Annotated in this window: 57 protein-coding genes and 1 other RNA gene (1 of these 58 cut by a window edge); 17 read left to right on the top strand and 41 right to left on the bottom strand. The window is 69.1% G+C overall.

Annotated elements, in window-relative coordinates:
- Window positions 1–9429 carry the 5' portion of a non-ribosomal peptide synthetase gene (locus GTZ93_RS11700; RefSeq protein ID WP_161662781.1) on the bottom strand. Its footprint begins 4416 nt before the window's first position, so 9429 of the gene's 13845 nt are visible here — the first part of the coding sequence; the start codon lies at window positions 9427–9429; the stop codon falls past the left edge of the window.
- Window positions 9430–9686: 257 nt separating this feature from the next.
- Window positions 9687–11570: an OmpA family protein gene (locus tag GTZ93_RS11695; RefSeq protein ID WP_139918409.1), complete on the bottom strand. Its 1884-nt coding sequence runs from the start codon at window positions 11568–11570 to the stop codon at window positions 9687–9689.
- A gap of 195 nt (window positions 11571–11765) precedes the next feature.
- On the opposite strand from GTZ93_RS11695, the gene GTZ93_RS11690 reads away from it, so the two are divergent.
- Window positions 11766–12779, top strand: coding sequence for a DUF3616 domain-containing protein (locus GTZ93_RS11690; protein WP_139918411.1), 1014 nt, complete (start codon window positions 11766–11768; stop codon window positions 12777–12779).
- Between the two features lie 22 nt (window positions 12780–12801).
- Here the strand turns inward: GTZ93_RS11690 and GTZ93_RS11685 are convergent, their stop codons facing one another.
- From GTZ93_RS11685 to GTZ93_RS11675, 3 genes are all read right to left on the bottom strand, one after another.
- On the bottom strand, window positions 12802–14388 hold the full coding sequence (locus tag GTZ93_RS11685) for a M16 family metallopeptidase (protein WP_139918417.1): 1587 nt from the start codon (window positions 14386–14388) through the stop codon (window positions 12802–12804).
- Window positions 14388–15755, bottom strand: a complete 1368-nt coding sequence (locus GTZ93_RS11680; protein WP_139918413.1) for a M16 family metallopeptidase — start codon at window positions 15753–15755, stop codon at window positions 14388–14390. The genes GTZ93_RS11685 and GTZ93_RS11680 overlap by 1 nt, the downstream gene beginning before the upstream one ends.
- A 107-nt stretch (window positions 15756–15862) precedes the next feature.
- Window positions 15863–16870, bottom strand: a complete 1008-nt coding sequence (locus tag GTZ93_RS11675; RefSeq protein ID WP_161662780.1) for a zinc-dependent alcohol dehydrogenase family protein — start codon at window positions 16868–16870, stop codon at window positions 15863–15865.
- Window positions 16871–17028: 158 nt separating this feature from the next.
- Here GTZ93_RS11675 and ssrA point away from each other — a divergent pair.
- Window positions 17029–17392: a transfer-messenger RNA gene (gene ssrA, locus GTZ93_RS11670) on the top strand.
- A gap of 349 nt (window positions 17393–17741) precedes the next feature.
- Window positions 17742–17897, top strand: coding sequence for a hypothetical protein (locus GTZ93_RS11665; RefSeq protein ID WP_161662779.1), 156 nt, complete (start codon window positions 17742–17744; stop codon window positions 17895–17897).
- 733 nt (window positions 17898–18630) lie between these two features.
- Here GTZ93_RS11665 and GTZ93_RS11660 read toward each other — a convergent pair.
- The 3 genes from GTZ93_RS11660 to GTZ93_RS11650 form a co-directional block, all read right to left on the bottom strand.
- Complete coding sequence (locus tag GTZ93_RS11660; RefSeq protein WP_139917224.1) at window positions 18631–18930, bottom strand: helix-turn-helix domain-containing protein; 300 nt, start codon at window positions 18928–18930, stop codon at window positions 18631–18633.
- Window positions 18931–19445: 515 nt separating this feature from the next.
- Window positions 19446–20261, bottom strand: a complete 816-nt coding sequence (locus GTZ93_RS11655; RefSeq protein ID WP_139917226.1) for a hypothetical protein — start codon at window positions 20259–20261, stop codon at window positions 19446–19448.
- A 78-nt stretch (window positions 20262–20339) separates the two neighbouring features.
- On the bottom strand, window positions 20340–20609 hold the full coding sequence (locus tag GTZ93_RS11650) for a hypothetical protein (RefSeq protein ID WP_139917228.1): 270 nt from the start codon (window positions 20607–20609) through the stop codon (window positions 20340–20342).
- 166 nt (window positions 20610–20775) lie between these two features.
- On the opposite strand from GTZ93_RS11650, the gene GTZ93_RS11645 reads away from it, so the two are divergent.
- Both GTZ93_RS11645 and GTZ93_RS11640 read left to right on the top strand, forming a co-directional pair.
- The gene (locus GTZ93_RS11645; RefSeq protein ID WP_139917230.1) at window positions 20776–20994 is read left to right on the top strand and encodes a hypothetical protein; all 219 of its coding nucleotides are present in this window, start codon (window positions 20776–20778) and stop codon (window positions 20992–20994) included.
- A 71-nt stretch (window positions 20995–21065) separates the two neighbouring features.
- Window positions 21066–21416 carry a hypothetical protein gene (locus GTZ93_RS11640; RefSeq protein WP_139917232.1) on the top strand — a complete coding sequence of 117 codons (351 nt, stop codon included), beginning with the start codon at window positions 21066–21068 and terminating at the stop codon, window positions 21414–21416.
- Between the two features lie 3 nt (window positions 21417–21419).
- On the opposite strand, the gene GTZ93_RS11635 is transcribed toward GTZ93_RS11640, so the two are convergent.
- From GTZ93_RS11635 to GTZ93_RS11555, 17 genes are all read right to left on the bottom strand, one after another.
- Window positions 21420–23831, bottom strand: a complete 2412-nt coding sequence (locus tag GTZ93_RS11635) for a fibronectin type III domain-containing protein (RefSeq protein WP_139917234.1) — start codon at window positions 23829–23831, stop codon at window positions 21420–21422.
- A 1-nt stretch (window position 23832) separates the two neighbouring features.
- On the bottom strand, window positions 23833–24654 hold the full coding sequence (locus GTZ93_RS11630; RefSeq protein WP_139917236.1) for a hypothetical protein: 822 nt from the start codon (window positions 24652–24654) through the stop codon (window positions 23833–23835).
- A gap of 27 nt (window positions 24655–24681) precedes the next feature.
- Window positions 24682–27573: a hypothetical protein gene (locus GTZ93_RS11625; RefSeq protein WP_139917238.1), complete on the bottom strand. Its 2892-nt coding sequence runs from the start codon at window positions 27571–27573 to the stop codon at window positions 24682–24684.
- Between the two features lie 18 nt (window positions 27574–27591).
- A complete protein-coding gene (locus tag GTZ93_RS11620) occupies window positions 27592–27804 on the bottom strand; it encodes a hypothetical protein (protein WP_139917240.1) in 213 nt (70 codons plus the stop codon).
- Between the two features lie 14 nt (window positions 27805–27818).
- Window positions 27819–28211: a phage tail protein gene (locus tag GTZ93_RS11615; protein ID WP_139917242.1), complete on the bottom strand. Its 393-nt coding sequence runs from the start codon at window positions 28209–28211 to the stop codon at window positions 27819–27821.
- Window positions 28212–28257: 46 nt separating this feature from the next.
- A complete protein-coding gene (locus tag GTZ93_RS11610) occupies window positions 28258–28716 on the bottom strand; it encodes a phage tail tube protein (RefSeq protein ID WP_139917244.1) in 459 nt (152 codons plus the stop codon).
- A gap of 13 nt (window positions 28717–28729) precedes the next feature.
- Complete coding sequence (locus GTZ93_RS11605) at window positions 28730–29164, bottom strand: hypothetical protein (RefSeq protein ID WP_257979096.1); 435 nt, start codon at window positions 29162–29164, stop codon at window positions 28730–28732.
- Between the two features lie 40 nt (window positions 29165–29204).
- Window positions 29205–29609, bottom strand: coding sequence for a phage tail terminator protein (locus tag GTZ93_RS11600; protein WP_139917248.1), 405 nt, complete (start codon window positions 29607–29609; stop codon window positions 29205–29207).
- Window positions 29609–29929 (bottom strand): hypothetical protein, encoded by a 321-nt coding sequence (locus tag GTZ93_RS11595; protein ID WP_139917250.1) that lies wholly within the window; start codon window positions 29927–29929, stop codon window positions 29609–29611. The genes GTZ93_RS11600 and GTZ93_RS11595 overlap by 1 nt, the downstream gene beginning before the upstream one ends.
- Window positions 29929–30585 (bottom strand): hypothetical protein, encoded by a 657-nt coding sequence (locus tag GTZ93_RS11590; protein ID WP_139917252.1) that lies wholly within the window; start codon window positions 30583–30585, stop codon window positions 29929–29931. Before GTZ93_RS11590 ends, GTZ93_RS11595 begins: the two co-directional genes overlap by 1 nt.
- An 86-nt stretch (window positions 30586–30671) precedes the next feature.
- The gene (locus tag GTZ93_RS11585) at window positions 30672–31124 is read right to left on the bottom strand and encodes a hypothetical protein (protein WP_139917254.1); all 453 of its coding nucleotides are present in this window, start codon (window positions 31122–31124) and stop codon (window positions 30672–30674) included.
- Between the two features lie 42 nt (window positions 31125–31166).
- Complete coding sequence (locus GTZ93_RS11580) at window positions 31167–32357, bottom strand: phage major capsid protein (protein WP_139917256.1); 1191 nt, start codon at window positions 32355–32357, stop codon at window positions 31167–31169.
- A gap of 65 nt (window positions 32358–32422) precedes the next feature.
- The gene (locus GTZ93_RS11575; protein WP_139917258.1) at window positions 32423–33148 is read right to left on the bottom strand and encodes an HK97 family phage prohead protease; all 726 of its coding nucleotides are present in this window, start codon (window positions 33146–33148) and stop codon (window positions 32423–32425) included.
- Window positions 33149–33176: 28 nt separating this feature from the next.
- Window positions 33177–34544, bottom strand: coding sequence for a phage portal protein (locus GTZ93_RS11570; RefSeq protein ID WP_139917260.1), 1368 nt, complete (start codon window positions 34542–34544; stop codon window positions 33177–33179).
- Window positions 34545–34563: 19 nt separating this feature from the next.
- Window positions 34564–36081, bottom strand: a complete 1518-nt coding sequence (locus GTZ93_RS11565; RefSeq protein ID WP_139917262.1) for a terminase large subunit domain-containing protein — start codon at window positions 36079–36081, stop codon at window positions 34564–34566.
- A 19-nt stretch (window positions 36082–36100) separates the two neighbouring features.
- Complete coding sequence (locus GTZ93_RS11560; protein WP_139917264.1) at window positions 36101–36583, bottom strand: hypothetical protein; 483 nt, start codon at window positions 36581–36583, stop codon at window positions 36101–36103.
- 47 nt (window positions 36584–36630) lie between these two features.
- Window positions 36631–37197, bottom strand: coding sequence for a hypothetical protein (locus GTZ93_RS11555; RefSeq protein ID WP_139917266.1), 567 nt, complete (start codon window positions 37195–37197; stop codon window positions 36631–36633).
- 321 nt (window positions 37198–37518) lie between these two features.
- Here GTZ93_RS11555 and GTZ93_RS11550 point away from each other — a divergent pair, with 321 nt between their 5' ends.
- The 4 genes from GTZ93_RS11550 to GTZ93_RS11535 all read left to right on the top strand — a co-directional run bounded on the left by GTZ93_RS11550 (window position 37519) and on the right by GTZ93_RS11535 (window position 39203).
- Window positions 37519–38127, top strand: a complete 609-nt coding sequence (locus tag GTZ93_RS11550) for a hypothetical protein (RefSeq protein WP_139917268.1) — start codon at window positions 37519–37521, stop codon at window positions 38125–38127.
- 33 nt (window positions 38128–38160) lie between these two features.
- Window positions 38161–38364 carry a hypothetical protein gene (locus GTZ93_RS11545; RefSeq protein ID WP_139917270.1) on the top strand — a complete coding sequence of 68 codons (204 nt, stop codon included), beginning with the start codon at window positions 38161–38163 and terminating at the stop codon, window positions 38362–38364.
- A complete protein-coding gene (locus GTZ93_RS11540) occupies window positions 38361–38582 on the top strand; it encodes a hypothetical protein (protein WP_139917272.1) in 222 nt (73 codons plus the stop codon). The genes GTZ93_RS11545 and GTZ93_RS11540 overlap by 4 nt, the downstream gene beginning before the upstream one ends.
- A gap of 234 nt (window positions 38583–38816) precedes the next feature.
- Window positions 38817–39203: a hypothetical protein gene (locus tag GTZ93_RS11535; RefSeq protein WP_139917274.1), complete on the top strand. Its 387-nt coding sequence runs from the start codon at window positions 38817–38819 to the stop codon at window positions 39201–39203.
- A gap of 43 nt (window positions 39204–39246) precedes the next feature.
- On the opposite strand, the gene GTZ93_RS11530 is transcribed toward GTZ93_RS11535, so the two are convergent.
- Entirely contained in the window at window positions 39247–39519 is a 273-nt protein-coding gene (locus GTZ93_RS11530) for a hypothetical protein (protein ID WP_139917276.1), read from the bottom strand.
- 120 nt (window positions 39520–39639) lie between these two features.
- On the opposite strand from GTZ93_RS11530, the gene GTZ93_RS11525 reads away from it, so the two are divergent.
- The gene (locus tag GTZ93_RS11525; RefSeq protein ID WP_257979097.1) at window positions 39640–40095 is read left to right on the top strand and encodes a C40 family peptidase; all 456 of its coding nucleotides are present in this window, start codon (window positions 39640–39642) and stop codon (window positions 40093–40095) included.
- Window positions 40096–40116: 21 nt separating this feature from the next.
- Here the strand turns inward: GTZ93_RS11525 and GTZ93_RS11520 are convergent, their stop codons facing one another.
- On the bottom strand, window positions 40117–40764 hold the full coding sequence (locus tag GTZ93_RS11520; protein WP_139917278.1) for a hypothetical protein: 648 nt from the start codon (window positions 40762–40764) through the stop codon (window positions 40117–40119).
- A 199-nt stretch (window positions 40765–40963) separates the two neighbouring features.
- On the opposite strand from GTZ93_RS11520, the gene GTZ93_RS11515 reads away from it, so the two are divergent.
- The 3 genes from GTZ93_RS11515 (at window position 40964) to GTZ93_RS11505 (ending at window position 43165) form a co-directional block, all read left to right on the top strand.
- On the top strand, window positions 40964–41593 hold the full coding sequence (locus GTZ93_RS11515) for a hypothetical protein (protein WP_139917280.1): 630 nt from the start codon (window positions 40964–40966) through the stop codon (window positions 41591–41593).
- A gap of 35 nt (window positions 41594–41628) precedes the next feature.
- Window positions 41629–41808 (top strand): hypothetical protein, encoded by a 180-nt coding sequence (locus GTZ93_RS11510; RefSeq protein WP_257979099.1) that lies wholly within the window; start codon window positions 41629–41631, stop codon window positions 41806–41808.
- A gap of 193 nt (window positions 41809–42001) precedes the next feature.
- The gene (locus GTZ93_RS11505; RefSeq protein ID WP_139917284.1) at window positions 42002–43165 is read left to right on the top strand and encodes a beta family protein; all 1164 of its coding nucleotides are present in this window, start codon (window positions 42002–42004) and stop codon (window positions 43163–43165) included.
- Here the strand turns inward: GTZ93_RS11505 and GTZ93_RS11500 are convergent.
- The gene (locus GTZ93_RS11500; protein WP_139917286.1) at window positions 43071–43652 is read right to left on the bottom strand and encodes a sce7726 family protein; all 582 of its coding nucleotides are present in this window, start codon (window positions 43650–43652) and stop codon (window positions 43071–43073) included. The two genes, GTZ93_RS11505 and GTZ93_RS11500, sit on opposite strands and share 95 nt — an antisense overlap.
- A gap of 543 nt (window positions 43653–44195) precedes the next feature.
- Between GTZ93_RS11500 and GTZ93_RS11495 the strand changes: the two genes are divergently transcribed.
- Window positions 44196–44900: a DNA-methyltransferase gene (locus GTZ93_RS11495; protein WP_139917288.1), complete on the top strand. Its 705-nt coding sequence runs from the start codon at window positions 44196–44198 to the stop codon at window positions 44898–44900.
- A gap of 5 nt (window positions 44901–44905) precedes the next feature.
- Here GTZ93_RS11495 and GTZ93_RS11490 read toward each other — a convergent pair whose 3' ends face one another.
- Window positions 44906–45178 (bottom strand): hypothetical protein, encoded by a 273-nt coding sequence (locus tag GTZ93_RS11490; protein ID WP_139917290.1) that lies wholly within the window; start codon window positions 45176–45178, stop codon window positions 44906–44908.
- Window positions 45179–45199: 21 nt separating this feature from the next.
- Here GTZ93_RS11490 and GTZ93_RS11485 point away from each other — a divergent pair, with 21 nt between their 5' ends.
- The 3 genes from GTZ93_RS11485 to GTZ93_RS11475 all read left to right on the top strand — a co-directional run bounded on the left by GTZ93_RS11485 (window position 45200) and on the right by GTZ93_RS11475 (window position 46995).
- Entirely contained in the window at window positions 45200–45577 is a 378-nt protein-coding gene (locus GTZ93_RS11485) for a VRR-NUC domain-containing protein (RefSeq protein ID WP_139917292.1), read from the top strand.
- A 218-nt stretch (window positions 45578–45795) separates the two neighbouring features.
- Window positions 45796–46716, top strand: coding sequence for a hypothetical protein (locus GTZ93_RS11480; protein WP_180946041.1), 921 nt, complete (start codon window positions 45796–45798; stop codon window positions 46714–46716).
- Window positions 46717–46995, top strand: a complete 279-nt coding sequence (locus GTZ93_RS11475; protein ID WP_139917294.1) for a hypothetical protein — start codon at window positions 46717–46719, stop codon at window positions 46993–46995.
- Between the two features lie 7 nt (window positions 46996–47002).
- Here GTZ93_RS11475 and GTZ93_RS11470 read toward each other — a convergent pair whose 3' ends face one another.
- The 12 genes from GTZ93_RS11470 to GTZ93_RS11415 form a co-directional block, all read right to left on the bottom strand.
- Window positions 47003–47371: a DUSAM domain-containing protein gene (locus GTZ93_RS11470; protein ID WP_139917296.1), complete on the bottom strand. Its 369-nt coding sequence runs from the start codon at window positions 47369–47371 to the stop codon at window positions 47003–47005.
- A 4-nt stretch (window positions 47372–47375) separates the two neighbouring features.
- Window positions 47376–47807 (bottom strand): hypothetical protein, encoded by a 432-nt coding sequence (locus tag GTZ93_RS42430; RefSeq protein ID WP_139917298.1) that lies wholly within the window; start codon window positions 47805–47807, stop codon window positions 47376–47378.
- Window positions 47808–47901: 94 nt separating this feature from the next.
- Window positions 47902–48867, bottom strand: a complete 966-nt coding sequence (locus GTZ93_RS11460) for a hypothetical protein (RefSeq protein WP_139917299.1) — start codon at window positions 48865–48867, stop codon at window positions 47902–47904.
- Between the two features lie 68 nt (window positions 48868–48935).
- Window positions 48936–49505, bottom strand: a complete 570-nt coding sequence (locus GTZ93_RS11455; protein ID WP_161662778.1) for a hypothetical protein — start codon at window positions 49503–49505, stop codon at window positions 48936–48938.
- Between the two features lie 104 nt (window positions 49506–49609).
- Window positions 49610–50722: a hypothetical protein gene (locus tag GTZ93_RS11450; protein ID WP_161662777.1), complete on the bottom strand. Its 1113-nt coding sequence runs from the start codon at window positions 50720–50722 to the stop codon at window positions 49610–49612.
- Window positions 50719–50964: a hypothetical protein gene (locus GTZ93_RS11445; RefSeq protein WP_139923973.1), complete on the bottom strand. Its 246-nt coding sequence runs from the start codon at window positions 50962–50964 to the stop codon at window positions 50719–50721. Before GTZ93_RS11445 ends, GTZ93_RS11450 begins: the two co-directional genes overlap by 4 nt.
- Window positions 50961–51602 carry a hypothetical protein gene (locus GTZ93_RS11440; RefSeq protein ID WP_139923971.1) on the bottom strand — a complete coding sequence of 214 codons (642 nt, stop codon included), beginning with the start codon at window positions 51600–51602 and terminating at the stop codon, window positions 50961–50963. Before GTZ93_RS11440 ends, GTZ93_RS11445 begins: the two co-directional genes overlap by 4 nt.
- 17 nt (window positions 51603–51619) lie before the next feature.
- The gene (locus GTZ93_RS11435) at window positions 51620–52438 is read right to left on the bottom strand and encodes a DNA-methyltransferase (RefSeq protein ID WP_139923969.1); all 819 of its coding nucleotides are present in this window, start codon (window positions 52436–52438) and stop codon (window positions 51620–51622) included.
- Window positions 52435–52704, bottom strand: a complete 270-nt coding sequence (locus tag GTZ93_RS11430) for a hypothetical protein (RefSeq protein WP_139923966.1) — start codon at window positions 52702–52704, stop codon at window positions 52435–52437. Before GTZ93_RS11430 ends, GTZ93_RS11435 begins: the two co-directional genes overlap by 4 nt.
- 47 nt (window positions 52705–52751) lie before the next feature.
- Window positions 52752–53267, bottom strand: a complete 516-nt coding sequence (locus GTZ93_RS11425) for a hypothetical protein (protein ID WP_139923965.1) — start codon at window positions 53265–53267, stop codon at window positions 52752–52754.
- Between the two features lie 363 nt (window positions 53268–53630).
- Complete coding sequence (locus GTZ93_RS11420) at window positions 53631–54848, bottom strand: tyrosine-type recombinase/integrase (protein WP_139924197.1); 1218 nt, start codon at window positions 54846–54848, stop codon at window positions 53631–53633.
- Window positions 54845–55060 (bottom strand): helix-turn-helix domain-containing protein (locus GTZ93_RS11415; RefSeq protein ID WP_390624864.1); only part of this gene is annotated, 216 nt, incomplete at its 5' end. The genes GTZ93_RS11415 and GTZ93_RS11420, both read right to left, overlap by 4 nt.

Raw genomic sequence — 55060 nt, 5'->3', positions numbered from 1 at the left:
CGTGGTCTCGCCCCTCGCCACCACGATGGCTTCCTTCACCGACTCCACCTGTCGCAGCGCCGCTTCGATTTCACCCAGCTCGATGCGGAAGCCGCGCACCTTCACCTGGAAGTCGACGCGGCCCAGGAAGTCGAGCGTGCCGTCCGCAAGCCAGCGCGCCTTGTCTCCCGTGCGGTAGAGGCGCTCGCCCGGAGTGGACGCGAAGGGATGGGGGACGAAGCGCTCGGCGGTCAGCTCGGGGCGGTTCAGGTATCCCCAGGCCAGGCCCTTGCCGCCCACGTACACCTCACCGGCGACGCCCACGGGCACCGGTTGCAGGCTCGCATCCAGCACATACGCGGTGGCGTTCGGGATGGGACGGCCAATGGACACCGGGCCCTCCACTCGCGCGTCCCGGTGCAGGGGCAGCGTGGTGGAGAAGGTCGTGTTCTCCGTCGGGCCGTAGGCATGAATGACCGTCGCGCCTTCAGGGATGCGGGCCAGGTGGTCGCGCATGCGGGGCCATGGCATCACCTCTCCGCCCGCGAGCACCTGACGCACTTCCGACAGGACTTCGCCCTGGTTCAGGACGAGCTGCTCGAAGAGCGCGGTCGTGAGGAACATCGCCGTCACGCGGTGGCGGCGAAGCTGTCCGCTCAGCTCCTCCAATGACAGGACATGCGGAGGCGGAAGGACGAGCTTCGCGCCGTGCAGCAGCGCGCCCCAGATTTCGAGCGTGGACGCGTCGAAGGCAACGGGCGCGAACTGGAGCCAGACCTCTTCGGGCCCGAAGCGCATGAAGGTGCTGCCGAGCACCAGGCGGGTGATGCCCCGGTGCGGCACGCAGACGCCCTTGGGGCGGCCGGTGCTGCCGGAGGTGAACATGATGTACGCCAGGGCTTCACCGTCCACGCGGAGGTCGGGTGCATGCGTGGGCAACGCGGCGATGACGTCCCGCTGCGCATCCAGCCAGACACGACCACCGGCGGCCGGCAGCAACGGCGCGAACGGCTGGTGGGTCACCGTCACGCGGACGTCCGCGTCCTCCAGCAGGGCCGCGGTGCGCTCCACGGGCGCGTTGCGGTCCACGGGAACGAAGGCCGCGCCCAACTTGAGGATGGCGAGCATCGCCGTCACCAGCTCGAAGGAGCGCTCGACGGCGAGTCCGACGCGTGCACCCGGGACGATGCCCTGCGCGCGCAGGTGCCAGGCCAGTTGGTTCGCGCGCGCGTCCAGCTGGGCGTACGTCAGCGATTCATCCCCCAGCACGAGCGCGACCGCGTGAGGCGTGCGCTGTGCCTGCCGGGCGAAGTGGACGTGGACGGGGATGTCCGTGGGGCTGGTGACGGCGGTGTCGTTCCACGCCACGAGGATGCGCTGGCGCTCGTCGCGGGTGAGGAGGGAGAGCTCGCCCAGGGGCTGATCAGGCTTCGCTGCCACGGCCTCCAGCAACGTGCGCAGGTGCTCCACCATCCGGGAGGCGGTGGAGGCTTCGAACAGGTCCGTGCGGTAGCTGAGCGCGCCCCGCAGGCCTTGCGCGGTCAGTGCCAGGGCCAGGGTGAGGTCGAACTGCGTGGTCTGTTCGGTCTGCTCCAGGGGCAGGAGCCGCACCGGCTCGGAAGCACCAGGCCCGCTCGGCAGCACCAGCGGCTGCGTCGGTGCGTTCTGAAGCGCGAGCACGGCCTGGAAGAGCGGCGAGTGGCTCAAGCTGCGCTTGGGCTGAAGCTCCTCCACCAGCTTCTCGAAGGGAGCGTCCTGGTGTTCGTAGGCGGCGAGCGTGGTGGCGCGCACCTGGGCCAGCAGCTGGCGGAAGGTGGCCTTCGGGTCGACGTGCGTGCGCAGCACCAGCGTGTTGACGAAGAAGCCGATGAGCCCCTCCGTGTCCTCGTGCGTGCGACCCGCGATGGGCGAGCCTACGGAGACATCTTCCTGTCCGCTGTAGCGCGAGAGCAGCGCCTGCCATGCCGCCACCAGGGCCATGAAGAGCGTGACGCCTTCGCGTTGGCACATCGCCTGGAGGGACTCCGACAGCGCTCCAGACAGCTGCACGGGCACCTGCGAACCCTGGGGAGACAGGACGCGCGGACGCGGCTTGTCGGTGGGCAGCTCCAGCAGTGGCGGCGCTCCGGAGAGCTGACGGCGCCAGTACGCGAGGTGGTGATCCAGGACCTCGTCCTTCAACCAGTCGCGCTGCCAGGCCGCGTGGTCCGCGTACTGGACCGGCAGGGGAGACAGCGGCGACGGCTGGCCCGAAACCCGGGCGCCGTACAGCGCGGACAGCTCCCGCACGAGCACGCCCATGGACCAACCGTCGGAGACGATGTGGTGCATGTTCAGCCACAGCACGTGCTCCCCTGCGCCCAGGCGCAACAGCGAGACGCGCAGCAGCGGTCCCCGCTCCAGGTCGAACGGGCGCCGCGCCTCTTCACGCAGCCGCTCGTCCAGCGCTTCGCGGGAGACCTCGCCCGGCTCCACCACCTCCAGGGCGAACGGCACTTCTGCGAGGATGACCTGGGCGGGCTGGCCCTCCTTCGCGACGAAGACGGTGCGCAGGGATTCGTGGCGGGCGATGAGCGCGGCGAAGGCCTGCTCCAACGCGGACACGTCCAGCGCGCCCTCCACGCGCAGGGCCAGGAAGATGTTGTAGGCGGCGCTGCCCGGCTCCAGCTGATCAATGAGCCACAGCCGCTGCTGGGCGAAGGACAGGGGCAGCGGGCCCGTGCGGGACACGGGCACGAGAGGCGGGGCGGGAGGCAGGGCCACCACGCCGCGCCTGCGCAGCTCGCGGAGGACCTCCCGGGCCCGGTGGTGAGCCTCCGCCCAGGTCAGGACCTGGCCGTCGTGCTCGACGGCGATCGCGTCGGGATGGCGCAGGGCCTGTGCCTGGAGGAGCCGGTGCAGGGAGGCATCCTCCGCCGTGGCCGCGCCGGTTTCACTCCACGAGTGGAGCAGGAGCCCGCGCTCCTCGAGCGTGAGCATGGGCAGCGCGGAGAGGCGGCGCTCCGGTGCGTGGAGGGCGCCGGCCAGCAACGCGCGCAGGTGTCCCACCATGCGGCTGGCGGTCGAGGCGTCGAAGAGGTCGGTGTTGTATTCGAGCAGGCCCTTCAGCCCGTCGGCGGTGTCGTTCAGCGCCAGGGTGAGGTCGAACTTCGCGGTGCCGCCCCGAGGCTCCAGTGGCTGGAGCTTGAGGCCCGTGCCCAGCGTCTCCGGCATGGGCGCGTTCTGGTACGCGAGCATCACCTGGAAGAGCGGCGTGCGGCGCGGGTCACGCTCCGGCCGGAGCGCCTCCACCAGCTTCTCGAAGGGCACGTCCTGATGCGCGTACGCACCCAGGGCCACGTCGCGCACGCGGGCGAGCAGTTCGCGGAAGCTCGGGTCTCCGTCCAGCTTCGTGCGCAACACCAGCGTGTTGACGAAGAAGCCGATGAGCCCCTCCAGCTCCGCATGGTGCCGGCCCGCGATGGGCGAGCCCACGGCGACATCTTCCTGTCCGCTGTAGCGCGAGAGCAGCACCTGGAACGCGGCCAGCACCACCATGGAGGGCGTGACGCCTTCGCTCCGGCAGAGCGCCTGCATCGCGTCCGACAGCTCGCGAGGGAACTGGAAGGGCACCACCGCGCCACGGAAGGTCTGCGCCGCGGGACGAGGCCGATCCGTGGGCAGCTCCAAAGCCTTCGGCGCGCCGTGGAGTTGCTCGCGCCACCAGCCGAGCTGGGACTCCAGGGCCGCGTCTCGCAGCCAGCCTCGCTGCCAGACGGAGAAGTCCGCGTACTGCACGGGCAGCGGCTTGAGTTGCGGCGTCCGGCCATCCGCGTGGGCGGCATACAGCGTGGTCAACTCCTGGAGGAGCACGCCCATGGACCAGGCGTCGGAGATGACGTGATGCATGGTGAGCAGCAGCAGGTGGTGCTGCGCGCTCATTCGCACCACGAGGACGCGCCAGAGCGGACCGGCTTCCAGGTCGAAGACCTGCCGTGCCTCTTCGTCGAGGATGGCGCTGAGCTCGCGCTCGGCATCAGGCAGCGTGCTCAGGTCCATCCAGCCCGCGGGCAGCGTGGGGGACGCGCTGATGACCTGGACGGGGCCTGACGCCTCTTCACGGAAGGTGGTGCGAAGGGATTCGTGGCGCTGGGACAGCTCTCGCAGGCCCCGTGCGAGCGCGGGCACATCGAGGGTGCCTTCGAGCCGCATGACGAAGGGGAGGTTGTACGCGGTGCTCGCGGGCTCCAGCTTCGCGAAGAACCACAACCGCTGCTGGGCGAAAGACAGGGGCAGGCCGCCGTCGCGCGGCACCGGCTTGAGCGTGGGCACGGCCAGGGCAGGGCGCACCGGGCCTTGCGCCTCAAGACGACGGGCAATGGCTTCCACGGTGGGGGCCGCGAAGAAGTCCGCGATGGACAGCTCCGCCTGGAACGCGCGCCGGATGCGCGAGAGGATCTGCGTGGCGCTCAGCGAGCTGCCGCCCAGGTCGAAGAAGTTGTCCTCGGCGCCAACCGTGCCCGTCTGGAGGACCTCTTCCCAGAGCGTGGCGAGCAACCGCTCCGTGTCCGTGCGCGGCGGGCGCGTCCGTGCGCGAGTCTGGAAGGTGGAGGGAGCGGGCAGGGCCTTGCGGTCCACCTTGCCGTTGGAGTTGAGGGGCAGGGCATCCAGCCGCCCCATGGCCGAAGGCACCATGTAGTCGGGCAGCCGCTGCTTGAGGAACGCGCGCAGTTCGGCCACGTCCAGGGACTCAGGAGCGACGACGTAGGCGACGAGACGCTTGTCGCCGGGCACGTCCTCGCGGGCCATGACGACGGCCTCGCGCACCTCGGGATGAGCGCGCAGGGCGGCTTCGATTTCAGGCAGTTCGATGCGGAAGCCGCGCACCTTCACCTGCGCGTCCGCTCGGCCCAGGAACTCCAGCACGCCGTCCTCGCGCCAACGGCCGAGGTCACCGGTGCGGTAGAGGCGCGCGCCGGGAGAGGAGGAGAACGGATCGGGAAGGAAGCGCTCCGCAGTGAGCGAGGGCTGGCCCACGTAGCCGCGCGCGAGTCCGTCGCCACCGATGAACAGCTCGCCCTGGACGCCCGGAGGAACGGGCTGGCCGGAGGCATCCAGCACGTACACCTGCATGTTGCTGTGAGGGCGGCCCAGCGGGACGGAGGCGCCTACCTGAGAGGCATGGGTGAAGCGGTGGCTGGTGGCGAAGACCGTGGTCTCCGTCGGGCCATAGCAGGCGGTGATGGGGACGTTGAGTTGCTCCAGAACGCGACGCACGTGGGACGCGGAGATGACGTCACCCCCCGTGAGCACCTGGCGCAGGGAGCGCAGCGCGGGCAGATGCGTATCCACCAACTGGGTGAAGAAGCCAGAGGTGAGCCACAGCGTCGTCACGCCGTGATGCACGAGCACCCGCTCCAGTTCATGCGGATCCGTCGGTGGGTGCGCGGGGAAGACGGCCAGCTTCGCGCCATGCAGCAGCGCACCCCAGACTTCGAAGGTGGAGGCGTCAAAGGCGAGGGGCGCCATGAGCAGCAGCGTCTCTTCAGGTCCGAAGCGTGCGTAGTCGACGCCGAAGAGGGTGCGGAGCACGGCGGCGTGAGGCGTGCCGACACCCTTGGGCCTGCCGGTGGAGCCGGAGGTGAAGTCGATGTACGCGAGGCTCTGAGGCAGGGCGCTCCGCGGGGGCGCATGCGCGGGCATCACGTCGAGGGACAACTCCTCCAGCACCACGGGCAACAGTTCCTCGTGAGGCAGGTTCGACAAGAGCGCGCGAGAGGTGACGAGGACGCGAGGCCGTGCGTCCTCCACCATCGCGGCCAGACGCGAGCGCGGATAGGCCGGATCCAGGGGCACGTAGGCCGCGCCCGCCTTGAGGATGGCGACGAGCGAGACGACCAGCTCCAGCGAACGCTCCATGGCCACGGCCACACGCGAATCCGTGTCCACGCCCAGCGAGCGCAGATGCCACGCAAGCCGATTGGCGCGTTCATCCAGCTGCCGGTAGGTGAGGCACGTATCACCGAACTCAACGGCGACCTTCTCCGGGAAGCGGGTCACCACCTGCTCGAAGACTTCCGGAAGCGTGGAGTCGCGCGGGTATTCGGTCGCCGTCGCATTCCATTCCACCAGCACCCGCTGGCGCAGTTCCGCCGTGAAGGGCATCACGGTGTCGCGTGGCTGCGCGACGGCGCGGGCTTCCCAATCGCGCGCGACGTCCTCCATCGGAACCGTGGGCGCGGGCCGCGCACGGGCCTCCTGTGGCTTGAGCGGTGCCGGGACCGGCTGCCCCTTGCCCGCGAGCGCCTCGTCGATGAGGCGCGCCACTGCGTCCAGCGTGGGAGTCTCGAACAGGCGCCGGAGGGGCAGCTCCACCGAGAAGGCCTGTCGGATCCGGCTGAGCGCCTGCGTGGCCAGCAGCGAATGTCCGCCCAGGTCGAAGAAATGATCATTCGCCCCGACGCGCGTCACGCCGAGCAGCTCCTGCCACAGCCCCGCCAGGCGCTGTTCGGTGGGCGTGCGAGGCGCCACGTACTCCCGAGAGTCACCCCCCGCCAGGTCCGGAGCCGGCAGCGCCTTGCGGTCCACCTTGCCGTTGGTCGTGAGCGGGAGCGTGGCCAGCACCACCACGGCCGACGGCACCATGTACTCGGGCAGGGCGTCCTTGAGGGCCGCCCGCAGCGCGCTGCTGTTGGAGTCAACGCCGTCGCGAAGCACGACGTAGCCGACCAGCCGCTTGCCACCGGGCCCGTCCTCGCGCGCTACCACCACCGCGTCCCGCACGGGCGGCAGCTTCGCCAGCGCGGTCTCCACCTCACCCAGTTCGATGCGGAAGCCACGCACCTTCACCTGCGCATCCGCGCGGCCCACGAACTCCAGCGTGCCGTCCTCGCGCCAGCGCACCACGTCGCCCGTGCGGTACAGCCGCGCGCCGGCCTCGCCGGAGAAGGCATCCGGCACGAAGCGCTCAGCCGTCAGCGCGGCCCTGCCCGCGTAGCCTCGCGCCACGCCCACGCCGCCCAGGTGCAGCTCCCCCTTCACGCCCACGGGCACGAGCCCGCCCCGGGCATCCAGGACGTACGCGCGCACGTTGGCCAGCGGTCGGCCGATGGACGGCACGCGTCCGTCCACCGTGCATTCTGTGAGCGTGGCCATGACGGTGGCTTCCGTGGGGCCGTACGTGTTGATGAACACGCGGCCCGGAGCCCACCGCGCCACCACCTCCGGAGGCAGCGCTTCACCGCCGGAGATGACGGTCCGCAGCGCGGGCAGTCCTTCCGGGGCCGTGGCCGCGAGCGTCGCAGGCGTGAGGCTGATGACCGTCAGGGCCTCGTCGCGCAGCAGCTTGCGCAGCGGCTCGCCGGGCATCAGGTCTTCCAGCGGTGCCAGCACCAACGTGGCCCCGCTGCACAGCGTGGTGAAGATCTCCTCCACCGACAGGTCGAACGAGAGGCTGGCGAACTGGAGGACGCGGCTGCCTGGACCGATGCCGTAGGCCGGGGCCTCATGCGCGACCAGGTTGCACACGCCACGGTGCTCGATGGCGGTCCCCTTGGGCATGCCCGTGCTGCCAGAGGTGTAGAGCACGTAAGCGAGATTCCGGGGCCCCACGCCTGAGTCCGGAGCCAGCACGCTCTCCCCCGCGAGCCCGCCCCGCTCCACATCGAGGCACAGCGCACGGGAGCGCTGCGCCTCAGGGAAGCGCTCCAACAGCGGACCCTGCGTCACCAGCACGGAGGCGCCGCTGTCCTCCAGCATGAAGGCCAACCGCTCCCGAGGCAGCATCGGATCCACGGGCACCCACGCACCGCCCGCCTTGAGGATGCCAAGCAGCCCCACGGCGACGTCCAGCGAGCGCTCCACGCTCAAGGCCACCCGGGCCTCCGGTCCCACGCCCCGGCGGCGCAGCGCATGCGCGAGCTGGTTCGCGCGGGCATCCAGCTGCGCATACGTGAGCGCCTGTCCCAGGAACCGCACGGCCACGGCCTCGGGCGTGCGCTGCGCCTGTGCCTCGAAGAGCGTGTGCAGGCAACAGTCCTCCGGGAAGGGCGCGGCTTCCCCGGCCCACTCCCGCTGGACCCGCGTCGCTTCGGCCGCATCCATCAAGGGCAGCTCGGAGACGCGCCGGCCCGGATCCGCGATCACGCCTTCCAGCAGCGTGCGCAGGTGCGCGAGCAGCCGCTGGATGGAACCGGGGTCGAAGAGGTCCGTGTTGTACTCCGCCGTGAGGCGCATGCCCTGCGGCACCTCCATGGCGATGAGCGACAGGTCCGTCTTGCTGGTGCGGTTGTCCACCGGCTGCGCGTCCAGGACGAGCCCCGGCAATCGCAGCGGCGGCAGGGGCGCGTTCTGCAGCGTCAGCGCCACCTGGAAGAGGGGATTCACGCTCAGCTGGCGCTCCGGCTTCAGCGCGTCCACCAGCTTCTCGAAGGGCACGTCCTGGTGCGCGTAGGACTCCAGCGTCGTCTCGCGCACGCGGCCGAGCAGCTCGCGGAAGGACGGCTGTCCGGACAGGTCCGTGCGGAAGGCCAGGTAGTTGGTGAACAGGCCGATGAGTCCTTCCAGCTCCGCGCGGCCACGGCCGGCCACGGAGGTACCCACCACCACGTCCTGCTGGCCGCTGTAGCGCGACAGCAGCACCTGGAAGCCCGCGAGCAGCACGCCGAAGAGCGTGTTGCCCTCCGCGAGCGCGAGCGCCTTCAGCGACTCCACGAGCGCGACGGGCAGCACCGCGTTGATGCGCGCACCGCGCCCGGAGAGGACCGCGGGGCGGGGCCTGTCGGTGGGCAACTCCAGCACCGCGTCTGGGTCCAACCGCTCACGCCAGAAGCCCAGGTGCGACTCCAGCACGTCACCGCGCAGGAACTCACGCTGCCAGGCCGCATAGTCGGCGTACTGCATGGGCAGCGGGGCCAGCGGTGACGTCTTGCCTTCCGCGAGCGCCGGGTACAGCGCGCTCAGCTCGCGCACCAGCACGCCCATGGACCAACCGTCCGTGATGATGTGGTGCAGCTTGAGCAGCAGCACATGCTCCAGCGCATCCAGCCGGTACAGCACGGTGCGCAGCAGCGGTCCCTTCTCCAGGTCGAACGGCTGGCGCGCCTCGTCGGTGATCAGCCGAATGGCCTCCGCCTCACGCTCCGACGCGGGCAGCGACTGGAGGTCCACCAGGGGCAGCGCGAGCTCCAACGCGGGCGCGATGTGCTGCAGCGGCCGGCCGTCCTGTTCGACGAAGGTGGTGCGCAGCGGCGCGTGACGCCGCACCAGCGCCTGGAGGCTGGCGTGCAGCACGGCCACGTCCAGCACGCCGGAGAACCGCACGCGGACCGGGATGTTGAAGGCGGCGCTGCCAGGGCTCAGGCGGTCCTGGAACCACATGCGCTCCTGGCTGAAGGACACCGGTGCCTGCGTGGGCCGGACCTTGCCGCGCAGCAGCTCCGCCAGCCGCGCGCGCTTCTGCTCCGGGGTCATCCCCGCGCCGTTACCTTCTGTTTCAAATGTCCTCATGTTTCGAGAATAACTGGTCAGCGAGGGGCACTGGGTGAAACTGACCCTCGGCGATATTCCCGATTATTTCCGACGCAGCGCACTCGACAGAACGCGTCGTGCGGGTGGGGAGACGAGGCCTCGAAGCGGGGCATTTTGCCCCGGGCCTTCAGTCATCCCGCAAAACAACAAATGTATCGATTTGGGACGGCCCTGGTGCCGGGCCGTCCCAAGGGTCCGCGTTACTTCTTGCCGGCCGGTGTGCCCGCGCCAGGCGCGGGAGTCGCGGGAGGCGCGCCCGGTCCGGGCACCGGCTCGGTGCCGGGCGGCGGCGGCTGGCCGTGGGGGACGATGGTCTCCTTCGGGCCGGATTCGAGCTCCGACTTGACCAGCTTGAAGTCCACGCGCCGGTTCTTCGCGCGGCCGAGCGCCGTGTCGTTGGTAGCGATGGGCCGGTCGAACCCGAAGCCCTGCGACGTGAGGCGCTTGCGGTCGATGCCCTTCTTCGTCAGGTACTCGAGCACCGACTTCGCGCGCCGGTTGGACAGGTCCACGTTCAGCGCACGCGAACCCTTGTTGTCCGTGTGCCCTTCAATCTGCACGGGCCCCAGCGTCGGGTTCTTCGCGAGCACCGTCGCCACCTCGTCCAGCAGCGGGTACGACTGCTTCTGGATGACCGCGGAACCCGTCTCGAAGAGGATGTTGCCCTTGATGCGGATGCGGTCCGACTCCACCACCACGTAGGGCGGAGCGTCGTACGGGCAGCCGTTGTTCTCGGGCGGACCGGCGACGTCGGGGCAGTCGTCCTCGCCGTCCGGAATCTCGTCGAAGTCCGTGTCCGGGCAGCCGTCGAAGTCCTTCAGGCCGGGCACCAGGGGGCACTTGTCCAGCGGGTCGATGACGCCGTCGCCGTCGGTGTCCTTGTCCGGCTCCACCGGGCAGCCCTTGTTCTCCTTCGGGCCGGGCTTGTTGGGGCACATGTCGTCGCCGTCCGCCACGCCGTCGCCGTCGTTGTCCGGATCCGGGCAGCCGTCGAAGTCCTCGAAGTCGTCCTTGTCCTCGGGCTGCGTGGGGCAGCGGTCGCGCACGTCGGGCACTCCGTCGCCGTCGGAGTCCGGGCCCTCGTCCTTGAAGGTCTTGTCGTAGCGCAGCGCCAGCATGACCCGCAGGGCCTCACGGCCGTAGCCGGTGGTGACGTTGAGGCCGCGGCCCACGTCCAGCTCCACGCCCCAGTCGCCCCACACCTTGGCGCGGGCGCCCACCAGCAGCTCCCACGGAGACTTGAGCGAATCCGCCTGGTCGAAGTTGAAGGGGCGCGCCAGCGGCGTGCGCAGGTGCATTTCCGCGGTGGCCTTCACCTCGCGCAGCCGGCTGATGTCCGGCAGGTCCACGATGCCGCCCGCGCCCAGCGTCAGCTCGTCGTCCACGCGCAGGTTGAGGTACTGCGCCGCGGGGCGCAGCAGCACGCCCGCGTTGCCCAGCACGCGCACGGGCCCCAGCTTCTTCTCAATGGCCAGGCGCGGGGCGAACACCACGCCGCTCTCACCCGTGAAGCTCTGCGCGCTGCCGGTGGGCAGCCGCACCTCCGCCACCAGCGCGAGCCCCAACGGGAAGCGGTCCGGATTCAACAGGCTCACGCGAGGCAGCACGCGGATGTCGCCCAGCGTGGTGCCGCTGACGCCCGCGGCGCCGGGGAAGTCCGGCGCGTTCAGCGCGTCACCCAGCAGCGAGAAGTTGTCGCCCTGGATGAGCGTGACGGGCAGGTCCACGCCCAGCTCCAACCGCTCCAGCAGCTGGTAGGAGAACAGCAGGTGCGCGTCCAGCCGGTACGGCAGCAGGTTCCCCAGCTTCTCGTCGCCCAGCTTCAACGCGAGGATGCGCCAGTTGAAGTCGAAGAGCAGAGCGCCCCGGTAGCTGCCCACCGGTTCGACGGTGGCGCCTTCCAGGCCGATGCCGCTGGACTGCGCGGCCGTCGGTTTCACCGGGACGGCGTCGAAGCCTCGGGAGAAGGGGTCTGGTTGAGCGTGGGCCGCTGCCGTGGTGAGCAGCAGGCCCAGGAGCGCGAGTCGCAGGGCCGCGCCGCACGCGGACCGGCTCCACGAAGGTTCGGAGTCGGGGCATTGCATCCTGAGGCTCTTAGCACCCACCTCCCCCCGCCGGAAGAAAACCCACCCTCGCGGTGTGAGCTACAGCCCCATGCCATTTATACAAACCCCGATCATCTCGGATCCGCCGTGTGTCTTGTTGCATACGACACATTTCACGCGGGACCTCTGGGTTCCCGGCGCGCGTGACGCTGTGCGAGCAGCGAGAAGAGGGCCATGAAACGCTGGCTCCTGTGGGGATGTGTCCTGGTGGCGGGCTGTGGCACCCGCGAGGCGAACGTGCGGCGCGACGCGCTGCACGCCGCGCCCGCGAACACGGTCGTCTTCGAAGGCAGCTGTGACGCGTCCGGCGCGGTGGAGCTGGGCCAGGGCCTGTTCGTGGTGGCGGACGACGAGGACAACATCCTGCGCGTCTACGATGCGCGGAAGGGAGGCCGTCCGCTGCGCACGGTGGACCTGTCGCCGTCGCTCGACCTGCCGGTGAAGAAGAAGCCACCGGAGACGGACATCGAAGCGGGCTCGCGGCTGGGCAACCTGGCCTTCTGGCTCACGTCGCACGGCCGCAACAGCTCCGGCAAGAAGCAGCCCGCGCGCCTGCGCTTCTTCGCCACCGGCGTGGAAGACCCCGAGCACGTGCAACTCGTCGGACAGCCGTACACGCAGTTGTTGGAGGACCTGCTCGCGGACGCCCGGCTCGCGCCGTTCGGGCTCGCGCAGGCGGAGCCGCTGCCGCCCAAGGAGCCGGGTGGGCTCAACATCGAAGGCATGACGGCGATGCTGGACGCGCCCGGGATGCTGATTGGTTTCCGCAGCCCGCTGACGCAGGGCAAGGCGTTGGTGGTGCCGCTCTTGAACCCGGAGGCGGTGGTGCGCGACGGCGCGACCGCGCGCTTCGGTGAGCCCCGGCTGCTGGAGTTGGGCGGGTTGGGCATCCGCTCGCTGTCGTCGTGGCGGGGGCGCTACCTCATCATGGCGGGGGCCACCGCCTCCGAGGCGAAGTCGCGCCTGTTCACCTGGAAGGGCGGAGACGACGCGCCGGTGCCGGTGACGTCGGTGGACCTGTCCGGCGTGAACCCGGAGGCGTTCTTCACGCCCGACACGTCGGAGGACATCCTGCTGCTCAGCGACGACGGCACCGTGCAGGTGGACGGCGTGGAGTGCAAGCGCCAGAAGGATCCGGCGCTCAAGCGCTTCCGCGGCGTGTGGACGACGTTGCCGGAAAGCCCCTGAGCGCCGGAAGGGCGCGCGGACGTCAGCGCTCCATGAACCCCGACGCCGGGACAATCTGCACGGCGTCCGGACGCACCGGCAGCTTCTGCTGGATGATGAGTTCATCCAGCTTGAGCAGCTCCGGCGGCTTGGGCGACGCGTAGGTGATGGGCGAAGGCGCGCCGGACTTCAGCTTCTCCGCCAGCCCCTGCGCATCCTCCGTGACGTACACGAGCGCCAGCTTCTCCGGCGCCAGTTGCCGTTTGACGGCGGCCTGCACGGACTCCGGCGTCATCGTCGTCAGCGCGGAGCGGTATGCGTCCAGGAAGTTGGGCGTGCCGTAGTAGAGCGAGTCGATGGCGTAGCCCAGCCGCCGCTGGTCGGTCTGCTCCCACAGGCGCGTGTAGCCCTGGAGGAAGCCGCGCACCAGGTTGAAGCGATCCGGGGTGAGGGGCTCCTTCGACATGCGCTCCAGGAAGAACACCGCGCCGCGCGTGGCGAACACGCCGTTGGCGGGCACCACGGGACGCAGCCAGATGGACACGTCCTGCTGGGTGCGCACCAGGTTGGTGCGGTTGAAGGTGCCGTTGCCCCGGTCCTCGATGAAGTGCTCGGCGTAGGCGTAGTCGCCGTAGTTGAGGCCGCGCTGCTCGCGAAGCTCGTTGAAGAGCACGCCGATGAACTGGCGGTGCTCGCCCAGGTTCGACAGCGCGAACGCCACCGGGAAGAAGTCCGGGTCACCCCGGCGCATCGGCGTGACGAAGCCCATGCTCACGGCGGTGGAGAGCGTGGGCTTCTGGAGGATGAGCGTGCGCCCCGCGGAGGACTTCACGGTGGGCAACTCCACCCGGGGCGCGCCCTTGGCGGGCAGCGCGCTCAGGCGCGAAGTCATCGTCTGCTGGAGGTTCGCGTCCACGGGGCCCGCGAGCCCGATGACGAGCCGGTCCTGCGTGAAGACGCGGCGCGCGTGCGCCTTCACGTCCTCCAGCGTGAGGGACTGGAGCCCCTGCACGGTGCCGCCGGTGTAGTGGGCGTACGGGTGCCCCGCGTAGATGAGCGCGTCCAGGCCCACCTTGCCGAGCGTCTCGTCGTCTTCACTGCGCAGGCCGTTGCGCACGGCATTGAGCGCGTTGGCGCGCAGTCGCTCGAACTCCGCGGGGTCGAAGCGGGGCTGGAGCAGTGTGTCCGTGAAGAGCAGCAGGAACGCGGGCAGGAAGTCCTGGTGGACGCGGCCGGAGAGGGTGGTCATCTCCTTGTCGGTGAAGACCTTGAGCTCGGCGGCCATGGGGTAGAGCGCTTCCAGCAGCTGCGCGGCGGTGAGCCGCTGCGTGCCGCCCTCCGCCATCAGCTTCGCGGTGAGGGCGGTGAGGCCCTCCTTGCCCTTCGGGTCGTCGATGGAGCCCGTGTGGAAGACGAGCCGCAGGCTTACGATGGGCGTGTCCGCACGGGCCTGCACCACGAGGTGCATCGGCGGCGGCTCATTCAGCGGCACCGCGGGCACGGAGCCCGGTTCGGGAGGCGGCGTGGGCGTCGGAGTCGGGGGCGGTTCCTCGGGAGGCTTGTGGTGGGCGCAGCCTGCGAGGGACAGCGCGGCGGCCAGGACGAGCGACACGATGGCGCGGGTCTTCATCACGGCGTCCCTCCGGCGGCGACGGCCTTGGGGGTGAGGGTGAGGACGGTGAGGTTCTTGTCCTCGAGGTACTTCCTCGCGAACAGGGTGATCTGCTGGGGCGTCACGCTGCCCAGCTGCTTCAGATAGCTGGCGAGCGCGTCAGGGCGGCCCATCACGCCCGCGTAGAGGGCCAGGTCGATGGCCACGTCGCGCGGCGTCTCCAGGTCCATCAGCAGGCCGTAGCGCAGGTGGTCCTGGATGGCCTTCAAGCGCACGCCGTCCACCGGGGCGCCGGCCACGGCCGTCACCTCGCGGCGCAGCACGGCGTCCACGTCGGCGCGGAACTTCTCGTCCTGCAACGTGGCGTCGATGGGGAACAGGTACGGGTCGCGGTGGGGCGTGGTGTAGACGTTCAGCGACTCGACGTACTGCTTCTCCAGCACCAGCTCCTTGTACGCGGGGCTGGTGTCGCCCACGAGGTACTCGGCGAGGATGGTCTGGATGGCGGCGTCGGCCGTGTCCGCGCGGGCGGCGGGCGTGTGCCACGCGAGCACGTGGCGCGGCTGCGTGGGCTGCGGCCAGTCCACGTGGACGGTGCGCTGACTCGTCTGCGGGGGCTCGGTGGGGATGATGACGCTGGTGGGCTGGCGCTGCCATCTGCCATAGGCCTTGGTCACCTGCGAGACGACCTGCGCGTCGTTGAAGTCACCCACGATGAAGAGGGTGGTGTTGGCGGGCGTGTACCAGCGCTCGAAGAACGAGCGGCTGTACGCGTACGCCTTGGGCATCGCCTGGATGTCTTCGTAGAAGCCCAGCGTGGTGTGCTGGTACGTGTGGCGGGTGAAGGCCGTCTTCGCCAGGGCCTCCTCCAGCTTGAGGTCCGGGCCCGCGGCGTTCTTGTGGTACTCGCCCAGGACGGCGAGCGCCTCCGTCTGGAAGGCTGGCTCGGAGTACTCGAGGTTCTGGAAGCGGTCGGCCTCCAGCGCGATGAGCTTCTCCAGGCCGGCGGTGGGGCCGTACACCTGGTACACGGTGATGTCGTCGGTGGTGAACGCGTTGTCGTCGAAGCCGAAGCCGCCGAGGATGCGCTCACGCTGGCCCTCCGGGTTCGCCTTCGTCCCCTTGAACATCATGTGTTCGAAGAAGTGGGCGAAGCCGGTGCGGCCGGGCTCCACCTCGTTGCGCGAACCCACGCGCACGGCGGTGACGTACGCGACGATGCCGGGAGAGTTGAACGGCACGCGCACCACGGTGAGCCCGTTGGGCAGGCGCGTGGTGTTCAGCGTGTAGGGGAAGAAGCGGGAGGCGTCAGGAGGCTGCTGCGCGGACGCCGGCAGCGCCGGCATCATCAGGAGCAGCAGCAGGAGGGGCAACAGGCGGCGCATGCGCGGACCCTTTCGGTGCTGGGAACGCGCGGGACGTTACGCCGGAGCCAGGCCCGGGGTGGGTGGCTTTCTGTCGGCGCATGTCACCTGTGCGCCAGAGCCACGCCTCACAGGGTGATGACGATCTTCCCGAAGTGGCCGCCGGACTCCATGTACTGGAGCGCTTCGCGAGCCTGGGCGAAGGGGACGACGCGGTCGATGACGGGCCGGGTCTGTTCCTGGGACATGGCCTTGAGCATGTCCTCGAACATCTCGCGGCTGCCCACGTAGGTGCTGACGACGCGAAGGTGTTTGGCGCTGGTGGCGGTGGTGTCCGGCTTGCCGGGCGCGCCGGTGAGCAGGCCGATGAGCGCGATGTGGCCGCCCTCCTTGGTGGCCGCGATGGAGCGGGGCAGCGTGCCCGCGCCGCCGACCTCCAGCACATGGTCCACGCCCTGGTTGCCGGTGAGCGTGAGCACCTCCTGTTCCCAGTCCGGCGTCTGGCGGTAGTTGATGAGCCACTGCGCGCCCAGCTGCTTCGCGCGTTGGAGCTTGTCATCCTGGCTGGAGGTGATGAGGACGCGGGCTCCGAGGATGCGGGCGAACTGGAGGGCGAAGATGGACACGCCGCCAGTGCCCTGCGCGAGCACGGTCTGCCCACGCTTGAGGCCACCCTGGGGGACGAGCGCGTTCCAGGCGGTGACGGCGGCGCAGGGGAGGGTGGCGCCCTCCTCGTAGGAGAGCCAGTCCGGCAGGAGCACCAGCCCTTCGGCGTCCACGCAGACGTATTCAGAGAGGACGCCGGGGACGCTACCGCCGAGCGCGTGGGCGACCTTCTCCGAGGTGCGTTCGCCGTCGGTCCAGACCTGGAAGAAGGTGGGGGCGACGCGGTCGCCGGCCTTCACGCGGGTGACGCCCGAGCCCACGGAGACGACCTGGCCGGCGCCGTCCGAGCAGGGGATGAGGGGGAGCTTGAGGCCGGGGTAGGTGCCGCGGGCGATGATGAGGTCGCGGTAGTTGAGGGAGACGGCGTGGATGCGGACGAGCGCCTGGCCGGGGCCCGGCTGGGGCTGGGGCGTTTCCACGAGGGTCCAACTGGAGGAGCCGGTGGGGGTGTGGAGCTCGTACGCCTGCATGGGGGGACTCCGGAAGGAAGGGGCTGCCTGAGGGGCAGGCAGGGGAGGGAATGTCGCAGGAGTGACCGCCGTGCCTTCAGGAGGATTGACGGAGGGCGTTCAGCGGTTAATGTAGGACGGGTGCGGAGCTGCTGGGGCCGCATGACGTACATCGAACCGGGGGCGACCTGGCTTCGACGGGGGCAATGACGTTCGAGACGCGTGCCGAGCTTGTTGGGTGCTCGTAAAACTGCCGACAACATCACAAAAGCCAACGACAACGTTGAGCTCGCGCTGGCTGCCTAATTAGCAGTCTTTAGTGCGCGGTCCCCCTGCTCTCGGTCCGTGGGGTGGGGATGGGCCGTCATAATGCGGACTGGTCGCCAAGGGTGCCTGGGCCCGAGGTGACGAGATCTTTCCAGGACCGGCATCAGGTATCCCGTCCGTGGGAGCCCTGGTGACGTAGCAAATCGCGGACTACGCACGTAGGGTCGAAGAGCCGACGGCTTTCGGACGAGGGTTCGATTCCCTCCGCCTCCACATAGAAGTTGCCGTATCCATTGAGTGTTTCTCCTGACGTAACACCGACGTAACAGCGACCGCGCTCCCCGAGGGCAGCAGCCCCTCGGGGAGGGTGAGCTTGAACATCGCGACCTGCTCGCACAGTACGTGCCAGGGCGGCGTGGTGTAGGCATCCACGATGTCGCCTTCGGGCCCGTGGGTGACCCAGCGGAGCAGTTCCTTCCGCGCCCCATCCCCGATAGCCAGCGAGATGAACGTCCGACGGGCGTCGTGCTGTCGGCGGCGGCGCAGGCCCAGCAGCTCCAGGTCCTCCAGGAGGCGCTTGTAGCTGGAGGACGAGCTGAGCAACCCGCCGTCCACGGACGGGACGATGAAGTCCTCGGGTTCCGGCGGACGGCCGTACTGCCGCGCCCAGCCCTCCGCGTGCCAGGCCGTGAGGATGTGCGCCAGGGCGGGGTGGACCGGCACCTCGCGCACCACGCCCGTCTTCGTCGCCGCCTTCAGCACCTTCCGCTTCGAGGCATAGCTGGTGTCCACGACGAGCTTCCCCAACGGGGCGGCGCCGGGCAGGTAGTCGCGCCACCGCCGGGGGCTGATTTCGTTGACGCGCATGCCGCCCAGGTTCTCCAGCGCGTAGAGGACGCGGTGTCGTTCCGGGAGGCGCTGGTCAGTGACGAGCATCAGCACCTCTTCGCGCGTGAACACGGCTTCTCGACGCCATGTCGGGTCCCGGTCGAGCTTCTTCGGCAACTCCCCGCGGCGCTGCTTCAACACGCAGGGCGTCGCCGCGATGAGTTCCTCCGTGAGGGCATCGCTGAACATCACCCGTAGCGCACCGTAGACGTGCAGGATGGTGCGAGGCGCGAGCTTCTTCTTCCCCTGTTCGTTCCTTCTGGCCTCCAGCGCTCGGACAAGCTGAAGGACATGCCTGGGCCGCACCTCGCTCAGGATCATGTCTCCGATGAGCGGGAACACGTGCTGGAGGCGGTCTTCGTCGGAGTCTGCGGAGGCAACCCCCCTCGCTCGCCGCTCGTTCAGCCAGCGCTCGGCATACCGCCGGACGGTGATGGGGCCCGAGCCCGCACCCGCGAGTCCGCTCTCCTTCTCCGCGCGCACCTTCCGCTCGATGGTCGTCAGCAGCTTGCGCGCCACCGCTTCGTCCTTGCTTTTGGAGGACTTGTATCTACGAACGCCTGTGGCGTCGTAGAACCAGACCCACCAGAAAGGGGAGTCGGCGCGCTGATAGATCTCGCCGCTCATCAGCTGGCCCGCCCGAGCGCCTTGTCCGCCAGTCGTTCAATCTCGACGTCGGACGTCGCCTCTCCAGTCTCCCGTGCCATCACCTCCAAGAGCTGTCGCCGACTGACCCTCACGTTGCGGCCCTCGCCGTACCGCTTCAGTGTCCCGTCGCGGAGCCATCGACGAATGCTGGTGACGCCGTAGCTCACGAGCGCGGCGGCTTGCGTGACGGTGATGAGGTCTCCGGACGTCCCAGGCGTGGCCGCCAACTCCTCGCGGAGCACTCTCCGGATGAGGTTCTCCATCTGCGTTTCGGTCATCGACTTCCCCGCTCGGACGATACTGAACAAGATGATAGGTCATGAAGAAGGGCCACGACCCTGGAGGTCGAAGCCTCGTCCGCTTCCAGGTGCGCGCGCGTTGAGCACGTCGCGTGCCAGCAATGTGAAGTTGGGGGAGAAACAGCGACGCGTCTCCTGCTCCGGACACCAGTCTCGGCAGGGGACGGCGCGCATGCTGGACCGTTGATGCTGGCGTCGGAGAGCTTGTGTCCTGCGTGCCCCATGCGAACCCCACCCAGAAACAAAGAGGTGCTCCGCCGACGGACCTAAGAAACGCCGACGGAGCACCGGAGGGCGGGTGTCCCGACATCACTCGGGTGCACCGGCCTTTTCTGGTAGCCAGCCGCACGAAGGCGGAGGCCAAGCTCGATTTGGGAGGCGATCCACCGCTTAGGTCACTGCTTCAGCGGACCGCTGGCACCACGCAATACCTCAAAAGGGGTAACACCAGTCAGGCAGCCGCGCAAGTGGGCATCTCGCGGAAGACGTGCGCACTACATGCCGGCGGCGCGGTAGCACTTGCCCTTGTGCTCGAACTGCTTGTCTCCGCAGGGGGCTTGTTTCGAGGTTTCAACCCAGCAGGCCCCATTGATCAGGCGCTCGCTAGCGTCGGGGTCGCAGTCCTTCGTCTTCTGCCCCTTGAGCGGGCGCTTAGGGACCTCAATCGACATTTCAGGCGCATCAGGCGTCGAGGCTGCGAGAACGAGGCCGATGGGCACATGCGGCGGTCTCGTCGGCGTCGGCTCCAAGGCTCCGCTCGGCATCATGATGGATCCCAGGATGGCGGCGCCGGCGAGAACGACGGACACGTAGCCGCTCTTCAGCGTGTTGGTCCAGACCCGTGCGAGCACCCGCCGGGCTCGCCTCCAGTGCCTGCGCGAGCGCAGGATGGGCCCGCGGGGCCGAGCTGGGGCGCGAAGGTGCGCCATGGTGGCGGCCAGTTCGCTGCGCGTGCAGGTGGACTGCACCATCGCCTTGGCGATGCTCAAGGCACCCTCCGCGACGCGAGCCACGTCCGCGTCGGATGCGTCCTCCGACACGTTGGCCAGCCGGACACGCAGGCTTGAGGGAGCGCCCTCCGTCGCTGCTCGCGCGGAGACGACCATGTCCATGTCCACGTCTGGGTGGAAGTCCGGGCGGCGTCCCGTGGCGTGGAGGTCGAGCGACGTGGCACCCGTCTTGGCGTCGCGCACCTGGTACAGGCGGCCCAGCAGGATGCGCCGATAGCGGCGGATGATGATGTCGAGCGGTCGTTCACGGCTCCCCGCGCGCGAGGCCTTCGTGCTGCTGCCTCCGCCGCGCAAGGACACCGACCCCGGCCCCCTCCAGATATTCTCTGCCTGCCTCATTCCACCCCTCCCGCAGTCGCCTGCTACGTGGCCTGCCTGCTACTTCTTCGCCCGGGTCTTCTTCGTCGGAGCTTCGGAGGACTCTCCTTGGGCAGCCTTGATGTGCTTCTCGTAGCTCGCAAGCTGCGCTGGCGTAGCGCCTTTTCGCCAATCCTCCTCCGCCCAGGCGAGCAACTCCTCGATGACCTCGTTCCGGCTGCGGTCCAACGTTTTGGCAATAGCCTCCAGTCGATGCCACTGCTGGAGCCGGAGACGCAGCGGGGCGGCGCGGATGGGGTTGCTGCTGTGGTCGACCAAAACAGGGGACATGGGAACCCTCCGGCTCACCCGGCCGGTTTCGATGGAGCTGGAGTACACAGAATCGATGCGAACCAACTGTGATATCCAAGTCGGCTCGTGTCAATCCGGAAGTGATGTCAATTATGGTGTCTATTCTGAGTCGAGCTGCATTCGGCTGGCGCCCCTTTTTCTGGGCATGCATCCTCGTCGCCCCAGGACTCCTTCACCCGAGCTACAGCGCCACCGACAGGTCCGCGCGGACTTTCTGCGCGACCTGGCCCGCCTCCAGGGCGTGGCCGAGCCGGCACCCCAGCCGCGCGAGATTCCGCCGGAAGAGCGCTGCCCCACCTGTGACGGACCAACCTTCATCACCGGCTACGGCCGGGTGTGCAGTCTGGGGCTGCACGATGGCTGAACGCCTGTCAGGTGCAGACTGGGTCGGTGGCCATGCTACGGATCCCATGTCCGCATCTTGATGGAGAAGACATGCTCCGTGTGGTGGTTGCCGTTCTGCTTATGGCTGGTGTTGTTGGCTGCACCTCTTTTCGCAAGCAGTACCTGCAGCGTGCCGATATTTCGGATGAGGAGCGCGACGCTGTCCGCCGCCGCAAGCTCCTGATTGGGATGCCAGAAGAAGGCGTGAAAGCTTCATGGGGGAAGCCCTGCGAGGCCAAGAGTGAAACAACCGCCGATGGCCAGAAAGCCCGATGGATGTACTGCGCGAAGTGCCCACGCCGCGTCCGTGAGTTCGTCACCGAAGGCATCCAGCCGGTCCAATGCAAGGGTGAGAAGCTGGTGACCTTCCGTGACGGCAAGGTCACCGAGATTCGCGAGTAGTCCTCACGCCGCCGCGCGGAAGCGCACGCCTTCGAGGCTGAGCTCCGTCGTGCTGCCGGCCATGGGGGTGACGTAGCCATCGGGCGTCACCTTCATCCAGCCGAACGCGCCATTGCTCACCACGGGGAACCGCAGTTCCGTGGCAGGCCGATAGCCTTCGTCCAGGCGGAAGCAGGACGAGCCGAGAGTGCCGCTCTTGATGCTGCCCACCAAGGCGGTCTCTCCTCCGTTTCGGTAGTACGCCGGGCCCTCGCGCGGCACTCCCGTCCACACCCAGCCCGACGCGGGAATGAGCATCGCAGCCACGAGCCTCTCCAGCTTCGACTCCACGACGACGCGCGCGGAGTCGATGTAGAGCGTGTACGCCAGGGCATTGCCCTTGCCGATATAGAGCTGGCAGTAGCGCGCATTGGCGGGGGCGACGGCGTACTTGCCCTTGCCGAGGTCCTTCCAGAGCGACGAGGCGACGCCCACGTCCACGGTCGTGATGCCGCCGGACGGGAGCAGGTTGCCGTTGCCGTCGAGCCACGCGAGCCAGAGGACGCAGGTGTAGTTGTTGTTGGTGCCCTCCGTGTTCCCTCGCATGAGCACGCTCGGGTACACGAGGTCATCGGGGCGGACGACGAAGGGCGTGCTGCCCAGCTTCGTCGCCAGCAGCGTTGGCGCCAGGCGCACGGCGCGAGCGCCGCTGAAGACGCTGGCGGGCTCGTCGAAGGCATCCACGTTCCAGGCGCCCGGAGAGACACGCCATCCGTCTGGAGGGAGGTCCACGTCGCTGAGCGCCTCGAAGTCCGCGTTGAGAGGCCGGTCCGCGTAGGTGACGGTCGGCAGGAGCATGGCAGGCGCGACGTACCTGGGCGCGAGCGTCACCTCCGCGCTGGCGGGCCCCGCGTTGCCCTTCACGTCGCGGGGGATGACGCGCGCGTAGTAGGCGCGGCCCGCCACCAGGTTCGCCACGCTGAAGCTCGTGGTGCGGCTGTTTTCACGGAAGCTCGCCTGGGAAGGCACGAAGCCGGGCGAGCTGCTGATGTGCAGTTCGTAGGCGTCCCAGGCGGCACCGTCAGCCGCGGGTGTCCACGCGAGGCTGAAGCCGTTGACGGTGTTTGTCACCGTCAACCCGGACGGCGCGGCCGGGCCGGTGAAGGTCGCGGACGGCGCGATACCAGGGCGCGCGTCGCGCTCCAGCCACTCCGTGCGGCTGGTGCTGGGACGGCCTTGGAGCTCAAGCTTCGTGCGCGCCTCTCCGCTGGTGCCCTCGAAGTCCGCGGAGACGATGGCCAGGCGCTGGGGCGAGTCGAAGTGCACGCCGTCCGGCAGCACCTGCACGAGGTCCCCTGCCTGGAGGTACCAGTGGATGCCCGGCAGCGTCAGCGACAGGCTGAGTGCCGACTCGGAGAGGTCCGCGATGGCCGCGTCCGCCAGCCGCTGCGCCTCCGCCTGGGTGTCGATGAGCGAGGAGGCGCCCTCCGCCACCTGCATCCACCGGCGCCCGTACAGCGCCACGGAGGAGGGGTTGGTGGCCGTCACCGTCTTGCGCTTCTTCGCGCCGGTGGCGTCCTTGTCGTCCTTGTCGCTGTACACCACCTCCACCACGTTGCGGATGTGCTCCAGGCTGCGCTTCAGTTCGCCCAGCTCCAGCACGTTGTCCGGGCCGAAGGTGGCCACGGGCGTGTCCGTCAGCCGGTCCGGCGACCAGAGCGTGAGGGCGAAGGCGCCCACGTCCTCGCGCCAGCGCATGCGCACATCCCAGCCAATCTGCTCCGCGAGCGCGCGGATCGCGTCCATGAGGGGCTCGCGCTGCTGGACGTAGGGCCCGCGCATGGACAGCGGATCCACCGGCGTGTAGAGGCCGAAGTCGGACAGGCCGTTGTCGTTGAGCAGCGACTGGATGATGGACTGCACGGGCGTGCCTGAGGTGCTGCCGTACTGGCGCTCCACCTCAGCCCACGTGTCCTGGAGGAGCCCACCCAGGTCGCGCCCGGTGATGCGCAGTTCGTCCCCGCCCGCGTCCACCTCGTCGATGCGGCCGCGCCACGCCTCGCGCCAGGCGCCCGCGGGCACGTCCGCGCGGCGCGTGTCCAGCGGCACCGCAGCCACCTCCACCCGGAAGTACGCGCCCTCGCGCAGCAGCGGCTGGAAGGTGCCGTCCGCGCCCGTGTTGAGGAAGCTGCTTACCACCAGGGGCGAGAGGCTGAGGCGCATCCCGTCCGGGCCGTTGCGCGCGACGGTGACGGTGGCGTCGGAGACGGGTGCCTCGACGCTGTCCGACCAGCTCACGCCCAGCAGGTAGTCCCCGGGCAGGAGCGTGGAGAGGTCCGTCCACGTGGCGCCGCGCTGGACCAGGACGCGCAGGTGCGACGCGAAGCCAGCGGGACAGGTGAGGGCGGCTACTTCGGCGAGAGAGAGGGTGCGCATGTCAGGTGTCCTCCGGTTGCTGCCACAGTTCGAAGTCGAGGTACTGGCCCTGTACGCGCGCGCCGTCCTCGTCGTACTCCACGGGTTGCGCGTCGAGGGCCTGCCCCAGCACGCGGCACGGCCCAGGCAGGCCGGAGCCGGCGGCGGCGTGGTACGGCAGCGGGCCGAAGGGCGCCGTCGCAGCGGCCCACTGGGGCACCCACGCGGTCGGCACGGTGTAGGGCAGGTAGACGAGGTCGCTCACCGTGACGGTGGCGCTGGTGGCGCGCACCAGCAGCACGCCCTCGGAGGGCATGACTACGAGCCCCAGCTCGCCATCCATGTCATCGGCGATGCCCAACTCGCCGCCGTTGACGTAGAGGACGTTGGGCCCGAATCGCGCCACGACGTGCGTCCACTCGGGGCCGACGTAGTCGCTGCGAAGCCAGAAGCCCACGGTGCAATCCAGGCGCGCGGCCACCGACCACTCCACCTCTTCGCCCACGGCCAGGCGCATGGCGCCCGAGCCCCAGCGACCGACAACGCTCGTGCCCGCCTGCGGCTCGCCATTGAGGTTGGCCATCACCCCCTTGCTGGAGGTGAAGGCATTCTGCGCGAAGTCCCAGCTGTGGCCGTCACCGTCGAGGAGGCGGCGCAGCGCCTGGGCTTCCGCCATCGGCACGGGGGGCGTTCCTCCGGCCCAGGTGAAGACACGTTCCCTGGTGCCGCTCTGCGCCCAGCCGCGGAAGGTCCGCACGCGCGGGCCCAGCAGAGTGGGCTTCTGGACGAGCCCCTTCGACGCTGAGCACCGCACCTCGATGCCGCTGAGGGTGAGATAGGCCATGCCCCAAGAGAAGGGGCGGTCCGGGCGCTACGCGTACCGTGGGCCGACGGCGGCTGCCGTGCCGTAGAGGCGGATGCTCGCGCGCCGCTGCCTGTCCTCGTAGTCCTGCCTGGCCTGGGCCATGGCGTCGGTGATGTCGTAGCCGGTGATGTTGTACTGGACAGGAGGCATCGCCGCAGCGCTGGCAGTCCCAGCGGCGTTGGAGCCCCCCATGATGCGGTCGAGCAAGTCCTGCAGCGGGCCACCCAGGCCGAACGAAACATCACCTCCGCGGCTGATGGGGGGCAGCACTTCAGACCCGGGAGTCGTCGGGGTCGTGGGCATGCTCGGCGAGGGCTGCGTGCCAGTCGAGGTGGTGGGACCGTTCTGTTCGTCCTGCACGTCGAAGCGACGGAGGGCCACCTTCCACAACGCGGGCACGTTCGAGAGGGCCTCGTTCACGTCCTCCAGCGCGTCGCGATTCTTCAACACCTCGGCCGTCTCCCTCGCCTTGGCGAGGGCCGCGTCCCACGTCAGGTCCTCCAGTTCCTGGATGTTCCGCGCCAGTGACTCGACGTCCACCTTCGCGGACTCCATGCTGTTCGCCCAGCCGCGCAGGAAGCCGAGCGGGTGTGCGCCGAAGATGGAGATGTCCCCCAACTGGCGGAATACCCACTGGATGGCGGAGACGATGCCGTTCCACGCGCTGCCCAGTCCCTTGATGACGTAGAGGATGGCGATGGCCACGTAGCGGAGCACCTGGAAGAGTCCCTTGAGGACGTTGTCGAGCAACCACGCCGTGGCCTTGCCGATGGCATCGAGGGCAGGCGCGAGCATCTTCAGCACCATGCCCACCAGGACGATGATGGGTGCGATGCTTTCCATGGCCTCCCCCATCGCCTCCATCGACGGCTGTACGACCTCGACGATGACGGACACGAGGTAGCCGACGCCGCCCATGATGGTGTCGAGCCCGGTGGCCGCTGCGCCTAACAGGTCCTTCAACATCCCGATGACACCGTTGAGGACGGCGATGGCCTCGGCCATCTGGTCGGAGCCCATCACCAGTTCGCCGATGACCGCCACCAGCGCGGCCCACCAGCCCCCATCCTTGAATGCCTGCGTCGCCGTGCTGTAGAGCTGGCCGAACTCACCCATGCGCGCGACGAAGCCATCGAGGAGGGCTGCTATCGCCGCCCCTACATGCACCTTCGCTTCCTCGGCGAGTCGCTGGGCATCCCGCCAGATGGAGATGTTGGCCTCCTGGGCAGCCTCCATCTCGGTACGCGCGGCAGCGGCCAGTTCCTCGCGCGCCTCGCTCGACCTGTCGCGATTCCACTCAAGCTCGTCCGTCGCCTGGTCTGCGGCGTTAGCCAGCGACTCCAGCGACTTCGCCGCGTTCTCCTCGTCGGCAGCTGCGGCTCGGTCCGCCTCGCGCCTCACCGCCTCGTTCTCGTAGGCCTGGAGCTGGTCGTAGCTCTTCTGGCGGAGGTCTCCGTTCAGGTCGCCCGGCTGACGGATCCGCGCTTCGGCGTTGCCACCCAGCAAACCCATGAAGGATTTCAGCCTGTCTTCCCAGTCGGCGGCCCCGGACGACTTGAGGATGTCTCCGACGAACATCTTCACGCCCTCGGCGGAGTGCTTCATGCCATCGCCAGTGAGCCAGCCTGTCTGGTAGTCCCAGAACTTCTTCCCGGCCCAGACGACGTCCTTGCCGAACTGCGCGCCGGCCTCCCCAGCAACCTCCGCAACATTCTCTGCCGCCTGGGCCAGCTTTTGGCGCACACCCTCGGTGCCCTCCCAGAGCTTCTCCGCGCCCGTCATCAGGTCATCGCCCTGGAGCTTCTTGCCCGCCGCAAACGCCTTCTTCGCGTTGCCCATACCCAGCGCGTTGGCTATGGGTTCGAGTGCCGTGGATGCTCCGCGCACCAGGAAGGCAGCGAAGTCGAGCGCGCGTTTCACCTGGGCCTTGATTGATTCCGTGACGGCGTCGAACGCAATGACAAACACGTCCGCGAGCTTGTGTGCCACGTTGCCCAGGGCCGTCATCATCTTGCCCATGAACTCGGAGATGGTCTGCCATGTCTCCATTGCGGAGAGCCCAATGTCGCCCCAGGACTTGTAGATGCTGCCGGCGAGGAGCGTGATGGCTGCGAGCGCTGCGGCGATAGCAAGGATGGGGACGAGGGCGCCGCCGAAGCTGACGAGCATCTTCAGGACGCTGGAGAGCATGGACGGCGTGGCCTTGACGAACTCCACCATGGACTTGCCCAGGCCCTTGAAGCCCTCACCAACGCCCTTCATCGTGGGCGTCATCGCCTTGAAAGTCGTCCACAGCTTGGACATGCCGGCGCCCACGTCCACGTTCTTCATTGCCTGGAGGGCCTGCCATGCCTTGGTGGCGGCCGGGCCGACGCCGTTCAGCACGGGGCCGAGCTGCCCGATAATGGGCAGCACCGCCTTGACGCCCTGGAGCGCGATGCCGAAGCCCTTGGCCAGGCCCTCCACGGTGGCCGCCAGCTTGCCGACGAAGCCGATGCCTAAGCCGACGCCAGCGGTCCACGCGGCGAGACTGGCCGCCGCACGCTTCGCCTGGGGGCTCAACCGCTGGAAGTGCGCGACCAGGTTGGACAGGAAATCGCCGATGCGGCGCACCAGCGGGGTGAAGAGGTCGCCCACTTCCGCAGCGAAGGTGTAGAGCACCTCCTGGATGTGCTCCACCTCCGCCGCGAGCCGCGCGTTCGACTTCGAGGCGGCCACCACCGCCCCTCCGATGCCAGCGGCGACGACGGCGCCAATCTTTCCGATGGGGTCCGCCGCCTCCTTCACCTTCTTGGCGGTGTCCTCCACCTTCTTCACCAGCTTGCCGAGGTTGGCCACGGCCTCGCCAATGGACGCGGTGACTGCGACGTACAGATCTCCAACCTTCAACGCACCCATAAGGGGACTCCAGGACTGCTACCGCTTCGGCGTGGGCCTCGGGCCGAAGCGGTAGACGGTGGTGTTGGTGGTGGGGCCGCTCGCGGGCGTGCGGTGGGACGCAGCGGAGTGCTTCTGGACGCGCCGGTCGAACTCCTCGCGTTCCAGCGCGTTGTACGCGAGCAGGCGCACGACATCGGACCAGGGCCACGAGCGAACTTCCTCGGGCGAGCAGTGCATCATCTTCGCCACCCCGTAGATGGCATTCAGCTCGGGGTGGCTTCGGAGTTTCCCTGCTCCTCCTCCACTGTCTTGCCACCGAAGCCGGAGGTGAAGTCCTTCGCGAGGTCCACCAGCCAGGGCTCCAGCTTCACGGCCTCCAGGTCCTCGCGGCTGTTCATGTCGAAGGCGCGGCGGCGCCCGCCCGGGTGGTTCAGGCAGGCGATGGCGACACGGGCCAGGAAGTACACGCCGGCGTCTTCGTTGACGGGCTTGCGTTCCGCGTCAATCTCCCCGGCCTCCTTGCTCATCTTCAGCACGAGGGTCTTGTCGCCCGCCGACGGCTCGCAGATGTCGTAGGGGGCGCCGTCGATGTCGACGCGCTTGATGAACTTCCGGGCGGTGCCGATGGGCTTGCGGTACTGGGGGACGTCGCTCATGTCTGTCTTCTCCGGGGTAGAGGACTGCGATGGAAGGAAGGGGCGGCTACACCTTGACGGGCGCGCCCTGGCCGTTGAGGGAGGCCGTCAGCTTGTCCACGTCTGAGGACGGGCCACCCGAGTCGAAGGACATGATGCGCGCCGCGTACCGCACCCCGCGCTTGCCCGCGGTCGCCGCCTCGTCCTTGATGACGTGCAGGTAGCCCACCTGGCCGGAGAGCATGTGCGTCTCCATCAGGTCCTGCGCAGCGTTGCCCGCGATGCGGTGCCCGTTGAGGCTGATGGTGAGGCCGCGCAGTGTGGCGGCGTTGCGCTTGTATCCGTCGCCGCCGAAGTAGTTCATGTCCACGCTGTCGATGGCCGTGGACACGCTGCACTCGTTGATGCCGTCCAACTCCGTAGAGGGCGTCTCGGACGTGCCATCCTCCAGGCTCACGAGGGTGGTGGTGGGCGTGGCGGTGAAGTGGACGCGCTGCGCGTAGAGGACTTCGGGTTCTCCAGCCATGATTCAATTCCTTTCACTTCGGGGGAAACAACTCTTTCAAAGCCTGCTCAATGGCAGCCTTCACGCTCTTGCGGCCGACGGAGCGCGAGCGGCGGAAGGCCTTCCGCAGGAAATGCGGCTCCGGGTTGACGATGTCCCGGTCCCAGTGCACGCCCTCGTGGATGGCGCCGGCCGCGTGGTGCGCGTAGCCCGCCACCCAGGTGACGGAGAGGCGCCGGTCCATGTGGTACTCGGGCCCGTCCAGGTAGCCTGTCTCCGCGAGCGGGCGCTCAGAAGGCTTCTCGTTCCCGTGCTCGTCGTACTCGATGTCCCTGTCCGCGCGCGGCACATCGAACTGCGAGAGGTCCAGCGCGTGGCGCACGGTCGCGTAGCAGGCCTTCTCCAGCTTGCTCAGCACGCGCTGCGGCTGCTGGCGCAGCTTGAGGAGCGGGGCGAGGTCGAGCTTCACGCGGACAGGCATGTCCGAAGAGAAGGGGCGGCGCCTGGCGTCAGACGACGTGGGCGAGGGTGACGGTGAGGACGAAGCGGTGCCGGTGGTTGTCGCCCTCGCCCAGGTAGGAGGGCAGGCCCTGCGAGCGGCAGGAGACGTAGCCGGGGACGGCCGCCAGGTGCAGCGCGCGCCAGCACCCGCGGGCCAGGGACTGGGCCTCCAGGTAGTCACGGCCGCGCACCAGCACCTGGACGTCCCGCTGAAGGTAGCTGCGCCCCGTGCCCATGTAGTCCTCGGGCGCGGCGCCCGGCATCTCACGCACGGCCACCGCCAACGGCGGCGCCGGCATGGGCATGGGCCCCGTGTAGAGGCTGGGCGGGGACGCCGTCCGGGAGACGCCCAGCGCGGCCGCGTCCAACAGCTGGGCCACGTGGAGCTCCACATCCTTCAACGCGTCGGCCATCAGACGTACACCTCGTAGTGGTCCAGCGCTCCGCGGATGTCGAAGCACGGGGTGATGCGCAGCGGGAGGCGCCGCGTGTTGAGGTCGCCCGGCGTGGTGCCGGGCAGCCAGAGGCCGTCCCCGGGCCGCACCTCCACCTTGGTGAAGAGGACGGCCTCGGAGGTGGCGTCGGTGCCGTCGGAGGTGACGAGGCGCTTCGTGCTGCCCTCGAAGCGGCAGGCGTGCACGGTGGGCGCGGAGAAGTCGTCCTGCCCGCGGTCGTTGACGCCCAGTAGCCGCGCCAGGCCGAAGCGCTGCTTGAGGCGGTGGCCCAGCAGCATCACACCACCCCCTGGCGCGGGCGGCGGTACCGGGCCACCAGGCGCCGCGCTCGCGCGGGCACCGCGGGCAGCTGCCCGTCCTCGTCCGTGGCGCGCGTCAGGGAGGTGCCGCCGATGGACTCGGAGACGGCCTCCTCTGCGCCGTCCCCGTGCACCAGCGCGCCCACCACCATCTGCGCCGCCAACTGGAGGTCCGCCGGCAGGTCCACCTGTAGCCCCACGTCCAGCGCCGCCTGGCCGGGTGTCACCCAGCCTGCGTCGTAGGTGACGACGAGCTCGCCCGTGTCCTCCACGTGCAGCGGTGTGGAGGAGACGCCGGGTGAGTAGCGGCCGGTGAAGGGCCACGCCTCCCCACGCGCCAGCACCCGCCCCATGACGGCGGACTCGAGCGCGTACGCGGCGGCCGGCAGTTCCACGCCGCACACCTCCACGCGCGTCACCTGGCGCACGCCGCCGGAGCGCAGCCAGAGGTAGCGCCCGCCCGGGCTGGCCACCGACTCCACGACGGCCAGACGCCGGTGCAGCGGGTAGCCCACGTGCGAAGCCAGCGTCAGAGACGCGGCGGTGATGAGCAGTGGCAGGCGCTCGGGATCCGCTGCGTCGCGCACGGTGGTGGGCAGCTGGGCGGCGGTGAGCAGGTCCTCGATGGCAGGCATTGGCACCTCGGAGCAGAAAGAGGGCCGGGGCGGCACGAGGCCACCCCGGCCCGGGCAGGCACGGGAAGGGGAAGGCGTGCCCGCCGCTACACGGGATTCCGGTTGGAGCCGCCCAGCACCAGCACCGCGCCGGTAATGAGCGTCGGCGAGCTGCCGCCGGTGAAGGACAGCACCTGCTTCACGCGCAGCTGGTCGTGGTCATCGCCCAGGAAGGAGATGTCCAGGTCCAGCTCCGCGGCGCCGGACTCGGCGGTGGCGATGACGGAGAGCTCCTGGCCATCGCGGTCCACCACGGGGGCCCACGCGCCCGGTGCCCCCTCCGCGCCCGCCGTGCTGCCCCGGGACTCGAAGGTGAAGGTGGCGCTGATGCCCGTGGGCGTGCCGGTGGCAGCGCCCACCGCGACGGCGAGCACCGCCGACCGGAAGGACAGGATGTCGACGACGGGGCCCTGCGTGGTGCCGGCCGCGCGCGCCGCGGGCGCCAGGGCCAGGTTGTTCGTCTTGATGTACGCGCCGATGTTGGCGAGCGAGGGATGCATGCGAGTGCTCCTGGTGAGGGTGGAGGTCGGCGGGATGCCGGCCTAGTAGGTGACACCCGTGCGGACGGAGAAGGCCTTCGGACGGCGCACCTGCCAGTCGCCCTCCTGCACCCCGCGCAGCGTCTTGCGGTCGCGATTGAAGTCGTTGCCGTTCTCGCCCAGCTCCATCTCCAGCGGCGAGGCGTTGCCGAAGTACAGCTCCTGCGCGAGTCCGAAGCCGATGATGTTCTTGCCCGCCAGCGTCTGCGTGTGCCCCACGGGGAACCCGTTGATGGTGGGGTTCTGCAGGTCCTGGAGGCCGGGGAACACCCAGCCGCCGGTGCCAGACGAGGCCGCGTCGCGCAGGCTGGAGAGGCCCATCATCGTCGTGGAGGTCATGAAGTAGAACGGGTTGGCGCCCTCCAGCGGGATGTTCGCCTCCATGACGTCGGCCACCATGGCCTTCAGGTCCGCGACCTTCTGTTCGATGGTGGTGCCGGTGATGGCCTTCTTCGTGATGCCAGCGGTGTTGACGATGCCCGTCGGCGTCTTCGAGCCCTTGCCCACGAGCCCCGCCTGGTCGAAGGCCAAGCCCATGGCACGGCCCACGTCGGCGGCGAGCTGCTCGGCGGAACGCAGGTTGCCCTTGCGCATGAGGCTGTTGGCGATGCGGATGGTGCCCATGGCCTTGAAGGCGCCGAGGATGAGGTCCCCCGTGTCCAGGTCGGACTCGCTGGACTCCTCGTCTTCGCCCTCCCACGCCACATGCACGCCTTCGTTGATGACGCCGATGGTGAGCTTGGAGCCGTAGCCCGACTCGATGCGCGGGCCGGCGCGCAGGAGGATGGAGGCGGGGCGCAGCGCGTCGATGATCTCCTCGCTGCGGGACTCGCGCGCCCAGATACTGCCGCCCTGGGCGAAGACGGACTCGAAGACGCCCGCGGACTTCACCTTCTCCAGCCACTCACGCAGCGGCTGGTTGAGGTTCTTGGCCTTCTCGCGGCCGGTGCGGTCCTCGTACTCCAGGAAGGCGGCCTTGAGGCGCAGGCCCAACGCGGCGAGCGCCGGCTGCTCCGTGTCGAACATGCCCTTGTACTTCAGCAGGGCGGGCGCGCGACCGGGCGCCGCGGGGCTGATGATGGCGGGACGCGCGGCGAGCGCGGCCTCGACGTGCTTGAGGATGATGGGCGCGAGCGCGGCCTCCACCACCGGGGGGACGGCGGCGGGCGCGGCGAGCTTCGGGGGCGTGGACATGACAGCTCCTGCGGAAGGGTTGGGTGATGCGTCCAGTTGGAGAGAAGGGGCGGCGCCGCGCGCGGCTACGCCTTCTTCGTGACGAGGCTGCGGAAGTACTTCGTCACCGCGTCCTCGCCCTCGGCAGCGCCCTCTCCTTCCTGGCCCTCCTCGCTCTTCGTCTCCTCGGGCGCCGGCACCAGCTTCGCCACCATCTCCTTCACCTCGGCCACCAGCGCCTTCGTCTCGGCGATGTCATTGGCCATCTGGTCGAACGTCTGCTGCACTTCCTCGGGGGTCGCCATGCTCTTGAGTCTCCGCGCGGAACGCTTCGCGCCAATGCCCGTGATGGAAACCTCCACCAGCTCCGCCTGCTGCACGTCCTCGCCACCCCTGTCGTTGGGGCGGGCGGACAGCGTGAGGTAGCCGATGGAGCACGCGTCGAGGGTGCGGGCTTTCACCTTCGCAGCGCAGAGTTGAGAGACTTCGCCGATGCCATCGAAGAGGGGGGACATGAGCGGCTCGCCGCCCTCCCACCAGATGCGCGCGCGACCGACGGGGAAGCGGCCGGAGGCCTTCGGGTCCTGGTGGCTGTGGTCCCAGTAGAGGGGCACGTCCGCCTGGCCGGGCGGTAGGCGCAGCGCACCCGCCGCCATCCGGTCCCCGTCGCGGTCGTACTCCTCTGGCGGGTCAATCAGCCGGAAGACGGGAGGCGTGCTGGCCTGCGCGGGCGGCGCAGCAGTGGCGGGGGGCTCGTAGAGCTTCAGCTTGAGGGCGCGCGTGCTGCGCTTGGTGCGCGGGCGTCTGTCCATGCCCCAGAAGAAGGGGCGGCGCCTGGCGCTACAGCCGCCCCTCTTCGCCGCTCCTGTCTCTCGGCGGGTTGGGTGTGGCGTTCGCGGACGCCGACTGCGGGTTGTTGCCCCCTCCAGCACCGGGCAGGGGAGGGGGGCGCTTGCCCTCGAGGAGCGGGTCCGGCTCGTAGCCCGCCAGCTCGCGCACCTCGTTGTAGGTGAATGCCTCGGTAGGCTGCGTCGTCATCAACCTGAAGACACGCTCGAACTCCTGAGGGCGCGGGTCGTCGTAGTCGAGGATGGCGTCCCTATCGACGAGGGGCACCAGGCAGTGCTGGAGCCACGTGCGCCAGAACTCCAGGCGGGGCAGGACGGCGAAGTCCGCGAGGGTGTACTCGGCGCTCTCCGCAGTGGAGCGGTTGCTGGACGTGAGGTCGCCCACCAGTTCCGGCGGCACGTTGTACGTCTGGCGGATGAAGTCCAGCAGACCCTTCTTCAGCTCCTCCGTCTGGAGCTCCCGGAAGTTCACCTGCACCTGCGCAAGAGAGACGCCCGCTGGCGCGAACCACACCTTGCCCGCGTTGCTCGGGCCCTGGTGCTGTGCGTTGAAGCGCGCTTCCAGGTCTTGAGCAGACTCGCTCGTGGTGCTGCCGTCGTCGTCACTCTTGTTGCCCAAGCCAACGATGGCAGCCGGAACGCCCCCGCGTTCGAAGGTAGACTTCGTCGCGCGGGAGATGGCCTCCGCCGTGTCCAATTCATCACCCAGTGCCATGCCGGCGCCGGCCCCACGGTCCTCGGGAGCCTCCGGATCCAGGTGCTTGAACCAGAGGACGTCCGACTCGGACACCGCGCCGACGAAGGTGTTGTAGCTGAGGAAGAAGACGGGGGACTCCGGCGTGGGCGTCATCATCACCCGGTGTGGAGGCACCACCTCCCAGCCCACCACGCGGCCGGTGTCATCCCGGCGCAGCCAGAAGAAGGCCTCACCCACCAGGTCCACGTGCTCCTGACTGAGCTTTCGGTAGGCCCGCCCGGGGTACTTCGGGTGCGGCGCTTCCAGCAGGCGCAGCAGTTCGTGGTCCGGCAGTTCCACCAGTTCGCCCGCGGCGCTCGCATCCTTCAGCGCCTTGGTGCGCAGCGCTGGGTCGGCGGACTTCAGTCGCTGGTCGAGCACGCCCAGGACGCCGGGCCGGGCGCGCTTATAGACGCGCCAGCGGGGCGTGGCCACCTTCTCGGCCACGGTGTCCACCACGAGGCGCAGCCACGCGTTTTCCTTGTACGCGCGCAACACCTCGCGGCTGCCTCGACGCGGACTGAAGCTGACGAGCGGCAGGGCGTGAACGAGCTGCTGTCCACCGCCCCGAGGTGTCGGCACGAGACCGAGCGCCTTCGCGACGCGAAAGAGAATGGAGGCCATGCCCTCCAATAAGGGGTGGCTACTCCTCGCCGCTCGTGTCCTCGGGCTCCGGGTCCGCCGCCGCGCCGACGTTGCGCCGCATCTTCACGACGTGCTTGTAGATGGGCCACACCATGGCATCCACGCGGTCATCCCGCGCGTGGCCGCCCGGGGCACCGGTGAACTTCGACAACTGCTCCTCCAGCTTGTCGAGCTTCCCCACCATGTGCACGAGGCCCGCCGCAGCGAGCATGGATACGGGCGCCGCGCGCTCCGCCTTCGAGTTGCGCGCGCGCTCGGTGAGCACCTTCACCTTCGCCAGGGTATGGATGGTGGACCGCACCATGCTGCCGCCCGTGTTCGTCTCCGCCATGATCCACGCGCGGGGCCGCCCGCCGCTGTCCTTCTTCGCGTGGGGCTCCCAGGCCTTGAGCGCGGCCACCGCCTTCTTCGCCCAGGCCGCCGGCTCCGGGCTCTTCAGGGAGAGGTCTGCGAGCACGTAGGCATGGTCGCGCCCGTCCTCCTCGCGGCGCACGCCCACCACCACGATGCCGTGCATGTCCGCGCCCTTCTTCTCGCCGGTGGCGGGGTCCAGGCCCACGACGATGAAGTCGAAGACGGAGGGCGCGTCCTTCGGCTTCACGCGCGAGGCGTTCCAGTCCACCCCCCTGAAGAGGGCCGGGTCCAAATCGAACTCCAGCTCGCCGTAGAACTCACGCCTGCCGATGGCGCTCTTCGCTGCGTCACGCGCCTGGAGGGAATAGGCGTCGTCCAGGTGCGCGCTGTTGTCCAACGTGCTGGAGCGCGAGAGCACGAGTCCATCCCGCTGCTTGAGGATTTCGCGGAAGAGCTCCGTGGGCGCGGGCGTGGTGGTGATGACCTTGCGGCTGGAGCGTCCCAGCTTGCGCATTCGCGCGGACGTGCCGCGACCGACGCGGCAGCACTCATTCCAGACGGCGACGGGGTCCTTCTTCCAGGCCACCACCTCATCCAGCCACTCGAAGGTGTAGCCGTAGCCGCGGAACTTGTCCGCGTCCGCAGCCGGCAGGTAGTCGGCCTTCACGCCATTGGGGAAGATGAGCTGCTTCTTCGACTTCAGATGCTCGGGGCGGAACCACGGCGGCGCCAGGGTGATGATGCCGCTGGGGCCTTCGAGCTGGTTCTTCTGAATCTCCGTGTACGTGGGGCCGACGATGAGGATGCGCGCCTCGGGGTCCGCCTTCGCCTCGCGCAGCACGGCACAGGCGCCCGCGTGCGTCTTGCCGGCGCCGCGCCCGCCCAGCAGGAACCACGTCCGCCAGCGCGCGTGCTCGGCGGCAATCATGTCCGGCGGCTGCTGGGCGGGGCGGAGGGAGTACTCGGGCTCGTAGAAGAGGACGAGCAGCTCCTGGGGCGTGAGGCCCAACCGGTCCGAGAAGCCCGCCGTGGTGCCGAACTTCTCCCGGAGGATGAGCGCCAGTTCATCCAGGCGCGAGTGGCGGCCGTGCGTCTCGGGGCGGATGACGGGAAGGCCATGGAGCAGGTCCTTCCCGGCGGTGACGGCTTTCGATTTGGTCATGCCCTCCGAGAAGGGGCGGCTACTCGCGGCAGGCGAGGGCGCGCGCCCGGGCCACCAGCGCGGCCACGTCGGCGGCGACCTGGTTCGTCACCTTCTCGTCCACCCAGGCGCCCGAGTTGTCACGGACCGACAGGGCGCGGAAGGCGGAGGCGGACGCGTCGATGAGCCCCGCGAGGGCCACCGGGGTGACGGGAGCGGACGCGACCTTGACGATGGAGTCCGCCGTCTCCTGGAGCTGCGCGTCGAGCGCCTTCAACTCGGCGGCGGCGCTGGAGATGTCGGCGGTCGCCGCGACGTGGAAGTCGCCCACCTTCCGGTCCACCTCGGACGGCTCGCCCTGGACGGTGTCGGCCATTTCCTGCGCCTTGGCGAGGGACTCCTCGGGGGAGCACCCCTCCGCCTCCTGGATGGACTTGGCCAGCGACTCGGTGGAGGCCATGCGCCAGTGGGCGGTTTCGGTGCTCGGGGTGGACGCGGCGGACGGCGTGGACGGGGAGGACATGCGGTGCTCCTGAGTGGTGGTTGGACTGCACCACCCAGAAGGGGTGGCTACTCCTCCGGGGCAGGTGGGGGAGGCTCCAGCTTCTTGTCCTCGTTCGTGAGGAAGCGGGCCAGCCGCTCCGCCAGCGTCTTTTGCGCCTCATCCGGGGTGACGAGCTCGAAGGCGCCACCGTCGCTGCTGGTGGGCCCCGCGGTGCGCGGCAAGGTGAAGTTCTTCGGGTCGCTCGTGGCCAGGCGCCAGCGGACCCACTTGTCGTTGAAGGCGCGGTTGCCGATGTTCTCCATCGCGGCTTCCTGGAGGACACGCCGGAAGTGCGCGGCGGCCGCGTCGTACTCCATGACGAAGGCCGTGTAGACGTCCTCCTTCCCGCGCTCGACGGACTCGGTGCCGCGCGTGCGCCACCCTTGGACGACGGTGTCCGTGGTGCCGACGGCGGCGGCCGCGTCGCGCAGGGTGTCGCCCGCGGCGATGCGGCGACACAGCTGCGCGCCGAGCTGCGGCGTCAGCGTCGTCACCGGGCCGGGCTTGCCCAGGGGCCGATAGTTGAGGAGCGGGTCGAGGCTCACCAGCTCTTCGGGCTCGCGCTCTGGCTGGTGGTCGCGGTGGCGGGCCATGCCCTCCAGAAGGGGCGCCAGCGCACGCGCGCTTCGAGCCTTCCGCGCCCACGTGCGAGCGCCGAAGACGCGCCAGCGGCCCTCCAGGAACGCGTAGGGGGCAAAAAATCAGGGGGTCGTCTCAGAGCTCGCCGGGATTTTCCGGGAGTTTTCCGTGCCGTAGGATTGCAGCGCTCCGAGCAATCCTTTCGGAAGGCGTACGTGTGGGTTTCCCACCCCAGGGGGCCGCGCCCGCCGTGTAGGACATGCCCGCGCCGCCCCTTCGTCCGTATTGGTCAGGAAACGCCAGTACGCTGGACTTCATCACCGGAGGACGTACCCATGCCGAACCAACCAACGAACCCGCTCGTCTACAAGGTCACGGTCAACTCACGATTTGTGCAGATGCTGCTTGATGCTCTGCCTGGCACGACGATGGCCCTGCTCTCTCGGCAAATGAACGACTTCGCGGCAAGGGCTGCACGCGACGCCAAGCCTGTGCCCGCTGGTTTCGTCGGGTTTGGCGAGATCGAGTCGACCGACGTGGACGGGTATCACATCGTCTTCAACAACGACCTCAAGGAACGGCGCCTCGACATCATGGGTGTGGTGACCAGAGGGTGTCGTTGTCCCGTCGATGCCCGGGGCCAGCAAGGGGAATGCCGCTGTTCCACCTCCGATATCGACGAGCTCCTGAAGTTCATCGACACGCTGGCCTACATCGCTGCGTCAAGCGGCACGAGCGTAACGCTTCCGGCCCACGTCTGGACTCGGTATGCCGAGAGCCGCGCGCCGGGCCAGGAAGATCCGACCAGCGTGCGCATGGATTGTGAGCCCTTCGGGCAGGTCGTCATCGAGTGCATGCGCGGCGACCAGCACATCGACACCTGCTCATTGCTTTCTCTGTACAGGTCTGGAGACTTGAAACGCCGGCGCAGCCTCGCTGATTAGAGTCGCCCGCGCCGTCGCCCCTTCCTCCGGAGAATGACCAACTCCAACGGACGCATGACGGTGACGGACCACGAGGGGCGGGAGGTGGGCGCCCTAAAGCCCGTGACGCCGTACCTCGACGGACTTCTGTACGACAGCAGCACCCCCCGGCCGCGCGTCGATGAGGCGGTGGACCGGCTGCACCTCGGCTGGTTCGGATGGGATGCGGACGGCCGGGACGCGGAGCCCGCGCGATGAGCGAGCGCCGCTTCCCGCTGATCCTGTCCCCCGAGGAACGCAAGGCTGGGGCGCCCACGAGCATGCCGTGGGCACTCGCGGAGCGTGCCTACGTCGTCTACTGCGACCGCTACAGTGGTGGGGGCCAGACCCTGGAGCGCGTCGCACAGCGTGGCGGGTTCTACACCGGCGAGATGGACCTGTTCATTCCGGGTTGGCGCCAGGAGCTGGGGCTGTGACGTCCTGTTCCTGCCCGCGCACACGCGAGGACCTGCCGTGCCCGGTGCCTGGCTGCTCTGCGGGCGTGGCGCTCCCGCGGGGCTACCACCGAGGACCGGGCGGTAGGCGCTGGCGCCGCGAGCTCGTCCCGGGCCCGCCCGGCGAGGCGTCCCGGTGGGCGTGGACGCGCTGGGCGCCCGCCGCGCCGCGCAGCCCGCGTGCTCCAGGGTGAGGCACCGCCCCTTCTGACGGGCATGCCCCCCGTCAGCACCGAGTCCGCTGTCCTCATCCTGGCCGTGAGCCAGCTCCTGGTTCCGCTCCTCAACGGCCTGCTGTCGCGCCGGCAGACGAAGCACGAGTCCGCAGTGGACCAGGTGCCCCTGCTGGTGCAGTCGCTGGGCGCGGTCGCCCAGGACGTGCGCGACATCAAGGCGGAGCTGCGCGTGGTAAACGAGCACGCCGCCATGCTGAAGGTGGTGGAGCTGCGCCTCCGGGCCCTGGAGGACTGGATGGGCGCCGCGCGGCCACAGCTGCACCAGGTGGTGAACCACGTCACGCTGCTGATGGGCGAGCGAACCTCCAGGCAGCTTCAGCACGCCGCCAACGTGGTGGCCAAGGATGCGGGCCCTGGCCACCCGTGAGGAAACAGACTTCAACAGCGCATTGCACTCCGGCGGCGGTTGATTACCGACCCTCGCGCCGCTCGACCTCTGCATTCGCGTCCCTGTTGATCTTCTGCAAGGCATCGATCTCCTTCAGGCAGGCGGCACGCGTCTTCTGAGGATCGACGTAGTTCACGTAATCCCCGCGTTGAATCGCCTCGTCTGCCTGCCTGAGGAGCACCTGTACAGACTGGACGTAGACGGTCGCTTCGCGAGCAACCTCGCGCAGCGCCGTGCTGGACTCCATGGTGAACGCGTACTCCAGCTTCTCCCTCAACCCATCGCTGACGCTCATCGCTCGTTCTCCTTCTGCAAACCTCGCAGCATCACTGGCCCATCACGCTGGCCACGCGCATGGCAGCAGGCCACTGGGCGCCCCTTCTGGGGAGGACGCCTCTTTGCCCCGGAGCCCGCCGTGCCCATTATCACCTCGCAGCGCGCCACCTTCCTGCAGCTTGTCCTCGCCCAGATGCACTCGCCCTACCGGTGGGGCGCGAAGGGCCAGCGCACTTCGGTGGAGGGCCCGCGCCTCTTCGATTGCAGCGGCCTCGTGACGTGGGCTTGGCACCAAGTGGGCGGGAAGGACTGGCGCGCGACGCACAACACGGACCGGCTGTGGGCGGAGTGCCTGCCGGTGGCGAGCGTAGCGGACCTCCAGCCCGGAGACCTGGTGCTGTACGGCAAGGCCGGGGACCCGGATCACGTCATGGTGCACGTGGGCGCGGGCGTGGTGGTTGGTGCGTCCGGGGGCGGCAGCAAGACGCTCACGCTGGAGGACGCGGCGCGCGCGGACGCGAAGGTGAAGGCCTTCACGCGCGTGGAGTACCGGCCGGACCTGCTGGGCTTCCGGTGCCTGCCCTTCGTCTCGTGACGCGCGCAGGCGCACGTGAGACTACGCCTGAGCTGGCGGGGGTTGGCGGGCCAGCATCACGCCTAGAATCCACCGCCACGCCGCGCGCCAGTCGACGCCAGGTGCCGCCTCCTTGTCGAATCGGTCGAGCGCCTCGCCGACGGACACGCCGGCGGGCCAGTCAATCCTGATGGCGGCGACGGTCTGCTGCTGCGGGGTGTCGCCGGGAGCCTCAAGCAGCACGCACCACTGTTGCCCGTCCCCCTCCGACGCAATCAGCATGTCTGCGACAGGCCAATCGCGGCCCGTTGCATCCGGAAGCGTGATTCCTGCGACGGGCGGGACCGGCACATGCAGCGTGCGCCCGCGCACCGTCACGTCGTCGCAGTTGTAGCCCTGGAGCTCCGTGCTGCGGGCGGTACGCGCCAGCGCGTCGGACATCACCATGGAGTGGTGCCCATGTGCTCCCCACCGGAGTTGCATCCACCGCTCGAGCAGCTCCTGGCGCGACCACACCAGGTCGGTCTTGCCTTCCAGCACGGCCAGCTGCGTCTCTGTCACAAGCGGGTCCAACTCCGCGTCCTGGAACCGCTCGAAGCCCACTCGGCCCACCACGTCCTCTAACGCCAGGAGCGGCATCTCCCTGGCGATGCGCAGGGCCATGGCCTCGGAGAGCGCTCCATCGCTCACGGCCTCTTGCAGTGCGGAGGGGCCGCCACGTGCCCAGTAGACGCGCGCTTCAATGCCTGGTCCCAGCGAGTTCAGTACGTACATGGCGCGGCAGTAGGCGCCGCGCCCGCGACGAAGGGGAATACCTCCGACGTGGTAGCTGAACGAGGCACCCCTTCTTCGTGGTGCAGCTCCAACCCCCTGAAACGGGAGCAACACCATGAAGAAGCGTCTCACTCTGGCCGCGGGCCTCGCGGCCCTCCTCACCGCGCCGACGGCCCTCGCCCAGGCGTCCACCGGTGCCACCGCGGACACGAGCATCCAGACCGTGCTCATGTCGGCGGCCGTCACCGCCGTCCCCATCGTGGCTGCGGCCCTGGCCACCCTCATCTCGGCCGCGCTCTACGCCCTCACCAAGAAGCTGAACGCCCAGGCCGGGGACTCGAAGCTGGCCCAGGTGGGCGCCCGCGTCTCCATGCTGGCGGAGTCCACCGTCCGCGAGTTGGAGGTGACGATGCGGCCGAAGCTGGAGGCCGCCGCCGCCGATGGAGTCCTCACGGCCGAGGAGCTGGCGAAGATCAAGACGGAAGCGCTCACGCAGCTCAAGGCGAGCCTGGGCGAGCACGGGCTGAAGGAGCTCCAGGCGGTGCTGGGCCTCACCGCCGGCAGCATCGGTACCTTCCTGGGTGGCCTCATTGAGGCGGCCGTGGACCGGATGAAGGCGGGCAAGGCGACGCCCTCCACCACCATCGCGGAGGAGGTCGTCTCCGCCGCGCAGGCCCTGGGCGCCATCGGTAGCACGGCCGCGCTGGCCCCGGCCACGGCGGTCCCTTCGATGCCCTGCGGGTAGCAGTCGCCGCGGGGCTGTCGCGGGTGCTGAGTGACGTGCCGGTGAGAAGCGGGTACCTGGAGGCCCAGGCCGGCGTTTCCTCCCTCACGGGCGCCTACGCGCGCCTGGAGGGCGGGGCGAGGCTCCGGGAGAACCTGGGCGTCTTCGGCTTCGCGGAGGCCACCGCCCGCGAACGCATGGCTGGCGCGGGCGTGAGGTGGACCTTCGGCTGGTGATGCACCGCGGGTCCGCCTTGGGCGTCCAGGGCGGGCCCGCTGCTCGCACTTAGCCAGACAGGCTTTAAAAAAGCGAAATTCAAACTATTTATGGTGTTGCTAGTTACCCTCCCTGGGTTCACGCAGACGCTGTTTTGATTTGACTGAATGTGTGTCAGACCTGGGGCCGTCATCCAACCTCACTGGGGGGGACATGCCGGCTTCGCAGGTCTTTGGCAGTGGTCACTACGTTCCGATTCTCAAGGGAAAGCTGGGGGAGTTCAACGCGCTCCGTCAGCTCTATGCTCCGGATAGGGCAGCACTTACTCCGCTCATCGAGGTTCCCCCGGTCGACTGGGACTACGATGACGATCAGGCCAAGAAGTCCGAGGCGGCTCATCTCGATGCCGTCAGAGATAAGCTCATCAAGGCGTGGGGAACGGACCGCCCTTTCTTCTTGGACTTGGCGCCTGCTGAACTCTCCCCTGCTGTTGTCGGGGACCCTGCCAACCGTCACGCGTACACGTACTTTTTCGATGCCGCGCGCGCGAAGGGGCTGCTCCCTGTTCCGGTGGTGCCCATCAATCCTGATGCGGCGCTGTTGGCTGCCGTACTCGCCATCCTCGCCAAGGATCAGCGCGGCGTCATGATTCGGGTGTCGCGCGACGACCTCTACTCTCCGGCGTTCGTGCAGCAACTCGGCCAAGTCACGACGTGGCTCGGGCTTCCGCTCGCTCAGATTGACATGCTGATCGACTTGGAAGAGGTCGATGCGAGCAATGTTGCTCCGTACCTCATGGCCCTGTCGCAGGTGGTTCCGCAGTTCCCGAATGTGAACGCGTGGCGGACGTTCACGTTGGCAGGCTGCAGCTTTCCCCCGTCGCTCGCCGGGGTTGCTGTGGGCTCCGTGGTTCAGCTCCCGCGCGTCGAATGGGGACTCTGGAAGAGCCTGCTTGGCAGGCTTCCGGCGGGGGCTCGCGTGCCGACCTTCAGTGACTACGCCGTCGCCAATGCCGACCTGCCGGACATCGATCCGCGATTCATGTCGCCGCTCCACAACATCCGGTACACCATCGACAGCGAGTGGCTTGTCCTTCGCGGGCAGAGCGTCAAGAAGCAGAAGGGGCCTTCGAATGCCACCCTCTGTCAACTGTTGATGGGACGTCCCGAGTTCTGTGGCCCTCTGTTTAGCGAGGGCGACAAGCACATCGTCGCCTGCGCCACCGCTCAGACCGGGCCGGGCAACATGATGACGTGGCGGCAGGTGGGGACGAACCACCACCTCACGTTCGTGGTGCGGCAGATCGCCAGCCAGATCGCGCTTTCAGTGCCGCTCGTACCTGGTCCCGCAACTGGTCAGGCGCAAGGCACTCCGTGAGGCGTTCGTAAAGGAACGCGCGGGGCTTGCTACGCACGCCCCGCGCGGCTCCGGCCTGCTCAAGCAGCGCGAGGGCCTCAGGTCGCCAAAGCAGCCGGGCAACCGAAATCATTTGCTGCTCCGGATTTCGCGCCGCAAGCCTGTGGGCTTCGACACGCACCGCACGTCCCTCCACCGAGTGCGCGATGCTCAATCCCCACCACTCCGGTACAAGAGCTGAGGCCTTGGCCAGATGCCCTTCCGCGACGACTAACGTCGCGCGGTCAAGTGCGGCGCTGTAGGCCGTCACCTGACGAGGTAGCCGTGTCAGGGTGTCGCGCTCGCTCTTGAGCTCGTAGCCGTGAATCTCTCCGTTGATCACCACAACGTCAACGCGGACGTCGCCGTGTTCCAAGCCGAACTCGTCGAGCAGACGCGTGTCATCGTCGTCGGCATGCTCAGCGCGGAGCTGCTCCCAGATGGCGTGGCGAACGTCGATGTCACGCATGGCCCATCGCTCTCGGCTTCAGGTAGACCGTCATCCTCTGCCGGTCCAGGTAACGAGGACTCCAGCTTCTGCAACTCATCTTCCAGTTCCCCCTCATTGAAGGGTCGCCAGGATCCGTGGGTTCTTCAGCAGGCCTCAACACCTACTACCCCGGCTCATTCTCGGCAGTGGGCTCAGGAAGTTGCGTCCTCGAAGATGCAAATCGGGACGCTCGGCAAGCAGCCGTGCGGCCGTCCTCTTGGGGGTGTTCGGCACGGTGACGAGCAGGACCAGCCACCCTGCGAATGAGGGCTTTCCACCGGTACCGGTGGCGGCCGCGCCGCTGCCCGCAGCGGTGGCCGCTGAGCTCCGTGCGAACTGGTGGCAGAGGGGCATCACAGAAAAACGTGATAGCGCTGTCCTCACGGCAAGTTAAGTCCCGGGCTTGGAGTTCGCCCTACTGGGTAGGGTCCGCCTTGAGGGCGTTGCCGTATCGGCATCCCCCGTGCACCACGCGCGCGCGTGGTGCGACCTCCGCGCCACGTGTCCTACGAGGCCCCCAGAGTGAAGCCCTACTTCCAGACCGACACCATCACCCTGTACCACGGCGACTGCCGCGACCTGCTGCCCGGACCCCCGTCCGAATCCGTGGACGTACTGCTCACCGACCCGCCCTATGGGATGGCCTACGAGGCCAAGGGCCGGAGCGGCGCGGCCATCCGCGCGGACGGCTCGCGCCAGGGCATGCGCGTCTTCCGCCAGGCGCTCACCGCGGCTGGCCCCGCGCTGAAGCCAGACGTTCACGCGTTCGTTTTTTGCCACTGGGCGTCGTGGCCTGATTTCTTCGACGCAGCGTCCTCGCACCTCCGCGTCAAGGGCGCGTTGATGTGGTGGAAGGCCAGGGGCGGCATGGGGGACTGCGCCGCCAGCTTCGCGCCGGATTACGAGGTGATCTTGCACGCCACTGGCTCGAAGCGACGCCGCCTCGCCGGAAAGCGGCACGGGGCGGTCCTCTCCGGCTACCCGCCGGTGCCCAACGCGAAGCGAACACACCCCACCGAGAAGCCGGTCAACCTGCTGGCCTACCTGCTCGAGCGCGCGTGCCCCAAGGGAGGCCTCGTCCTCGACCCGTTCGCGGGCTCCGGCGCGACGCTGGTGGCCGCGCAGCAGCTCGGGCTGCGCGCCGTGGGCGTTGAGCTCGAGGAGCGCTACTGCGAGGCCGCCGCTCATCGGCTGGAGGCCGGCACCGCCCTGGCGCGCGCGGCCTGAGGCCACTACGCGCAGAGGTGCTCCACGACCTCCAGCGCCACGCGCGCGCCGAGCACCTGCTGGGCGTGGTGCTCGGCCGCGCGGTACTCAATTCGTGCGGCTTCCAGCCGCGTCCGCGCGGCTGGACTTCCGTCCGACTCACGCTGCGCCCGCTGCAACTCCAGCTCCGCCCGCCCCAGGCGCCTCGCAAGCGCCTCCCTCGTCGTCGTGTCCATGCGCCCAAGGAAGAGCAGGAGACGTGCCGTCAGCTCACCGCGCCGCCCCTTCTGCCCAGGCATGGACAACACGGCAGGTGACCGGTGAGGTGGGCAGCGCAGCGCGACGACGCGGAGCCTGCGGTGGTGCAGGCCCTCCAGCTCGCCGGGTGGACGGTGGAGCGCGTCTCCGCGCCGGGCTTCCCGGATCTGCTGTGCTGCCGACGCGGCCAGGTGGTGCTGCTGGAGGTGAAATCGAAGGGCGGGCGGATGAAGCCCGCCCAGGTGGAGCTCCACGCCCGGTTGCGCGCGGCCGGTGTGGTGGTGGCCATCGTCACCACGCCGGAGGAAGCGTTGGCGGCAGTGCGCGGGGAGGTGACGCGAACGGCGCTGGACGTCCCCGCGGAGAAGCGCGTCCGCTCCCCGAGGGCACAGGTGACGCCCGCAGTGAGGCGGGGCCGGGCGGGTGGCGCTGTCGGGTAGACGTGGTAGCTGAAAAGACGACGGGCCCGACCGGGGAAGACGGTCGAGCCCGTACAGGCCAGGAGCGCTGGGGAGCACGCCGGGGACGCCAGTATACCGCCCCTGCGCGCGCGCAGGGGCTGGAGTCCTCGATGTCCGCCTGTGCCCTTCGTCTTGCCTCTGCCCGCCTCCCGACGCTCCCGCCCGGCCCACCGCCGGCGCCCACCCCTGACGATGAAATGGAGGCGCTGCTCCACCTGCTGCGCGAGCTGCCCGACGGCTGCCCGGAGCAGCACCGCGCGGCGGGCCGCCTCGCGGTGCTGGTGAGGCCGCACCTGGTGCTCGCGGCCAGCTCCGTCGCCCGCCGCTGGAAGGTGCCCGCGGAGGACCTGGAGCAGGAGGGGCAGGTGGCCACCTTCAATGCCTGGCGTCGCTTCGTCCCGGGCCGCGAGCCCGGACGCTGCCTCTACCCGGCCTACGTGCTGCGCCTCGCGCGGCAGGCCATGGAGCGCTACGCGGCGGGGGAGCGCAGCGCCGTCCACGTCACTGACCACGCCCTGAAGCGGCTGCGGCGCGCGAAGAAGGCGGCGCGGAAGGAGGGCGTGCCGGTGTCCACCGCACTGCGTGCCCAGGGGCTGGACGAGGCCTCCATCCTGACGCTGGGCGAGGGCTCCATCTCCACCGTCTCTCTCGACTGCCTACTGGCCGGCGAGGAAGGCCGGGACTCCGCCGCGAACGTGGAGACGCGCCTGGGGCTGGTGGACACGACGGCCGCGCGCCACCGGCACGTGGCCGAGCGCGATGCAGCCCTCACCGCGCTGTACCAGTTGCCCCAGCTGCAGCGGGTGGTGGCGCAGAAGCTGGCTGGCTACGAGCGCCCCCTGGGCGCGGAGCCCGCGGCGCGGACCGTGGCCCAGGAACTGCGCCTGTCGGAGGACGAGGTGTTGCGGCTGCACAGGCAGGCGCTGAGGCGGATGCGCGAGGCGATGGACGCCAAGGGGCTCGGGCCGGAGCTGCCTGCGCGCGCCTCCGGGAAGCTGCGCCAGCGCCGCGCGGCCGCGCCCCGGGACGTGCGGCCGCGCCCGGTGGGGCAAGGCGCCCAGATGGGGCTCGCGCTCCCCTCGGGGGAGTCCCGCCGCCCGTCGGCGTGGGGCGCGTAGGTGCCCACCATCGTCGCGAAGAAGGCGGGCACGTGCACGGCTGCCGGGTGCGGCGGGCGCATCCTCAAGGGCGAGTACGTGGAGTACTCCGCCGCCACCGGCACGCGGCACCTGGTGTGCGCGAGCGCCGAGCAGGGCAGGCGCCCCAACCTCCGCGCCGGACGCTGCCGGTGCGGCGCCCAGGTGCCCCCGCGCGCGGGCTCCCTTGTGCTGAAGGAGTCGACGCGTGGGGCCAGCTTCCGGAAGGAATGGCTGGTGCTGTGCTCGCGGTGCGCGTGAGCGCCCGTCAGTCCAGGTCCTCCAACTCCAGCTCCGCCTGCTCACGGTAGAGGGGCACCACCTCCACGGCGAGCAGGTCCTCCAGCAGCTTCCGGGCCCCGGCTTTATCGCCCGCCTTCGCGAGGTCACCAGCCTGCATCCGCGTGCGCGCCAGTCGCATGGAGCCCTCGCGGATCCGCGCGCGGGCCTCCCGCAGAAGCGTGGTCGCGGTAGCCGCGTCCTGGACGGCGGCCTGTGCATCCGGCTCAGGGATGGCCACCTCACGCGCAGTCCGCAGCAGCAACTCACGCACGCCGGGAGTGAGCGCCAGTGTTTCGCCGGACTCGATGCGCGCAGCGAGCGCACGCACCTCGTCCCAGTTGATGTCCTGGCTCATGCCGCTACCGGCCCTTCCGTTGCCGGAAGCATCGGTCGTGCGGCCATTCCCCCTGCTGGCCCTCACAGAGGCGGAAGCAGTCGTAGCAATGGCCTATCCAGTCCTGATTCTGGCACTTCTCGTACTCGTTCATGCAGTAGCGCTTCCACTCCGGCAGGTCCTCTCGGGCCAACTCCTTGGCGACCCTGGCGCCGAAGAGGATTTCCTCTGCCTCGAAGTCCGTGGCCCCGCAGCGCGCGGGGTTGCCCGGGTGCGTCTTTACGCAGCAACTCACCGTGGAGTCCTGGGGGCCACACTGCGCCTGGGCCAGGTACACCGCGGTGGCACTGGGCTGGGTGTCGCTCGCCCGCGCATGGGCGCCGCCACCGCAGCCCGCCCCCACCAACGCGAGCACCACCACGAGCATGCCGCCGAATCGGATGTTCCGATTGTGCATGTATGGCTGTTTAGTCTCGTTTTGCTTGGACTTCAATCCTTCTCAAGAGGGAGCCGGCGCCGCGCATGAAGGCCGGCCCCGGAGCACGGCGCCCCTACGCGATGAGCGCGGACAAGTCGCCGCCCGGCTTCGGCAGCAGCTCCAGCACGTCCCCTTCCTTCGGCGCGAAGCTGGGCGGCGGGTATCCGATGAAGATGGGCAGAGGGGTTGTCGGCTCCACGCCCGTCACGACCGCCACCATGCCCGTGCCTTGGATGCGAACGGCGTCGCCCTGGTGGACCTCGCGCAGCCCGCGATCCACGGCCAAGTAGAAGCCGCCGCCTTCCTCGTCAGGAGCCACCGCCGTCACCTTGACGGTGACGAGGGGCGCGGAGTCGGCGACCGCGGATTGCTCCTCGTCCGTCACCACCTCCAGCACATCTCCCGCCTTCACCGTGAATGCGCCGTCCGGCGAGGCGATGAAGATGGGCGTTTCTTCCTCGGGCATGACGTCCGTCACTTCTACCGTCACGGAGGTGCCCTGGACGCGCACGGTGGCACCCGGGTGAATCACCTCCAACCCACTCTCCACGGCGAGGTAGAGGCCGTCGGCTGCCTTGTCTTCAACCAGCCCCGCCACCTTCACAGTCCGCGGCGCGGATACGGGCGCCTTCGGCGGAGGCGCGTTGGGCTTCGGGTTCGCCTCCCGCTGTCGTGCGCCGCGGAGCGCCTCTAGCTCCAGCTTCGCGCGCGTCGTCTCCAATTCGTCCTGGTTGCGCAGCACCTCCAGGAAGCGGACCTGCGAGCGCAGCGCGTTGGCTTCCGCCACGAGGGCATCACGCTCCGAGCGCACCAGGTCCAGCTGCGTCTCCGCCCGCTCCACGCGGAGGCGCACCAGCACGTCCACTGCGCGCCACGCCTGGCGCTCGCGCGGCGGCACGTCTTCCCACTCCGTCAGCGGGCTGCCCGTGCCGTCGTGCCTGTCCAATGCCTCAAGGTAGGCGTCGTGCAGCCGCTTCACTTCGCGCTGGTCGCGCTCCAACTGCCCCAGTCCAATGCCTGCTCCGGTTCCTACGTTCATAGTGCTGCCTCGTGGTGTTGCGGGTGAACTCGCGCGGGAGCCGCGCGAAGGTGAAGGTGGCGGGGCGCTCAGGTGCCGCGGTGGCCGCGCACGCGGATGACGGCCTCGTAGTCGAGGCCCTTGCCGCGGCTCCAAGACAGCGTCTCCATGCCCACGTCCCCCATCTCTGCGAGGAGGACCTCAAGCTGTGTCAGGAGGTCCTCGAAGGGCTGGGTGGGCGGGCGCGGAGACGGAGCGCTCTTGGCAGCGGGGACGGGCAGGGTGGGCATGGCTTCCTCGTGGGTGGTGGCCACCGCCGACGCGGTGACGGGGTTGATGGGCTCGTAGCCGTGGCGCGCGAGCGCCTTGGGCCAGTGCGCCTCGTGGCGGTCGAGGACGATGCAGGGCACGCCGCTGCTCTCCGCGGCTGCCTCCCAGTCCTCGATGACGGTGCGCGTGGGCACCATCTCCGCGAAGATGAGTAGGGCGTCGAAGCGCGCGGCGCTGACGGCGGCCGTCATCCGCGCACGCATTTCCTGGTGGCCCTCGACGACGAAGCCCCAGCGCGCGAGCTTCTTGGCCAGCGTGCCGTGGACGTAGCTGGCGACGCCGCCCACGACGAGGGCTCGCTTCATCGGATGCGCGCGAGATGCCGGCATGGCGGCAGGAGCCTTCGTGCGCGCGGCGGACTGGGACAATCCCCTGGATGGGGCAGGCGTGATGCAGGACATGACGGGCGCTTCTTTCGCGGGCGTGCGGGGGCTCAATGCGTGCCCGCCGCGTGGATGAGGACCGTGCGGGCCGGGACGTCGAGGCGCGCGAGCGCGGACTCGATGAGCGGCAGGTAGTCGTCCTGGATGAGCGCAGCGGCGAACCGGTCCGGCGCCTCCAGCACGAGCATTCCCTCCTCCAGCGTCGGAGTGAGGCGCATGAGTTGCTCGGCCACGTAGCGCTTGCCGTCCGCATGGAGCTCGGCCAGCACCTGGCGCCACGTGGTGCCAGCTTCGGTGGCGGGCAATGCCGGCGCGGTTTCAATCTCGGCCGGGGCATCCTGCTCCGGGACATGGCGGCGCCAGACGTCCTGGGCAACGAAGGCCTGGGCCGGGCAGACGGGGCGCCGTGTCCGGGCCCAGTCGTCGGCGAGGAAGGCCTGCCACGCGCCGCGGAGACGCTCCTCGTTTCCGCCGAGGACGGCGAGCGCCTCGCGGTACCACGTGGCCCAGCCCGCCGGCGGCGGCTGGGGCAGGGCCCGGGGGTAGGCCAGCAGGCGCTGCTCCTGGGTCCAGGCGAAGAAGGCCACCGCCGGCGAGGGCTCGACGTCGGCCGCCGCCGGTGCGCTGCCGCCGAGGGACGGGGCGGCCTGCGCCAGGCCAGCGCCACCAGCAGCAGCAGACGGGGAAGGGGGTAAGGGGGAAGGGGGAGGGGGTGCGGGGGAGGGGGAAACCCCCACAGGGGGAAGGGGGCGCGGCTCGCCTCGGACAACGGACGTCACCGTGACGTTTGGTGACGTCACGGTGACGGCTCGTGACGTCACGGGCGTTGCGGTGACGTCACGGGAACCATCGGTGACGTCACCAGTCGTCACGGTGCTGGCCTGTGACGCTTCGCGCGCCTCGCGGTAGCGGCGGGAGCGGATGGCGCCCGGGCTGTTCGGATCGCCACGGCGGGCAGGGGCGGCTGCACCCGTCCTGACGGCGGGGGCGGGAGAGGCCTGGAGGGCGAACAGGTCCGCCAGGAGGGCCATGGTGCGCTCGTAGGCGGCGCGCTCACCTTCGGCGCGGGCCTCGGCGCGGATGCGCTCCTCGCGCTCGAGCGCCAGCTCCGCGCGCAGGTGCTCCATCTCGTCGTTCGGCTTCGGGGTCGGGCAGGTGCTCATGGTGTGGTGTCTGGGATGAGATGGGGGCAGCACTCGGGCGGGATGGGCCGGTCCGCGCAGTCGGCGAGCGCGGCCAAGCCATGGCGGCAGGTGGGCCAGGGGCCCGGGTGCTTCGCCCGCACGGCCTTCGAGGCGATGCGCGGCGCGTGGGGCGCGAGCAGGCCCGCGGGGGTGACGGCGCCGACCAGGCGGGTGGCTCCGCAGTGCTCGCAGCGCACGGCAGGCAAGCGGCAGCGGCTCACGGAGACACCCCGGTGGCGCAGGTGTGCGGCGGGCACCCGGGCGCGGTGCAGCGCCAGGTGCGGCACGTTCGGCACGGGGTCATCGCGCGCCGACAGCTGCACTTTCGCAGGACGCGTTCGCGGAGCGTGGCGGGCTCACGACCACCGGCGCGTGCCGCGCGGGCCTCGTAGGCCTCCCAGCGCGCCTTGTCCTCCCCGACGATGGCACCGAAGGCGAGGCGCACGCGAGCCAACACCGGCGCGGGTACCTCCCACAGCGTGTCCGCGGGGCCGGGCTCGCAGGCCACCGGTTCCGGCAACTCCACCACGTCCTCCAGCCACAGGCCCGCTGGACCCACGTACCAGCGCGACTGCCGCTCGCCGTCCGGCCACAGCGACACCGCGGCGACGCGAGCTATCGCCACCACCGCGCACGCCGGAAGTTCGTCCGCGGGCGGGGCCGCGACGCCCGGCCCATGCCAGGAAGCCATCCAGTCCTTCAGCTCCGGCACGTACTCCGCCGCCGCGCACACCGCGACGTAGGCGCCCAGCACGTCCGCTGGCGGGGCCCGGTGGAGATTGAGGATGGGCGCGTTGCGGACCTGGATGCTCCACGCCCAGGGCTGGGGCGCGGTGGCTCCGAAGATGGGGACGCGCATGGGAGCGTCGCAGAGACTCACCGCGCACCGCCTGAGAAGAGTCCCAGTTGGCCGGCGCGGGCTGCGGCCAACGTGCTGCCGCGATTCTCAGCAGCGAGCCACTCGTGCGCGCTTTCTGCGTAGTGAGCCTGCCTCTCTACTCCGAGGTACCGTCGGCCCAGTCGAAGGCATGCGACACCCAGGCTGCCGCTGCCGGCGAAGGGGTCCAGCACCAACTCGCCAGGGTCCGTGAACTGGGACACCAAATCGAGCCATAGCGCCACCGGTGTCTGCGTGGTGTGGATCCGTGAGTTGGTTCCGTTGCGGTCCGTCGCGATGGCGTGCGCCCAGAAGGCATGGAGGCCACCGCCATGCCAGCGCAGACGCTCCCCGCGAACATGGGCAATCTCGAAGGCCTCGTGCGCGACGGCGGGCCTATCACCGGAGAGCTGCGGCTGGGCGGAGAGCTTGTGCCAGATACCGACACGGACGTGACGCCCACCCGCGCGTTCCAGCTCCGCCTGCCACGCCTGTTGGCCTTCTGCGTCGCACTTCACCAAGACCCATCGCCGCGCGACACGCGCGAAGTGCATGCCGCATAGCCGGCGCAACTCCGGTGTGAGCGCCTCAAAACCCAAGGGCGCAAAGCCCACCTGCTCATGCCCTGCTCGCTTCGAGTTGCCGCGAAGCATGCGTCGCTGCAGCAAATGCACGTTGGGCGAGAAGGGAGGATCACACAGCACGTGGTCCACAGAGCGACGAGGAAGTGCCGTCAGAACCTGGGCGGAATCTCCGTGAACGACGCACCACTGAATACGCCCGGACAGCACGTCGGTGATGGCGCTGGGGCAGCTCATGTCGCCTCCGCGCGGAGCTGCTGCCGCCAGGCGGATTCTCTATTCCTCGCATCGCTCCAGAGGTCGCGGCAGCGCTTGCTGCTGCACGTGCCCATGGGGATGTCGGCGCGCTCGGAGTACACCTCCGCGATGGACCGCTTTGCCCAGCAGATGGCGCATCCGCCGAGTTGCATCAGCTGCGCCTCGTCGTGAAGACGCTTGCGCAGTAGGCCCAGATGGCTCGCCGACGTCGTCTTCAGCAGGTGGGCAACAGCCTGCCGACGCATGGCTGGAGTCGTGAGGAGGGGCGGCCTGCGGGACTTCCTGCGGGCTCTCACGGGCGGCCCCCGTCATCGCGAATAGCCTGCACCTGGACGGCCAGCCCCATCACCACCTGGCCGAGAACCGCCTTGCGCTCGCCGAAGGTGTCCACCAGGGCGTGGATCAGCGACTCGACGTCGTCAAACTGCTGCTTGAGCCGCACGCGCTCAGCCACGGCCACCGGGAGTGCGTGCTTCCAGCAGGCCATGGGGGGCTGCCCGCCCATGGTGCTGGCGCTGCACACCGCGCAGCCCGCCACCATCGGGAGCGAGCGCCGGAACGCCGTCACCGCGTCGGTGTCCGTTCCCGACGGTGTGATGGGCCCGGCCTGCCGGGCATGCTCAACCGCGTTGAGGACGGCCTGGCACTCCGACGGCTCCAGGCTGACCCCGAGGCCTTCCGCGCCGGTGGACAGGTACGCGCGGAGCTTCTCTCCAAGGGGAATGGGGGCGGAGGACGCGATGATGGCCGTGGACTGCCGTCCACCGGTCCGGACGGCTCGGGCCGAGTCGCGAGCGGCGCGCTTCACTGTTCACCTCCATTCGTGCCGCTAATGACGGGGGAGGGAGGGCGGGCGTCGAGGCGGGCCTCCAGGTCGGCCACCTCGGCCACGGCGAAGCCGATGGCGTGGTAGAGGCAGGCCTGCCGAGTGCGTCCGAAGCTCTTCGCGCAGGCGCGGCACCCGTCGGCGGGCGGCACCTTCTCGCGGTAGGCTGCGACCTCAGGGGCGCCCGGGGAGACGGGCGTTACGCTGTTACGCTGCTTGGCGTCGTCCAGCGTTCTGGCGCTGCCGCTGGCGCCCTTCTCAGAGGGGACGTGAAGGTAAGCGCCCGATTTTCCTGGCCCAGGTGGAGGGTTCGATTCCCTCCGCCTCCACAGTTTCACCTTGTAGTTACGGGTGGTTAGACGCTTCAACCGCCCGTGTTGCACGTATGTCGCACGCGGGAACAGAGGGGCGGTCGAGAACAGAGACCGCCTCTCTCCGCGTGTCGGGGCTCAGGTGGGCATAGCGCATCGTCATTTCGATCGTTGCGTGCCCCATCAGCTCCTGAACCACCTTCAACGGAACGGCCCTCATGGCGAGGTGGCTTCCGTAGGTGTGCCGCAAGTCGTGCCAGCCGATTTGCCCCTGCTCGCGGGTGATGCCCGCCGCCTGGAGCGCACGACGAAGCGGCGCCTTCATCTTCCCCGGCGTAAGTGGCCGTCCGTCCTCTTGGCAGAAAACGAAGCGGCCCCGAAGGTGCCGGTGTGCCTTGAGGGCATCCACGACAGACGCGGGCAAATCGACTGTTCGCTCGCGCCCGCCCTTCGGCAAGCCCTCTATCCCGCGCCAGATTGTCCGACGGACGTGCAGCAAGCCCTGCGGCAGGCTGAGATCGTTCCACTGGAGCCCGATTAGCTCCCCCTGCCGCAGCCCCGACTTGAGGGCGACGAGCAGCACGAGCCGCCATTCCGGTTCAGCGGCGGCGACAAGCCGCTCGGCTTCGTCGAAGTTCAGGAAGTCGAAGGCGGGCTTCGCGATCTTCCCGAAGAGCCTCACGCGTGGAGCCTGTGAGATGACCCGTTGCTCTTCCGCGAGCGACAGCAGCTTGTGAAGCACGGTCAGAACGTTGTTGATCGTCTTCAAGCTTAGGGGCTTGGCATCCGCGTTCTGTCGCTTCCGGATCGCAGCCTTTGTGGGGGCTTCCTTCCGGGCGCGTGCGGCTGACCTCTTGCTTCGCATCAAGGCTTTAAAGTCTTCGATTTCGGCGGGGCCAATCTCAGCCAAAGCCATTTCCCCGAAAAAGGGCGTGATGTGGTGTTTCAAAATCTGGCGCTTGCTGAAAACGCTAGAGTTCTTGTTGTTGTTCTCGCTGAAGGTGAGGAAGCGCTGCGTAAACGTTGCCAGCGTGATCCGCTCCTCGCTCTTCTGCTCCTTTCCGAAAGTCCCGTTGAGCAGGGCGTTACGCAGCTCGCGTTCGTATTGCTCAGCGCCGCGACGGGTCTGCACGGGCGAGAACTTCACGACCCGTTGCTTCCGCCCGTCCGTGTGCTGAAAAACGAAGTCCACTTGCCACGCCTCCTCTGACTTCCCTTCTTTGGTCGTCCACTTCCGTAATCTGACGCTCATCGTCGCTTCCCGTCGTCAGAATCACGGCCCTTACCCGAGGAAGACCCTACCAGGGCAGCACGGCGGATCCGCAGCGATTTCCCCACGCGAACGACGCCCGGCACCTGCCCGAGCCGGATCGACTCGTAGAGCGTTTTCCGGTTCACGCGCAGGATTGCTGCGGCCTCTTCGACGGTCAGGAACTCGGGCGCGCTGGAGCCCGCTACCGTGGG

Source organism: Corallococcus exiguus, assembly GCF_009909105.1.
Lineage (GTDB): Bacteria > Myxococcota > Myxococcia > Myxococcales > Myxococcaceae > Corallococcus > Corallococcus exiguus.
Note: the sequence above shows the minus strand (reverse complement) of the source record. Positions and strands in the feature narration are given on the sequence as shown.

Bases quoted from the DNA above. Each gene is read 5' to 3' on its own strand.
- GTZ93_RS11490 (WP_139917290.1), bottom strand. From the start codon at position 45,178: ATGCCTGGGCAGAAGGGGCGGCGCGGTGAGCTGACGGCACGTCTCCTG.
- GTZ93_RS11505 (WP_139917284.1), top strand. From the start codon at position 42,002: ATGCCGGCTTCGCAGGTCTTTGGCAGTGGTCACTACGTTCCGATTCTC.
- GTZ93_RS11595 (WP_139917250.1), bottom strand. From the start codon at position 29,929: ATGCTGCTGGGCCACCGCCTCAAGCAGCGCTTCGGCCTGGCGCGGCTA.
- GTZ93_RS11435 (WP_139923969.1), bottom strand. From the start codon at position 52,438: ATGAGCTGCCCCAGCGCCATCACCGACGTGCTGTCCGGGCGTATTCAG.
- GTZ93_RS11650 (WP_139917228.1), bottom strand. From the start codon at position 20,609: ATGTCCCCTGTTTTGGTCGACCACAGCAGCAACCCCATCCGCGCCGCC.
- GTZ93_RS11660 (WP_139917224.1), bottom strand. From the start codon at position 18,930: ATGACCGAAACGCAGATGGAGAACCTCATCCGGAGAGTGCTCCGCGAG.
- GTZ93_RS11570 (WP_139917260.1), bottom strand. From the start codon at position 34,544: ATGGCCTCCATTCTCTTTCGCGTCGCGAAGGCGCTCGGTCTCGTGCCG.
- GTZ93_RS11450 (WP_161662777.1), bottom strand. From the start codon at position 50,722: ATGAGCACCTGCCCGACCCCGAAGCCGAACGACGAGATGGAGCACCTG.
- GTZ93_RS11615 (WP_139917242.1), bottom strand. From the start codon at position 28,211: ATGAGCGACGTCCCCCAGTACCGCAAGCCCATCGGCACCGCCCGGAAG.
- GTZ93_RS11685 (WP_139918417.1), bottom strand. From the start codon at position 14,388: ATGAAGACCCGCGCCATCGTGTCGCTCGTCCTGGCCGCCGCGCTGTCC.
- GTZ93_RS11640 (WP_139917232.1), top strand. From the start codon at position 21,066: ATGCTCCGTGTGGTGGTTGCCGTTCTGCTTATGGCTGGTGTTGTTGGC.
- GTZ93_RS11695 (WP_139918409.1), bottom strand. From the start codon at position 11,570: ATGCAATGCCCCGACTCCGAACCTTCGTGGAGCCGGTCCGCGTGCGGC.
- GTZ93_RS11575 (WP_139917258.1), bottom strand. From the start codon at position 33,148: ATGGACAGACGCCCGCGCACCAAGCGCAGCACGCGCGCCCTCAAGCTG.
- GTZ93_RS11680 (WP_139918413.1), bottom strand. From the start codon at position 15,755: ATGCGCCGCCTGTTGCCCCTCCTGCTGCTGCTCCTGATGATGCCGGCG.
- GTZ93_RS11515 (WP_139917280.1), top strand. From the start codon at position 40,964: ATGAAGAAGCGTCTCACTCTGGCCGCGGGCCTCGCGGCCCTCCTCACC.
- GTZ93_RS11675 (WP_161662780.1), bottom strand. From the start codon at position 16,870: ATGCAGGCGTACGAGCTCCACACCCCCACCGGCTCCTCCAGTTGGACC.
- GTZ93_RS11430 (WP_139923966.1), bottom strand. From the start codon at position 52,704: ATGCGTCGGCAGGCTGTTGCCCACCTGCTGAAGACGACGTCGGCGAGC.
- GTZ93_RS11635 (WP_139917234.1), bottom strand. From the start codon at position 23,831: ATGCGCACCCTCTCTCTCGCCGAAGTAGCCGCCCTCACCTGTCCCGCT.
- GTZ93_RS11550 (WP_139917268.1), top strand. From the start codon at position 37,519: ATGCCGAACCAACCAACGAACCCGCTCGTCTACAAGGTCACGGTCAAC.
- GTZ93_RS11420 (WP_139924197.1), bottom strand. From the start codon at position 54,848: ATGAGCGTCAGATTACGGAAGTGGACGACCAAAGAAGGGAAGTCAGAG.
- GTZ93_RS11480 (WP_180946041.1), top strand. From the start codon at position 45,796: ATGGAGGCGCTGCTCCACCTGCTGCGCGAGCTGCCCGACGGCTGCCCG.
- GTZ93_RS11625 (WP_139917238.1), bottom strand. From the start codon at position 27,573: ATGGGTGCGTTGAAGGTTGGAGATCTGTACGTCGCAGTCACCGCGTCC.
- GTZ93_RS11470 (WP_139917296.1), bottom strand. From the start codon at position 47,371: ATGAGCCAGGACATCAACTGGGACGAGGTGCGTGCGCTCGCTGCGCGC.
- GTZ93_RS11540 (WP_139917272.1), top strand. From the start codon at position 38,361: ATGAGCGAGCGCCGCTTCCCGCTGATCCTGTCCCCCGAGGAACGCAAG.
- GTZ93_RS11665 (WP_161662779.1), top strand. From the start codon at position 17,742: ATGAAGTCCTCGGGTTCCGGCGGACGGCCGTACTGCCGCGCCCAGCCC.
- GTZ93_RS11585 (WP_139917254.1), bottom strand. From the start codon at position 31,124: ATGCATCCCTCGCTCGCCAACATCGGCGCGTACATCAAGACGAACAAC.
- GTZ93_RS11560 (WP_139917264.1), bottom strand. From the start codon at position 36,583: ATGTCCTCCCCGTCCACGCCGTCCGCCGCGTCCACCCCGAGCACCGAA.
- GTZ93_RS11590 (WP_139917252.1), bottom strand. From the start codon at position 30,585: ATGCCTGCCATCGAGGACCTGCTCACCGCCGCCCAGCTGCCCACCACC.
- GTZ93_RS11565 (WP_139917262.1), bottom strand. From the start codon at position 36,081: ATGACCAAATCGAAAGCCGTCACCGCCGGGAAGGACCTGCTCCATGGC.
- GTZ93_RS42430 (WP_139917298.1), bottom strand. From the start codon at position 47,807: ATGCACAATCGGAACATCCGATTCGGCGGCATGCTCGTGGTGGTGCTC.
- GTZ93_RS11455 (WP_161662778.1), bottom strand. From the start codon at position 49,505: ATGCCGGCATCTCGCGCGCATCCGATGAAGCGAGCCCTCGTCGTGGGC.
- GTZ93_RS11555 (WP_139917266.1), bottom strand. From the start codon at position 37,197: ATGGCCCGCCACCGCGACCACCAGCCAGAGCGCGAGCCCGAAGAGCTG.
- GTZ93_RS11545 (WP_139917270.1), top strand. From the start codon at position 38,161: ATGACCAACTCCAACGGACGCATGACGGTGACGGACCACGAGGGGCGG.
- GTZ93_RS11645 (WP_139917230.1), top strand. From the start codon at position 20,776: ATGCATCCTCGTCGCCCCAGGACTCCTTCACCCGAGCTACAGCGCCAC.
- GTZ93_RS11535 (WP_139917274.1), top strand. From the start codon at position 38,817: ATGCCCCCCGTCAGCACCGAGTCCGCTGTCCTCATCCTGGCCGTGAGC.
- GTZ93_RS11610 (WP_139917244.1), bottom strand. From the start codon at position 28,716: ATGGCTGGAGAACCCGAAGTCCTCTACGCGCAGCGCGTCCACTTCACC.
- GTZ93_RS11460 (WP_139917299.1), bottom strand. From the start codon at position 48,867: ATGAACGTAGGAACCGGAGCAGGCATTGGACTGGGGCAGTTGGAGCGC.
- GTZ93_RS11600 (WP_139917248.1), bottom strand. From the start codon at position 29,609: ATGGCCGACGCGTTGAAGGATGTGGAGCTCCACGTGGCCCAGCTGTTG.
- GTZ93_RS11630 (WP_139917236.1), bottom strand. From the start codon at position 24,654: ATGGCCTATCTCACCCTCAGCGGCATCGAGGTGCGGTGCTCAGCGTCG.
- GTZ93_RS11500 (WP_139917286.1), bottom strand. From the start codon at position 43,652: ATGCGTGACATCGACGTTCGCCACGCCATCTGGGAGCAGCTCCGCGCT.
- GTZ93_RS11690 (WP_139918411.1), top strand. From the start codon at position 11,766: ATGAAACGCTGGCTCCTGTGGGGATGTGTCCTGGTGGCGGGCTGTGGC.
- GTZ93_RS11530 (WP_139917276.1), bottom strand. From the start codon at position 39,519: ATGAGCGTCAGCGATGGGTTGAGGGAGAAGCTGGAGTACGCGTTCACC.
- GTZ93_RS11440 (WP_139923971.1), bottom strand. From the start codon at position 51,602: ATGCGCGTCCCCATCTTCGGAGCCACCGCGCCCCAGCCCTGGGCGTGG.
- GTZ93_RS11580 (WP_139917256.1), bottom strand. From the start codon at position 32,357: ATGTCCACGCCCCCGAAGCTCGCCGCGCCCGCCGCCGTCCCCCCGGTG.